This window comes from Collinsella sp. AM28-11LB (assembly GCF_003469895.1).
Lineage (GTDB): Bacteria > Actinomycetota > Coriobacteriia > Coriobacteriales > Coriobacteriaceae > Collinsella.
This window is the reverse complement of sequence record NZ_QSKJ01000003.1, coordinates 1-57,671: the sequence shown is the minus strand read 5'-3', so window position 1 is coordinate 57,671 and position 57,671 is coordinate 1. Positions and strand designations below refer to the sequence as shown.

Genomic DNA, 57,671 nt, shown 5'->3' with positions numbered 1-57,671 from the left:
CACCAGCGTCTTGCAACGCGTCGAGTTGCCCTCAAGCGTACAGCTGCCGTTCTTGACCACATAGCCGGGCTTTCCGCGCAACAGCGCATCGGGAAGATAGTGCTTGTCGTAAGGAATTGATCTCCAATACTTCATAAACTTTGAAGGATGGAATTCCAGATTAACATTAGCGAGCACTTGCTCCGTAACCCCAGCCTTGCGAAGAAGCTCTGGATCAATTTCGGAAACAGGAATCAGCTTTTCGTTTAACCTACCCTTACCGATCATCGTCGCGGCGCCATCAAGCTTCTGGAGATACTCAGGGCCGCGCAGATAGTCCTCAAAGCCATCAAGGATAAACTCAGCAGCCTGATAATCCATATCGCGCAAGTTCTGACGTACCCCTCGCTGAATACGAAGGACAAACATTTTCTCATCAGCACAATCATCGAGTGAAATCATGGCAAAGAAGTTACGGAAGTACTGGTAGCAGTCAACCGAAGCGCGGAAACGCCCCTCAAAGCTTGCATGCCACACGCAAATGCAATTCATGGTCATGTAGACAGGCTTATTGCGCATGCCAAACTCAACGTCGTCGCAGCGGATAAAGAAAGGCATGGGAAGGCCGTTCTTTTCGATAGCCTTCACCGGAATACAGCTATACCACCAAGCCCCATAGGCCTGATCAACTTCAACGTTCGTGCGTTCATTTTCGAGAATGTCGGACAGCTTGCCAACATTCAAGTCCTCTTTTACGCGACGATAGGCACCAGTGGTCGCCACATACGAAACATCCTCGAACTGACGAGTAGGGTCCTCCATTGAGAGCATGGCGCCGTTAATAAAGGCATCCTTAAACTTGCCTTTAGCAAGAGAGAGGAGATTGAACGTGCGGATTAAACTCTCGGGCATAATAGAGACATCGTCATCCATCAAAATGATGTGAGTGTACTGATCAGGAGTTTCAGTAGCCGCCATCATTCCACGTGCGAATCCTCCCGAACCGCCCGTGTTGGGGTTCGGGAGCACGGTGACCAGATTATCGGAAAGCGACGCAAAATCGAGCGTCTGCCCATTGTCGACGACAAACATGTGGAAGTGGTCGCGAATCGGACCGTCCTCTTTGGAGATGCCCGCTTTAACGAGTTCAATATTCGGAAGAATGTACTGCTCATTCTTAAATGTAGTAGTAGAAAGAGCAAGATTGATCTGGTTAATTGAGCCCTCAGGAACATCAGTCAGATAAGAGGCGTTCAAGAGGTCTACGGAATAGCCCTCATCACTCTCAATCCTAAAACCGATCAAGTCGTAGCCGGTTGTATCGATATCGATATCGAGAACGCAAGGATCAACTTTATCGCCATCAAAAGGATACGATTTAAGCTCGACGGGATTCAGTTCGCAAGATCTCACTCCATGAACGACAACCCGGCCTCTGCCAAATAAAGCCATATGCAAGACAACGCTGTCAACAGATGCATACTGATGCCATTTGCCAGCAGATAAGCCATTCACATACGTCAGAAAGTCAACGTTTCCATTGATATGAAGTGAATGAAAATCGTCACTATATGAGACATCACCGGAGAGCACGCGATAGTAGAGTTCGGGAAAATCCTTTGCATGCTTTTCAACTTTAAGTACAACATTCGCAAGTTTAAACTGCATTTTAAATACCTTAATCAAAGCCGTTGTAACTACTAATTACATTCGTCGACAAACCTTGCCATCGCGGAGCGAACATCGGGATCAGACAAAACATCCTTTGCAAAATGATCATGCCCACAGATGTCCATTGGTATGTAAGGCCATCCCGGATAGCAATCATCAGCGACCTTTTCCGCTTTCGCGGGAACCAAAAAAGAGAAACTGTCAAACGGATGCTTTCTTACGGGAATGATATCGTTGCAGTCCCAAATTATTTTACGTTTAGGGGCATCAAAAACGTTATCAATCGCGTATGCAAAATCACCATAAGACTCATCGGTCAACAAACCTAGATCATGAGCCTTTTCGTTAAACGAATCGAATACGCTCTGGACAAGATCAATCTCCGCAGAAGAAACAACCGTTCTCTGAGCCTCCAAGTCAACATCCCCGCACTGCACGCTAAGACCACTGTCGGGATGAACCATCCAAGGATTATCTTTCCAAAAGCTAAACTCACGTTCATTTTTGTCAAAGAAATCCATAAGCTCAATTCTGAGTTGCCTAAGCTGATCGTTCGCACGCTTGGAATTCTCGGCCGCCCGGTCGTAAATCGAAATGTCCACAAAACAAGGTATAAGCGAATTAGTTGAACAAAAGCGAACTTGACGACACTTTACAAACCAGTCATATACGAGAGTGATTTGATATTCAGGGTCGTTTTTCAAAGCGGCAGTGAGCTTATCCACATCGGATCTAATCATGCAAATATCAATATCGTCGTCCCAAGGAATAAAACCCGAACGAGACAAGGTCCCCACAAGAGAGCCGTAAGAAAGCCAATATTGAATATTATTGGCAGTACAAATCGCGTCTAGCTTACTCATCAACGCTGCGTTTGCCTGCTGCATCAATCGAATATCGCCCTCGGCGTTGGGTAACGCATCAAAGATTTTGCAACGGAGCTCAAAAGGGGTGAGATCGGGGTATGCACGCCGAGCCAACAATTCAAAGCGCAGAGTCATCTGTTCCGATAGGCTTTGTTGGCGTTGCTTGAGCAATTCAATTTCTGGAAATAACCGAGTATCGAATTTGTAATTGATGTTCATATTGATGCCGTTATCAGCCTGCTCAATACGGGCGAAAACCTCGTCAAAACGACGGTCCATATCCTCATGCATAGCATGCAACGATCGGGAGGAGCCAGGAAGAATCTTTTTAATAGCAGAAAGCAAGGACATGGCTTAACCTTCCCAACGACAGACAATGAACGAAGCACAATATTCATATGATACAAAAGAATGAGTGGGTCCCACTTTGAAACCCACTCACATGAAGGCTACTCCGACGCCTCTTTCAAATACTGTTTCCAGAAATCAATCGAAGTAAAGACATCTCTATACGAAGCGTATTCGGCATAAATCTTGTCTTTGTTACGCTTGAAGTACTTCTCGGCTTTACGAAAACGAGTCCAAACCTCTTTGAATCGCTTCTTATCCATATGTCTAATGGCGCCCTTCTTATTTGGCATATCTACCACAATAAGCGTGTCAACATCCCTGATTTTACCGGCAGGATAAACCCATCCCGCAGCATCAATAACAGCAACCTTGCCCCTACGCTTCGCTGAAACACTCACAAAGCGATGACCATTAATGGTGATGTAGTCAAAAATAGACTGCAGTTTGTTTCGGCCACCTTCCAAGGACAAATTGTAATAGGTCAAAGAGTCTAGGTCGACGCCGAGCTTTAATGCCTCTGGAGCCAGTTGCTCCAGAGGAACCATCGTCTCCTTTTCCCTATTTGCCTCCATGAAACGCGCCTCGGCAACAGGATGGGAAATCCATTCTGGACCCCTCAGAAAATCCTCCAGTCCTTTAACAGCAAGCATTGCATCGTCATAATTAAATTTCTTGAGATCAAGCTCGACCTCTCGCCTGATTTCTTTTAGAAAATCAGTAATCGGTGCAATGCCAGTTGTCGCTTGACTGATGAGTGTATTACGGCTCACCTGATATCGTTCAACAGCAGCGCTGTATTTGAATTTAAACGCATTATGCCAGACGCAGATTCCATTCATGGTCATGAATTTGGGCTTGCAGCGAAGAGCAAACTCGGCATCATCGGATCGAACAAACAACGGCAGAGGAAGCCCGTAGGCTTCAATAGCTGTTACAGGAATCACGCAGAACCACCAACCTGCATACTGCTGAATCGTATCTCCATATAAATCCGAAGGCGTCTGGAAAACCTCAGACTCAACGATGTCATGAAGTGACGTCATATAACCTTCGGGTTTCAAAGGAGAAAAATTACCCTTTTGAGTAAAAAATCCCAAATCTTCAGTACGAAGCTCCGGCTCTTCGAGACTCATCATCGCGCCAGATAAAAAGGCATCAACATATTCGTCTTTAAGCAATGACAGCAGATTGAATGTTCGAATGAAGCTCTCCGGAAGAACCTCAACATCATCATCCATGAGCAAAACGTGCGTCGCTTTCGGAGACTGCTCTAGTGCCTCAATCATGCCGCGAGCAAATCCACCGGAACCACCGACATTAGGATTGGGATGAATCGTGACATGCGGAGAATTTAAGCTAGCACAATCTAGCGATCGTCCGTTATCAATAACATGTACATGGAAGTGCTTTGCAATCAGCTCGTCGGAATCTATCACATATTTCTGTAATAGTGAAAGATTACGAAGGATGTAATCCTCTTTTTTGAACGTAGTGCTTGCAAGCGCAAGTTCAACAGAGCGAACATCATGCTCATCGCAAACGCAATAATAATATGCGTTGCGAAGCTTAGCAGGACCAACCGTGCTAATGCGGAATGAGTGAAGCGTCTCCCCATCAATTGGAGTGAGCTCCAAATCAAAGGACTCCCACTCATCAGACGAGCACAACTCGGCGTCCGAGCGGTCTACTAAAGAGGGGCTCCAGCTGTAGCTATTGGCATATGTCTGTTGAAGAACACAGGCAGAACCACGATATTCAAAATGGAGATAGAACCTATTTGCAATTGTGTACTTCCGCCACTTGCAAATAGAAAGAGAGTTGAAGTACGTCGTAAAGTCAATACATGACGGAGCCACTATGTCAACAGAGCTATTCGAAGCTGGGACCGCATTACCCTCAAGCACCCTATAGCAGAGCGATGGGTGCTGAGACATAACGTCGGAATCACTAAATAGCAAATTGGCGAGTTTAAACTTCATCTAATAACCAACCATAATTCTCTAATTGACATTATCTATCCGATACAGACGGTTATCGCCTTTCGATAGTACTAGCGTAAGCCCTGGAGTATCATCTGTGATCTTATTGATACCCCTCCAGAGCTTCTCTTGATAGTACATATAATAAGGATGCTCGTCATCTCTACGACCACCTTGCCCTAATATCAAAACATACTTTGCACGCAAATTTTGGGCCGCCTGTCTAACTTCAGGATTCACTGAAATCTGATTCAACTTAGTACGAACTAATTGGCTGTCCCTAGAGTCATTGTTATTTTCGCCAATATGCGTCGTGCGGTAGTAGACATTTAAATCAGAAACCGAATTTGCAAAGAAACTGCCATCCTCCGGATTATTGAGAATAACGTCATCTGAATTGATAACCTTTTTTACCTCATTAACAAAAGCTTGCTCTTCTCCCGAATAAAAATTAGGGGCGGTAAGTGAGTATTTACCAATCTGCGCAGCCGATGTATTGCCAAAAGCAGTAGTGATATTTAAATGACCATATATGTCAAAATTAGGGGCATAAATCAATACTGATGCAATTAAAAGGAGCACTGAAACGATGGCTCCAGCGGACCAATGCTCAAAACAATAGCAGCGCTTAATTCGGTCATAAAGGAATTCGAGCATGCGACGACAGCCCAAAACTACCAAAGGCATCGATGCGAGCACACAAATAGCAGCCACACGATTACCGTCTGTATACCAAAATCCTGACAGCAACGATTTAAACGACAAATCGGTACCCTTAGTAACAACAGTGATCATTGCGCCAACAATAAACGACGCACATAGCCACCTGTTTCGCTTTTCTCTAAAGGAATAAAGGGCCCCTACGATAAAGAGCAGAGAAATAAGAAGCTGGGCCATACACCCGAGAGAAAATGAAAAATCAAAGCAATTAACAAACGCCTGGAATAAAGAGCATTCCTTAGACCACCAAAAGCCAACGGTGTTCTGCATAAAAGGCAGCTTATACATAAAAACCCATACGGCAACAACGCCTAAGCAAAAAATCGCCATAACGCTATGTCTTTTTTTGTCTGAGAAAAAGGATGTTGCGAAGTATAGCTGAAACGCAATATAAGGACAGATAAGCACACCAAAGGTAAAGACTGCAGACGGGTGAACAAATGCAACCCCAAGAAACCCTAAACACATCAAGAAAGCAGTGGAAACGTCGCTTTTAGCGCTTCCGAAAGAGGCCGTCAACGTAATTAGCGCAGAAGCCAAAGCCGGAACGAAAAAGCAAGCAATAACATATGGGAAAAGAGGTCCATTGCAAGTGACCAGTTTCCAGGGAAAAGCAGAAAAAGCAAGAGTAAACAACGATCCCAGACGCACAACTGAATCATCATCGGGATACAGAGTCCGCATAAAAGTAAGAACGCAAATTGGAAAACAGACAGCCATCAAGACAACAAACGAAGAAGTTTCAGCGATAACAGAACTGTGCGAAGTCAATCCGCCGGCAACGGCCGCAATGATATGCCAACCGGAGGGATAAAACCCACCTGAGGCATTAGAACCAGTACACGGCGTCACACCTTCTGGAAGCAGAGAATAAATATTAGGCACCTGTGTATAGTCCCCAGAAGCCATAAAATAGTGAATCAAATTCAAATGCGTAACATTGTCGTGAGCCTGATCGAAGCTAAAGGCGCTATCCATATTCTTGACAAAGAAAATCGAAGTTAGAACTAAAGCCACACAGACATACAGAAAAGCAAGAGAAAGGTCTTGTCTTGAGATCGATACAGTTAATTGCTTTAAAAAAACCCGAGCAATAGCAAATAGACTCAGACCAATGACAAAGTTAATGATGAAGAAAAAGAGAGCGTTAGTTGAGAAGCCCAAAATAGAAAATACTAGCCCCGTGGTCGAATACAGGGCGAAACTCAATGCCGGAGCAATGGCGATCTGAAGAAGGTCGATTCTCGAACGTACTGCACAAGCGAGCAGTATTCCGGGAAAATAGAGAACGCAAAGGAACGCAGATGCGTTACACAAAAATAAGAACCAGCCGTACATAAATAAACCAACCAATTAAATCAATAAAAAGCAATATTTACCAAAACGCACAAGCAAGCACAATAAAAAAGATGAAGATTGAGATTACTCCACATTGGCCAACGACAACATTCGGTTGCTTTATCAGAAAGTCAACTGCATTCGATAGCCCGTGTAGGAATTATTCATCAGATTTGCCAAGAGCAATCGACTGTGCCAAACCATTGATGCGTTCCTCCTGTTTAGAGATGCGGAGCGAATTAGAAAAATCTTTCATCACGAGAACCGCGATAACGTAAAGAAAAACAAAATTCGAGGCCGACATAAAACCAAGCTCAGAAGAAATAAATAATGCAATTTCTGGAAATACGCCAAGTAAAACGAAGCTCAGGCTAAACAATAGCCAAAACAAAGAATCAAGGACCTGTATCTGCGATTTTTTCAACTTCCGAATTACGAAGGTGAATACAAGGGCAGCAAAAATGATTAGAAGTGCGCGCAACGTCATAGACACAATGAATCACCTAAACCACTGAACAATAAGAAGAGTAGCAAAAACCCTAAGCATATATTGAGCCGATCTAATTGGATTTAAATAGCTCTCGCCACCCTGGCGTTCACGCATTGATACCTGAACTTCAGAGACCGAATACCCTTGCTTTAAAAACAAAGCAATCGATTCTGGCTCGGGATTTAGAGTGTTGTCGTAATAATATCTTTCGAGCACAGGGCGACTAAACAGCCTAAAACCGGATGTGGGATCACTGATGCGATGACCAGTCAGCGCCTTAATCAAAACAGTAATCATGCGAGAACCAACCATGCGCATCGATTTATCTTTGCGGACAGTCAGAAACCTAGAACCGATAACAATGTCTGAACCAGTATTTACCGCTTTCTCAACAAGAGCAGCCAAATACTCCGGACGATGCTGCCCGTCAGCATCAAATTGGATCATATAGTCGTATCCATGATCAACGGCAAATCGAGCTGCGGTCTGAAAACCAACTGTAAGGCCACAGTTAATCGGCATATGAATAACTCTGCAGCTCAGCGAATCACAGATCTCGCCCGTCCTATCGCGTGAACCATCATTGATAATAATAAAGTCGAAGTCCGGAGCAATCGATCGAAGCTCTTTAACTGTGCCCTCAATGCATTCCTCTTCGTTATATGCTGGGATTGCAATAAGTACATTCGATCTAGACGACAATCGAGCACCATTCTCTCGTGACATAATTAGTAGAACCTGAACAGCCATTCAATATATCTTATGAGTAGCTGAAACATACGCTTATTATATATTCACTCATATCGCATTGGCATATACGATAAGAAACAAACGGGCATAGCCTATTCATGCAACAATCGTCCTTTACCGTTGAGATAAGGAATTCAAATGAAAGCTACAATCATCGTCCCAGTCTATAACGTTGAAAAGTATCTCAATCGCTGTCTCGATAGTCTCGTTCACCAGACTGTCTCTGATTATGAAATTCTCTGCGTAAATGATTGCAGCCCCGATAATAGCGATCTCATTCTCTCGGAATACCAAGAGAAATACCCCTCAAAAATTCGAGTTCTAAATAATGAGTGCAATTTAGGTCTTGGACGAACAAGGGAAAGGGCCCTCGAGCATGTTTGTAGTGAATATGTCTTCTTTGTAGATAGCGATGACTATGTCGCTCCCAATTATATCGAAACTTATCTTCAGGCAGCCGAAGATGGCGACTACGACATCATCGCAGGAGGTTTCATAAGGGATATTGATGGCAAACTGAAAAGGCATCGCATATCAAACAGCGTATGGAGTACGACAACCTATGCGATTGCATGGGCAAAACTCTTTAAAAAGTCCTTTATCGAAGAAAACAAACTGGGCTTTACCGGTGTCCCTTGCGGTGAGGATATCTACTTTAGCCTCTGCGCCTTTTACTGCAACGCGAAAGTGAAAATCATTCCATACGAGGGCTATTATTACTACTTCAATCGCCAATCCATCACCGGTTCAATGAGCTACAAGAAAAATCATGAGCAAATCATGGCGGAAATGTTTGACCTTTTCCTTGAAAGCCACGATCTCTCAAAACTTCCGCAAAGCAGATTCGATGTTATTGAATACACCTATTTAGCAAACATGATCAATGCCTTGGTTGTTTTTAATAGGGGTTGCGGTCCGGAGCTGATGAAATCAAAATATGATCTCGTTTTCTCGCACGCACGAAAGCATTTTCCGAACTATCTAAAGAATCCTCATATAGGTATTCTAAAACCAAAAGGCCAGACCTTAAAAATTCGCCTAGGCGTAGGGGTGCTACTAGGTTTGCAGAAATTTCACCTTGACTGGCCTGCGTTCTACATCATTTCTAAACTGTAATTGCCCTTAACAACGACAACCACTTGACGCAAAGGATAACCGTGCGACGAATATTAATTGCCAGCGCATATTACGCCCCTCATATGGGAGGTGTGGAGCGATACACTGAAAACCTCGCTAAGAAATTGGCTGAGCTTGGCAACGAAGTTGTTGTTGTCACCTCTTCAGATTCGGAAAGAATTGGCAGCTTTATAAGCGAAAACAACGTCTCTCTAATCGAGATACCCTCGGTGTCTCTTATGAATGACAGATTTCCTATAATTAAACCGATACCGAGCACATTTCGGGCTTTCCGTCAAATAATGGAATTGCCCATCAGCGATATTATTATTAATACTCGCTATTATCCGATTTGCCATTTTGCATGCAGGGTTGCCGCTAAAAAGTGCATACGGCCAGTTTTAATTGACCATAGCTCCGGATATTTGTCTACAGAAAAAAGTCCAATGGGATATCTCATGCGATTATACGAAGGACTGTCAACAATAATCATTTCTAGAAGCAAGCCAGTTGCATGCGCTGTTTCAAATCGAAGTTTACAATGGATAAAAAGCTTGGGATTTTCGCCCCATTCCGTAATACCTAACTCAATTGACGCGGACGCATACTGCGCATCCGCGTCAGAAAGAGACTGGGATTCTGAGCTTAATATATCTCCCAATGCATTTGTTGTTGCATATGCCGGTCGCCTGATTGAGGAAAAAGGCGTTATGAAAGCAATAGAGGCAATCGACGGCATTCACGGCAAAAACATTCATTTAGTTATTGCGGGCAGTGGCCCATTAAATACAGCAGTCTCCAACGCACAAAATGAAAGAATCCATTTTGTCGGAAGATTAAATGAATCTGACATGTCATCCTTGCTTCGCTATGCCAGCTGCTTTCTTATGCCTAGCGAATATCCGGAGGGCATGCCAACCGTTCTTCTTGAGGCGGCAGCACAAAAATGCGCAATTGTGGTCAGTGATTGCGCAGGCGCATCTGATGTCATCCCCGAAAGAAATTACGGTACGATTTTACGAGTCTGTTCAATCGACTCCATCCAAAAGGCAGTCCTGGCATATTTTGAAAACCCAAACATGCTATTAGAGCACTCTCATAATGTTCATGATTTAGTTTGCTCTGAATTCACTTGGGATCAAACGGCCTTGAATCTCTACAAAAATATCCTGGACACGGCGTCCTTTAACGACAATTAAAGGCACTGACCAACTTTTATGTCCGAACCGCCCTTAGCCATCAGAGATATGATTCTATGAGGCCCGCCACTGCCCCTGAGCGCGGTAGCGCGCCTCGGTGGCCTCCTTGGCGGAGCGCCACCAGGACTCGTTGGCGACGTACCAGTCGATAGTGGCCTTCAGGCCCTCGGCGAAGTCGGTGTGCGCCGGCCTCCAGCCGAGCTCGCGCTGGAGCTTGGTGGAGTCGATGGCGTAGCGGCGGTCGTGGCCGGGGCGGTCGGCGACCCAGTCGAAGTCCTCGGGGTCGCGCCCCATGGCCGTGAGGATCATGCGCAGGACGGTGATGTTGTTCTTTTCGCCATTAGCTCCGATGAGGTAGGTCTCCCCCATCCGTCCCTTGGTGAGGATGTCCCACACCGCGGAGCTGTGGTCCTCGGTGTGGATCCAGTCGCGGACGTTCTCGCCGCGGCCGTAGAGCTTGGGGCGGACGCCGTCGACGATGTTGGTGATCTGCCTGGGGATGAACTTCTCCACGTGCTGGTAGGGTCCGTAGTTGTTGGAGCAGTTGGAGATCGTGGTGCGCAAGCCGTAGGTGCGGGTCCAGGCGCGCACGAGCATGTCGGAGCTGGCCTTGGTCGAGCTGTACGGGGAGCTCGGCTTGTACGGCGTCTCCTCGGTGAACTTCGCCGGGTCGTCGAGCGCCAGGTCGCCATAGACCTCGTCGGTGGAGACGTGGTGGTAGCGGATTCCGTATTTGCGGACGGCCTCCAGCAGGCGGAAGGTGCCCTCGACGTTGGTGCGCAGGAACGGCTCCGGGTCGGCGATGGAGTTGTCGTTGTGGCTCTCGGCGGCGTAGTGCACGATCGCGTCATGGCCCGGGACGATGCGGTCGAGCAGCGCGGCGTCGCAGATGTCGCCCACGACGAGCTCCACGCGGTCGGAGGGGAGCCCGGCGATGTTCTCGGGGTTGCCGGCGTAGGTCAGCTTGTCCAGAACGGTCACGTGAACGCCCGGGTGGTTGTTGACCACGTAGTGCACGAAGTTGCTGCCGATGAAGCCGCAGCCACCCGTGACGATGATGTTCTCAATCATGGAATCTGCATCATTCAACACACATCACTTTGAACCAGCCAACATCAAACGATAACTCAAAATCATTTAATAATTAATCAACGATTTTCCAGCACATTCGCAATATATTCACTCGCACGACCATCACCGTAGGGATTAGACGCATTGCTCATTGCCGCATATTCTGTTTCATCAGAGAGCAGCCGACTAAACTCGCGATAAATGACATCTTCCTTTGTTCCAACAAGTTTTAAAGTTCCGGCCTCTATACCCTCAGGACGCTCAGTGGTATCTCGCATGACAAGAACGGGCTTGCCAAGACCAGGCGCTTCTTCCTGAATACCGCCAGAATCGGTAAGGATAAGATAACTTGCCGCCATGAAGTTATGAAAATCAAGTACTTCAAGCGGATCAATAATATGGAGTCTTTCAAAACCATCGAGCTCTTCATGTGCAGCCTTACGCACAAGAGGATTCATATGAATCGGATAGATAGCCTTAGTATCTGGATGCTCTTCCATCACACGACGTATTGCGCGAAACATCCTATGCATGGGTTCGCCCAGATTCTCACGACGGTGTGCGGTAATTAGTATTAGACGAGATCCATTCGCCCAATCTAGTTCAGGATGGGAATATGTACCGCAGACAGTCGTTCTCAGGGCATCAATACCAGTATTACCTGTGACCCAAATCTTTTGCGTAGACTTCCCTTCATCAATCAGATTCTGCTTACTCCTCTCCGTAGGCGCAAAGTAATATTCACTTATGATGTCAACTGCCTGTCGATTAAATTCCTCAGGCCAAGGACTATAGATATCATGCGTACGAAGACCAGCTTCTACATGTCCGATAGGAATCTGCAAGTAGAAACAAGCAAGCGCAGCAGCAAAACTAGTAGAAGTATCTCCGTGAACAAGCACGACATCAGGTTTTTCATTCTCAAGAATAGCCTTAAGTCTCAATAAGACATCACTTGTCACATCAAACAGAGTCTGTCCCGGTCTCATAATAGCAAGGTCATAATCCGGCTTGACATTGAAAACGCGCAGGACCTGATCAAGCATCTCACGATGCTGCCCCGTAACAACGACGGTAGTATCAAATTTGTCGAAACGACGCTTAAGCTCATTGACAAGTGGGCACATCTTGATTGCCTCGGGGCGCGTACCAAAAACTAACAGAACCCTTTTCTTACGTATCATTTATTTCCCCTGTCTAACTCGATCAATAGCAATGACAACCAAATCAAACTGTAACAGTGCCCCAATCCAAGGAATCGGTTTGACCGTCTTGATCAGTTCCGCGGTAAATGAATTCACGAAATAATCCTTAGCGCTTAGAAAAACTAAATATTACGAATAATTGGGCCCACAAATTTTTAGCGAACTCTCTTTCATAAGCATCAAAGCAAAAAATAATAGAAACCACCGTATATAGAAGTGAATAGATCAAACCTCCAGTAACCAGCGCCGACCAACCATGCCAATCAAAATAAGTCCAAATAACATTAAACCCAAAAGAGGTAATTAAAAGAGGGACTAAAATCGATAGAATATTCTTCCAAAACTGAAGAATATCCATATCTAACTTTCTTGCATAATACCAGTTCATAATAAGGCCATTTCCTATGGCAATTGAAACAGCTGTTGATATGGCTGAACCTGTTACTCCGAACAACCTGCATAGAAATATAGAAATAAATACGTTAATTACAGCAATTGCGGCATTCATGTAGCCTCGAAATTGGTATACATCCTTGACCTGCATAATTATAAGACCAAGATTTTGAATGATATCAACTGTAAATGGCACCATAACTATCATGGCAACCCAATAAGCATCAGCGAACTCGTGCCCCGCCCAGAGGGTAATAAAATCCTGACCAAAAATCGCAAAACCGCTGAGAACAAGAAATGCAACATAAAAGGAAATTCTTCCAACTTTGATGAAAAGCCGAGAAAGATCAGCAGCTGAATCAACCGAATGAAGCACAATATCAGTAACCTTTGGAAGAAATACAGTAGATATAGATGTTCCTAAAACCATGTAAACAGAGTAAATTTGTGCACCTATCGCAAATACAGCAATTAAGTCGGCACCATAAAAATATCCTAGAATTAGTTGGCCTGATTTCCAGAAAACTTGATCGGAAAAGGCAACCAATATTACCGCCGAAGAAAACAGCAGCATCTCCTTAGCGAGCTTCCAATCCATTCCGTGGAAAGTGGATTTTGCTTTAAGAATGTTAAAAACAAACACTCGCTGGATTAAGGCACAGAGTAGATTTGCAAGAAAGGTCATGCAAGTAACCAGTAGTGCAGAAGGCCAGAAATGCATAAACACAACTACTAGCAAAGGCTGAAGAATGGCTGTAATCAATTGGGACAGACGCAGAAAAACGAATTTCTCATGAGCGGTGATAACGGCGATGCTAATGATGTTATTCATAACCACAACCATATCTGCGGCCAGAACAACAAACATTAACGACATTTCGAAGAGCTGAGCCGTGCTGAACGAATTTGAGTATGAATAGACGACTATTGTCCCCACAAATAGAATTACGACAACTGCAACGAACGAGATGATCCAGAACAGCCTCTTTGCTATTGCAAGAGTATTTTCCATCAGTTCAGAATCGTCCTGAAGATATGCCTTGCTATAAAACTTAGTCACGCTCGAAGCAAGAACAGTATTGATTACCGTAAGGTAAGCCATAATAGAGCCAACGAATTGATAGAGACCGTATTCGGCCTGGCCGATACCCTTTAATAAGATGGGAACATATAGCAACTGAACAAGAATCTGAACAATTGAATAGGCATAAGATATAATTACGCCTGCTTTTCTACTGGATTCAATCTTCACACGGGAACCTTTCAAACTCATATTCAAGAAACGTAAATCTTAATTAAGATAGAGGCATAGAAGTGAAACAGCTTTGCATTTTTACACCTACATATAATAGAGAACATACCTTAAGGCGGTTATACGAAAGCCTGAAAAAACAAACTGACTCTCGTTTTTATTGGCTGGTAGTCGATGATGGCTCGACGGACGGGACACAGAGCTTATTTGATTCATTTGCAAAGGAATCAGCTATCGAAATCGAATATATAAAGGTAGCGAATGGCGGAAAACAACGAGCCTGCAATTTAGCTGCAGAAAAATGCACTTCAGAACTGTTCATGTGTGTTGATTCCGACGATTATCTCACACCTGATGCGGTCCACTTCATATTAACGTCGTGGCAAAACGCAGGAGATGCTATTGGTATTGCTACGCCCCAGTTCGCTCGAAACAACCAATTTCCCAGCAAGACCGAAGCAAAGCTATCATCGCTCTACAAACAATATGGCTATAAAGGAGAGACCTGCATTGCTACATTAACGAGCGTTGTAAGGTCACATCCTTTTTACATTGCCGAAGGAGAAAACTTCATTCCTGAGGTTTATCAATTTGATCAAATTGACCGTAAATATAACCATCTGCTATGCAATAGGGAAATATGTAAAGGTGAATACTTGCCCGATGGTTATTCGGCCAACTACAAACGCATATTATTAAAAAATCCGCGCAGTTACGCCGAATATAAAAAGCAGTGCATAGAGTTCAGTGACACACTCATGCAGAGATTCAAGGAGACTATTCTTTATCTAATGTGGTCAAAGATTGCCGGAGACGGCATCCTTTTTGCATTTAAAAAAGCAAAGTCCGTTGGCGCCATTTCACCGGCAATACCATTTGCCGCAGTATTAGAACCATTGTTTAAGAAATACATGAATAGAGCCTAATCATTGATTGGGCTCTATTCTAAGACCATTTAAATTAATTTCGGTTTGCAAAAAAGGCTTTCAATGCTGAAGTCAAGGGCTTGAAGTCATTTGTTTTAAATCCATACTGGAGCCGTACTATTAATCCGGCCAGCATTGGGTTAACCCAAGAATGACAAGTGAGGAAACGACGCCTCTCTTTCAGCAAACCCCGCTCAACCTCATCGATCCAAGACCCGTTAAAATGATGTATGGTAACAGAATTTTCAGTAAGATGAATATCACCAGATTCATGACTCTTGGGACAAAACCAATCGCTTGGGTACAGTGTGAATCCATCAACTGTCTGCATTGTATTATCAAGCTTTAGTCCGAGGGCCTTACAAGCTTTTGTAATCACTACAACATTTGTCGTTAGGTCGTACGATCCATCGCTCTTAATAAACGAACGTGCATCATAATCATCCAAAAGCCTTTGAAACAACGGGAATCCTTTTTCACAAGCCATAATTCCAGTTGGCACAGAAGCGTCCGATTCGAAACCTGAAAAAGCACGGTTGGTCAAAAAAGGATCAAGAGACTTAAGGACCTCAACGTCGGTATCCATATAGATACCGCCTTCATTAACTAAAATCCATAAGCGCGCATAGTCACTTACAAATGCCCATTTCTTAGCTTCATATGCCTGTTTAACATAATTGTTAGAAGATAAATCGAAGTTTGATTCATCCCAACGCTTTATCTCATAATCTGGGCAAAATTTCTTCCATGACTCAATACACTCGATTGCCTCTTCGGGCAAATCGTTATTCCCAAACCAAATGTAGTGAATCACTTTTGGGATATGGTTCTCGTTCAACTGAAACTCCAAACTCAATCGACTATTTAATCAAAACAACGCTCTGGTTGTATTCACTTTTATTTGCATTGTTAAAGCAGGGACCAATTAAATTGCCCGGAAGAATCTGGTGCCACATCTTATTCTCATAAGGAGTATCACCCCAGAAAAAGCCTATATGACAATCGATTGCCCCATTCGTCTTGAAGAAAATAATATCGCCTTTCTGCGCATAGCCGCTATTCAGCATATCTCGAACAGTTCTAAACTCATACATTTTGCAACCAGAGTCACAAGCATAACCATACCAACGCCAGGCATTAATATAGCCTCCCCCACCAGGCCCGCCGGCCCATGGCGAATGTGCGTTATTCCTGCCTATCGCTGAAACATCCCCACCAACAGCAGCATAAGCATGAGCAACAAATCCAGTGCAGTTCATACCCGTATAGCCGTCCCATCTTGGACTTCCGTTGGGGTAAAGACATGTGTCATATGAGAAGCCGCCGGAATAACGCGTGCCCAGATAATAAGAATCATACTGATGCGAAGTAAGCCATGTCAGCAGGCTAATTCTACTGACGCCAAGAACGGTCGAACTTCCGATTGGATTGTAATAAACCTGCGTAGACTTAGTATGGACCGACCCATCGGGGTAGGATACATCGCAATACAAGGCATAGTAACCCGGACCCAAGCCCAAATCGGATGGATTAAAGTACGCATTGTTAATGGTTGATTTCGCTCTCAGGACGCCCCATTGACTCCAATCCGGTTTCGCCCAGACAAATTTAAATTCAAATTGACCGGATTTTTCCGCATCAAGAGTCCCCATATCCGCACGAACGCCCCATGAGTAATCTCCATCAGTAGATATAGCTGTAATTCTCGAATAGTCCCAAACACCGATATGAATCCTGCGAGTAGTAACCTTACCATCAGAGCCGCTCACATCACAATAAATATCATACTCACCTGGTTTATCAGGAGTCCAAGATAGGGAAGCATCGGAACCATTCTGAGCAATGCCCCAATTTGACCAGTTGTTCCTACTCCAAACATACCTATAGTTCAGAAAACGAGTATCCCCCAAGCACTCAGTTGTAACGGACACTTTATCACCAGGCTTAACAAAAGCGTTGGAAGCGGATATGCCTTTATAAGACCAGTCTTCTGGGACAAAATAGCAGACCTTTTTACACGTAAGCGTTTGTCCAGTTAAAGTATCAATTACATCTATATAGAATGAAATCTCTCCGGTTTTTGTAACAACCCAATCTAGTGAAGAGAGTCCTTCCCCTGAATCTAAAACGCCCCATTCATTCCAATTGTTTCTCATCCAAACGTACTTATATTTAACGCCTTTCTTATTACGAACAATCAGATTGGGAGTAATAGCAACTGTATCCCCAGCGGAAACAGATCCATCTGAGGGCTCCACGGAAACCGAAGTGAAATTAGACAAGTTATTGTCCACATGCACGGGGAATTTGCGCGTGGTGACGCGGCCGGCCGAATCGATGGCGTCCACCCAAATGTTGACGTCTCCGGTCACCTCGGGGGTCCAGGGGCAAGACGCGGAGGGCTCGCCCTGGCGGATTGACCCCCAGCGAGACCAGCCGCCCTGCTCCCAGACGAACTTGTACCTGACCGAGCCCGCATTGCCGGAGACGGACAGGCCCAGCTCGCACTCGTCGCCGAGCAGGGGCGACCCGCCGTCGGCAGCCTTCGCGGAGAGGCCGTCGAGGGAGAAATCCTCGGTTATGCTGACGGGAAGCACGGAGGTCGCGGAGAGGCCGCCGACGGAGACGTCAACGTAGACCCTGTACGAACCGGACGACGCGGGCTCCCAAGCGCAAGATGTCGCCTCGGACGGCCCCTGCGCAACCCCCCACTCGGCCCAGGAGTCCTTCTGCCAGACGAACTTGAGCTTCGCGCCGGGTGCGGCCGCCGCATGAATGGGAACCTTCATACCGGGGGACCACTCCAACTCGGGCCCTCCGTCAACAGAGAGACGGCAAGCGTCCACATGCACGGGGAATTTGCGCGTGGTGACGCGGCCGGCCGAATCGATGGCGTCCACCCAAATGTTGACGTCTCCGGTCACCTCGGGGGTCCAGGGGCAAGACGCGGAGGGCTCGCCCTGGCGGATTGACCCCCAGCGAGACCAGCCGCCCTGCTCCCAGACGAACTTGTACCTGACCGAGCCCGCATTGCCGGAGACGGACAGGCCCAGCTCGCACTCGTCGCCGAGCAGGGGCGACCCGCCGTCGGCAGCCTTCGCGGAGAGGCCGTCGAGGGAGAAATCCTCGGTTATGCTGACGGGAAGCACGGAGGTCGCGGAGAGGCCGCCGACGGAGACGTCAACGTAGACCCTGTACGAACCGGACGACGCGGGCTCCCAAGCGCAAGATGTCGCCTCGGACGGCCCCTGCGCAACCCCCCACTCGGCCCAGGAGTCCTTCTGCCAGACGAACTTGAGCTTCGCGCCGGGTGCGGCCGCCGCATGAATGGGAACCTTCATACCGGGGGACCACTCCAACTCGGGCCCTCCGTCAACAGAGAGACGGCAAGCGTCCACATGCACGGGGAATTTGCGCGTGGTGACGCGGCCGGCCGAATCGATGGCGTCCACCCAAATGTTGACGTCTCCGGTCACCTCGGGGGTCCAGGGGCAAGACGCGGAGGGCTCGCCCTGGCGGATTGACCCCCAGCGAGACCAGCCGCCCTGCTCCCAGACGAACTTGTACCTGACCGAGCCCGCATTGCCGGAGACGGACAGGCCCAGCTCGCACTCGTCGCCGAGCAGGGGCGACCCGCCGTCGGCAGCCTTCGCGGAGAGGCCGTCGAGGGAGAAATCCTCGGTTATGCTGACGGGAAGCACGGAGGTCGCGGAGAGGCCGCCGACGGAGACGTCAACGTAGACCCTGTACGAACCGGACGACGCGGGCTCCCAAGCGCAAGATGTCGCCTCGGACGGCCCCTGCGCAACCCCCCACTCGGCCCAGGAGTCCTTCTGCCAGACGAACTTGAGCTTCGCGCCGGGTGCGGCCGCCGCATGAATGGGAACCTTCATACCGGGGGACCACTCCAACTCGGGCCCTCCGTCAACAGAGAGACGGCAAGCGTCCACATGCACGGGGAATTTGCGCGTGGTGACGCGGCCGGCCGAATCGATGGCGTCCACCCAAATGTTGACGTCTCCGGTCACCTCGGGGGTCCAGGGGCAAGACGCGGAGGGCTCGCCCTGGCGGATTGACCCCCAGCGAGACCAGCCGCCCTGCTCCCAGACGAACTTGTACCTGACCGAGCCCGCATTGCCGGAGACGGACAGGCCCAGCTCGCACTCGTCGCCGAGCAGGGGCGACCCGCCGTCGGCAGCCTTCGCGGAGAGGCCGTCGAGGGAGAAATCCTCCGACAGGCCAGACATCTTATTAACAGGATCGACGAAAAGAGATGAAGTGCCTTGATCTGTCGCGAAGGAATACGAAGCGGCCATAGGCCAAATCAAAAAAGCAACAAATATCGCAAGGATGAGCTTACGGCAAACTGTCTTCATCGGAATCAGGCATCCTAACAAACGAAGCTGTATAACTGAAATCTAAAGACGACCAGCGCTGAAGGGAAAATCCTATCGTTAGATCATTCTGTTAATAATCGCTGCGATTCTCTGGCCGTAACCATCCCCAGGGACAGCCCATAAACCATTAAGGTCCTCTAGACACGGAGCGATGCCCAGATATCCCCTATCAACAAGTATTTGATAACGAGGGTCAACACAAACATTGTTCAAGGGCAAACTGGTCGCATAGCCTTTTAAATGCTGAGATTGAGCAAGCAGCCCCTGATATACGTTGTCAAACCTTGCCCCACCGACTTGAGGACCAATAGCCCCTAAGCCAGCGAAATTGCACTGATCTGCGGATACCGAACCCCCAAACTGGAGCCATCCAGTCTCCAACATGGCTTGGGCAAACACGACTTCGGGCCTAACGCCTTCAGAAGAGGCAGCCATAATGACCTGATTGCAGAACTCAGCAATGCTAGAAGCGCCCTTTTGCGAATAGACTTCAGAGGGATAGGCATGTCCGGTAGAAACAAACAAACGAGCCATGGACTCAGCAGATATCGAAGACGTACCCATAATTGGCGTACCATCGACCGTCACCTTGCGGGTGAGGTGCTTGGCCTGCTCGCCGTCGATCACGTCGAGGTAGAGGGTGTACTCTCCGGGCTCGGAGGGGGTCCACTCGCAGGAGGCGGAGGAGCTGGAGCCGCCGCCGACGGTGCCCCACTTGGCCCAGCCGCCCTTCTCCCAGACGAACTTGTACTTGAGGCCGTCGGTGTCGCCGGAGACCCTGGCCTGGAGCCCGAGCGGCTTGCCGCAGCGCGCCTCGCCGGAGACGTCGAGGCCGTCGACGCTGAAGCGGTCCTCGACCGTCACCTTGCGGGTGAGGTGCTTGGCCTGCTCGCCGTCGATCACGTCGAGGTAGAGGGTGTACTCTCCGGGCTCGGAGGGGGTCCACTCGCAGGAGGCGGAGGAGCTGGAGCCGCCGCCGACGGTGCCCCACTTGGCCCAGCCGCCCTTCTCCCAGACGAACTTGTACTTGAGGCCGTCGGTGTCGCCGGAGACCCTGGCCTGGAGCCCGAGCGGCTTGCCGCAGCGCGCCTCGCCGGAGACGTCGAGGCCGTCGACGGACCAATTGACTACTTTATATTTAGAAGTGCTCGATATGTAACCATTGGAGTCGACAACATCGGCATAAATTTCGTATTCACCAGCTTGCGGCAAAGTCCAAGTAACAGACGGGCTGATCAAATCTTGACCAATTACACCCCAATTTGAGCTGTTCCAATCGGCTCCGACTTTATGCCAAACAAATTTGTACTTAAGACCATCGGTCTTACCGGTAACATTCACGCCAACCTTAATGGAAGATCCAGCACGCCCCAATTCTTCAGAGAATGTAATTCCATCAATGGAATAAGGGTGCGGAAACTGCGCAATAATAGCAGCGGCATCAGCCTCGCCAAGACGACGACAGCCGTCATCGGAAAAGTAGTTAGCGACATCGCCGGAATTCGAAATAAAGCCATGCTCAATTAAGATGCCAGGAATCCCCTGCTCGCGGGCGCATCGGATTACCGCAAACTCATCTCCCACTTGCATCTGGAAAACGCCGCGGTACGTAAGACCCATAGCAGCAAGGTTATTCATAACCTTATTGGCAAGCTCAACAGAAACCTGTGTATAGTCTGATCCATTTGCGGTGGGAGCGTAAACCTCAGCACCATGAGCAGCAGAGGAGCCGGAATTAATATGGAAGCTCACGAAAGCTTGCGCACCCTGATCGATGCAACGCTGAACGCGATAAAGAAAATCATTACTGGAATAATTGCCGTATTGCTCGCGGGCAAGAACAACCTTGAAACCATACGCTTCAAGCTTATTCTTGCAGGCCGTCACAATCTTCCAGGTAAGATCAGCCTCACTTTTACCATTACCCTGCGCACCGGGGTCAGATCCACCATGACCAGCATCAAGAGCGATTACGCTAACGTTGCGAGCGGAGCGAGCGGCATAAGTAGAAACACCATCCGGAGAATCGGCGCACTCCAACGCCTGCTGAATAGACTGTGCCGCAACAGCATTTCCGTCTCCACCTGCATAATAAACAGATGTGCCCTCGGAGTTCATAGAGCTATCTACGACAGTGAACGAATAATCTCGATCAGAAAGATCGATCTTATGTTCAGCCCCATCTCCCTCTAGATAATACGAAATCGAAGTGAGGAAATAAGTATTAGCTTCGAGTTTTGCGCCAAAGGTAAAAGCGGCAGAATTATCAGCCGTAGCAGACGCGTCGACAGAGCCCTTTACACCGTTGGCACTCACATAGCCAAGCGTAGCAGAGGAAAGAACTTCGCTGTCATTAGCAGTAGCAAAGGCAATGACCTGATCAGTTCCAGCGGGAAGACTCGGATAGGCCAGGTAAACGTATTGGAAGGCCGACTCGACCGAATCGACCTGTAGCTCGGTCTTGACTTCGCTTTCAGTTGAGCCTTGGCTCAACGAGTCGATAGCCTCACTATCCCCTTCAACCGGAGATTGGTCGACGGTGGCCTCGCTGCCTTCAACATCGTCACCGCGTGCAGCCACTCCGTCATCGCCTGCAGAAGCCACATTCGTCATAGCTTCAGCGGGCTGTGCCTCGTTCAACCCGTAAGCAGCAACTACAGGACTCATCAATGACGAAAACGTCAGAAGAGCGGTCAAAGAAAAAGAAGTTGCGACACGTAAAACCTTTTTCATATTGAATCCCCAGTCAAAATTAATATCCATGTTGCAACATTATCCATCAATTATCTCTTCTTTTGAACAATTGTCATAGAAAGGAATCGTGTTGAATCAAGGTGGCAATATTCAACGCCTTCGAACGCGAACCAGCCAACATTTTTCATCTAGGAATAACTTCATAGCTTATATCTTATAAAGATGGGAGCGCGGACAGAAAGTTGGACCGCGGGGCGGTCCGGACTGGAGGTTCGCATGTACAGCAGGGGGAAGGTCGAGCTCTTCCTCCGCGGCGACGGAGGATGGCATGGGGCCCACCGCCGCCGCGGAGTTCGTGGGGGTCACGGTGAGCGCGGCCAAGAAGTCTGTAGAATCGTGGCGAGGAAACCGCCACGGAAGGAGGCCTGAGCGCCTCGGCGCCGCCCTCGCGGTAGAGCGCGCACCATCTCTTGAGCGGCGCCAAGGACATGACCCCGAACGCCTTCATGGCGTCCTGCTTGCTCATGCCGCCGTCGACCACAGCTGAGGCGGCGGCGACCTTCTGCTCGTATGTGTACCTGGTCTGCCTGCCGTCCATGGATAGCAGCACCTCGCTTCCGAACGACCGGTATACGTAGAGCCATTGTCTCACGGTGTTGCGCGGGACCGACAGCGCCTTCGCCGCCGACTTGAAGCCGTGCCCCCGCTCGAAGAGCCCGATCGCCGCCTTCCTGGCCTCGATGTCGTGTTTCACTCTCAAGTCGACACGCATAAAAAGCCTCCCACTTCTCGTGTCCAAGAAATGGGAGGCAGTTCAGGAGGGGCCGCGCAGGCGTTCGGCTAGCTGCGGGAACAACCTATTCGCTCAACATGTTCGGCTGAGATCGGAAATCGACCCTTGACCTACAGCCAGCCCAAAACATGTGCTTTCATCTGAGCGAACTCAAATTAACGTTCATCTTTGATCCATTACCGGAACATAATTTATCAAGTTTCCGCCAATTAAATTCATGAAATCATCGAATGTTTTACCTCTTGAAAAATCAAGGGTTTTAATTGTTCCCGAGCATGAATATCGGGACTCAATATTCATTACCCATTGTAAAAAACCAGAATCGCCAAGGTAACCGGAGACGGTTTTTAAAACAGGATAGACAGCCATAGGAGAAAGAAGCCTTCCGGACCCAATCCAATCTAAGACATCATTAGTTTTCATTCTGAACAAAGCACAATTGATAGAATCAGAATCGCCATCGAATAAGTCAATTGCCCCCTCGTTAACAAGCGAAGGCGCAAATAGCATGAAAGAGTGCTGACTATGAGGCCTTAAATAGGTTGAGGGGAACGCCTTTCTCCCATCAAGAATCCATCCGTTGGCACATCTTCTAATACCTTTAGGTAATTTAGAGTTAGGAGAATGATTTTCTCTGCCGATAGAAAGAACGTATAGATAGCAATAATTAATTTCTTCACATTTTGACGGAAGATAGACGCTGCGATTTAAAATATGCTTGTTTAAAAAATTGATATCAACAGAAGAACCCGCGTTGGGCAAATCATCTATATCAATTGGGTCGTCTTTAACAACAGAGAAAAATAATCTGACAGTCTAGGAAACGGGTGATGGATTCGCTATGTCGAGCTGCGGAAACGCGCCTCGGTGAGCAGCAAATGGCGAACCACCCTTGCGGTCTCGGGCCATCTCTCGGAGTCCTGCTTGACCCTGAACAGGTAAACGAACCAGTTGAGGTACGACTGGAGGTTCGACATCGACATGCCCGTGAACCTCCAGAGGTACCGCTTGAGCCAGGAGCAGAGGTTGTTCACCATGGCCATCCGCTCCAGGTAGACCGGGTCGTTGACGTCGGCCCTGTGCGCCTCCTCGGCGCAGCCCGACTCGCGGATCAGCGCGCCGTGCGCCCTCTCCCTGTCGTGGACGACCAGGCTCCCCTCGGCGATATGCCCGCCGAGCGCCCCCAGCACCCTCGCCGAGCTGGGCTTTCCGCGGCCGCACACCACGGCGACCGGGTTCTTGTGCACGTCGATGGCGACCGCTATGCAGACCTTCTGGCGGGACAGCCCGCGCTTCCTCGCCACGCCGTACCCAAGATGCAGGTCGGTGTCGTTCACGTAGGTCTCGTCTATCCAGACCAGGTCGCGCAGGACGATGCGGTCCTGGTAGCCGTCGACGGCGACCATCACGCGGTGGCGCCACTCCCATGCCGTCTGGTGGGTTATGCCCAGCTCCTCGGCCATGGCGTCAAGGGGCACGTTGAACCGCATGAGGCCGATGAAGCGGCACCAGGTCGCCATGTCGGATTTGGACCCCTCAAGCACCGTGCCGGTGAGCGAGGTGAACCTGGCCCCGCAGGCGCGGCGGCGCCAGCGCTGGACCCCTCCGGCGGTCCTCCCGTCCCTGAAGGGCGAGGCCGCGCGGCAGGAGGGGCAGGCGGGGTCGGTGCGGTAGAGGTCGGCGGCCTCGGCGAGGGTGCCGAAGCCGTGCTTCTCGCGGCAGCACCGCTCGTCGACGGCCCGGCGGAGGAGCTCGAAGTCCCCCTCGTCGAGCGCCGCGACGGCGTCCGCGAAGGCGCTGTGTCGGTTCATCTGGGCGTTCCCGTCCGCAGCGGGGCCCACCCGGCGGGATTGTCGCCAAACAAGAGCCGGGTGAGCTCCGCTGCAAATTCTCGTTTGGCGGGAACAGGATAGCACGGCGCGCCCGGCGGACCATGTCGGGGCCGGATCCATCACCCGTTTCCTAGACTGTTAAAAAAAATAAAGCATGGCAAAGAGAGTCTGTTAAATCTAGCCATCTTGTTTGGATTCCATAATGCTGTAAAAGAGGTTCCACACAATAGGCTTCTAATTTGAGTGCAATAGCCGAATGGTTAGTAATTGGCTTTTCAGAAGACAGTATTGGCTTGGATTCAGGGATATCGAAAACGTCATTATTCCAACGTCCTGAAACACTTAAATAGTTCCCAACCGTCTCTAACCGAGAATCAGAAGAAACAGAATCCCTGCATAAGCTAGGCCTGGGAATATAGGGGCTATACAAGTTCGACTGGCCTCTATATAAAACAGGACCATCGGAAATATAAGAAAGGTATCCAACGGCCTGAATTAATGCTTCAAGCGTATCGACAGAAATAACAGGACAAGAAGAACCGTCACAGCAGATATCATTTTCAACATGCAGCTCATCCGCTCGATGCGATGCTATATTTCCAGCAGACCACCGTTTCATAAATTCCTCGCTAAAGAAACAGACGGCTAGAACGCTGCGTCACCTGCACATTCCTATGCCATCAAAGCTTTGATTTATAGCGCCAGTCAGCAAAACTGCAGGCGGGCGCTATCTAGTATATATAAAGAGAAATAGGCCACTATGGCTACTTGCTTTAGGTCAACCTCAATACCTTTCGAGAATCTCTCTTCCCGATTCTCTCCACAGATACTCGTTCATGCTCGCCGGCAACGTAAGCGAGTTCGCTGACGAGGTCGTCGTCGCGACTCCGCTCGACGAATGAAAGCGCGATCCCATGGTCTTCTAAATCACGCTAGCGACTTAGGGACAATACATAGCCTAGTAATTCGCCGCGAGCCATGTCGCTAAATCAACGGTAACAGCCTCAAGCAAGTCACCCAATACTTGCTTTTTCGACATGGCAGCAGAATCGAAAATAGGATACTCCCTATTCGCATGAACGCCATCACATCGCAATATATAGGCGTAACGGCACACCAATAGAGCGACTCTTCTAACACGAAGTCTGTCACTTTTGGCGTCAGGCAGTAGTTCATTTATCTTGGTTTTAAAGAGACTCTTACTTTGGCAATCAGCGCAACCTCTATCACGCATGTAAGTAAGAGACTCCTTATCGATATATCCCAATCTCTTAATTTTTTCAGGATCTACATACTTTTTATCATTATTCGCAATATGCAATGACCTTGAACGTGTGCCAGTTAACAATTTCCAGCTAACGAAGTCCTCGTAGCCCCTATGATTAAATATTTGATCAAACTTAATTAATGAATGAATTAATACATCATGTTCAACAAAGAGCTGATTAACTCTATTCAACATTAGAGCATCATTCTTCGCGTTGGAACCAGTCGCCTCGGCATAACCACGATAAAGGGCATTAAAGGCACCCCAAAGAAGCTTAAGCCTTTCTTCCGGATAACCGGCTCCTGATGCAGCCCATGAGTAACTAATTGCTATGTGTAGAGACTTTGCAACCGCATCACCTCGAAGACTGCGTCTTACAACGCCATCTGGATACCTAGTTCCGTTAAATATAGAGAGGGTGTTGTTAAGTTCGTGCGGAACCTCGAGTTCTATACTCCCCTTCCCGTCAACCGAGCACGACACGGCAGCAATGCAAGGCGATTGCTCCATTCCGTCCATACAAGCCAAAGAGAGAAGCAGCCATCTCAGATAGTCAACCCTAGTTTTACAGAGATACTGTGCCTTGGAATAACCTCTCGCGCGTTCAAACGAAATCACGGCAGCATTCTTGTTAATTGTGACGCTGTCGAGGTAGTCTTTTGAAATGGTCCTTTCGAAGCGGATTGGACTGTTAAGCTTAATTGGATTCTCGAATACGAGTGAGATTTCGATCTGAATCCGTTGCTTTCTTTCCTCTGAATTAGCCACCACTTCACCGTCCATTTAGTAAAAAAGCGAACCCCACAAGGCAACCATCAAAATTCATTTAAAGTTCTACGATTAATGTCGTCTGCACGCCATCACAGATATCTCAAATTAAAACTCGGATTTATAAATCAATTCGCGTCGAGAAGAACTGATTAAAAACTCGGCGACAATTCTCAGTTTACAACTATTCGAATCCGCTCGATTTATTATGACATATGTAACCCACACAGTCCTTCAGGCCATAAGTCAGAAGAAGTAAAGACGCTAATACTAAGAACTCGATAGTACTTTTGATCTTGTTTTATGCGATACTCCGCGACTGACCAAGGAAACCAAAACGTTGCCTCCACCCAAATGCAACTAAAACCGTTGCAAACGCAATTAGGTATAATTCATCCAAATCGCCTAGAGAAAGTGTTTGAATGCTGACCGTAATCGTGCCTACTTACAATGCCGAGCCGTATCTTTCTCAGGCTATAGGCAGTCTATTAAACGAAGAGAATATCGAACTGGAAATCCTCGCCATCAACGACGGATCAACCGACAACTCGCTCGCCATTATGCAAGATTTCGCTGCGCGCGACTCACGCGTTCGAGTGATCGATAAGGCAAACCAGGGTTACGGCGCAACCTGCAATCTGGGCATTCGCGAGGCAAAGGGCGACTGGATTGCCATCCTCGAGCCCGATGACTGGATCGAGCCCGGAATGTACTCCGACATGCTTGCCTTTGCCAAGCGCGAATTTGGCGATCCGAAGAAGCTCGACATTATCGAGACCCCGTATTGGATCATTCGCAACCCCGATACCCCCCAAGAGGTCAAACTACACTGCGCATATCGCGGTCGCATCAAGCCACCCCGGCAACCGTTCACCATTCACGACGCTCCACACCTGCTGGCCCATCATCCGTCCATTTGGTCGGCAACCTACCGTCGCGACTTCCTGTTGCAAAACAATATCTGGTTTAAGGAAATCCCCGGTGCGGGCTGGGCCGATAATCCATTCCTTGTCGAAACGCTCTGCCAGGCAAAGGCGATCGCTTACTGGCCCAAGCCGTATTACTGCTACCGCGAGGAAACACCCGAAAAGGCGGCAGCCCTTGCCAAGCGTGACCCCTTGATGCCGTTTAATCGCTGGAACGACATGGTCGATATTCTTGAGCGGCTCAACGTCACCGACTCCGCCGTCTGGACACCGCAAATCACACGCGGCTTCACCTATATGGGCATCATGATTGAGCACACCGGAATTGAGGGGCACCCCGAAATCGAGCGGGCGATCCACAGGATGTTCGAACGCATGCCGCAAGAGCTGGTATTTGCCAATCCTCGCGTTACCCCTGCGGCCAAAAAGCTCTATGCCGAGTATATGGGCATCGCCAACCCTAAAATCAGCTACTGCGCATACGCCAAGGACCTCGTGGGCGAGGGCTTGTATAACGTATGGAACAAGGGGCCCAAGCAAACTCTAAAAATGATCACATCGCACTTTGGTTCGTACAACGCACGCGCTGGAAAATAGTCTGATGGGCAGCAAAGCAAGCAGAAATACCTCCATCGAGGCGCTGCGCTTGGTCGCGGTCGCTGGGATTGCGATATTCCACACGTTTCAATGGACCTTCCAAGCCGTCTGCACCGGCCTACCGGAATATGCGCCGCTCGCTGTCTTCCCTTACTCCGGCGCGCTCGGCTTTATCAACCTGCTGGGCTGCTGGGCCAACGAGGTCTTCTTTATGATCTCGGGCTACTTCCTTATTCCCTCGGCGGTACACGCCCTCCAAAACGGGTCATCCGCACCGGATCTCGCTCGTAAATCGTTTGCTCGGTTAAAGAAGATCGTCTTGCCCACGCTCTTTTATTGCACCGCGTGCCTGTTTGTTTCAATGTACGTCTATCCCCTGCCCGAAATCTCACTACACGAGATCGGCTGGCTCACGTTGGGCATCGAGTTTATCTGGGTCTACGCCGCCTCCATATTGCTCGTCCCAGTGATTGCGCTGATACGACAGCGGATCGGCAGCAAAAGGGCCCCGTTTGTCGTAGCACTTCTCGTGCTCGCAACATTTGGAATCAACTGCTACATTGCAGCGACGGCAAACGAAGCGGCCGGTATCGTTTTGTGGCGCAAGCTCATGAGCGCCGTTACTTACCTGGTCGCGTTTATTGCAGCCGGAGAAATGCGCTTTGTCCTCGAATGCCACGGCAACGCATCCGGCGCTCAAAAATCCAAGATCGTACTCATTGGACTCATTGCCGCCACCATCGCGCTCGAGCTTCTGCTATCGGCAAATAGCCAGTACGACGCGCTCTGGATGATCTCTTACAAGTCCACGTCCGTCATATCCTTTATCTTGGCCGCCGCATCCGTTGCCGCCGCAGCGCTCCATCAGCCGCGCCATGAAACCTCAGCCGCAGATAAGACAATCGTGTCTCTCGCCGCAGGAACGCTCGCTTTCTACGCCGTACAATCATTTACCTGTAATGTCTGGCGACCCATCTTCGACAATGCAATCTACACCATGGCGACAGGCATCCAAACGGGAGAGCCCCGTCCAGCCGCCGCCATGTTGCTCGGAATCCTTATGAGCCTTTGCCTCGCGCTTGCCCTGCTCCTCATGGATATCGTACGCAGGACCGTAGTCGAGGCCATCAAGGCTCGCATGAACAGCTAAGCAGCCTTCCGACTCCGCAAGCCACGAAGCGCGCTAACACCCGAAGCAAATAGAATCGCAAAGACAATCGCCCAGTTCTTGCAGCCAAATACCGGAATATGAACAATCGCATGGTCATGCATAACAACGAAATAGGCCAGAACAACCACCAGAGGCAGCGCCATGAGCAGTGACTGGATCAACACTTTGCGACGACGACCGTCTTGCGCGCCACCCCGTATTGAGCATACGAGTACGGCAATCCAGAGCACCAATACAACAGCAAACGAAACAAGACAAACGACGTTCGAGATCATCGCATAACCAGCAGTTGAGCAAATGGCAAACAGTTGCGGGCTCATGCAATAAAACTCTTTCAAAATCTGAGGCCAGTCAGCTTGGGGCAACAGTGACGAAGTCCCATGCGCAGACCAAAGACCCATCTCGCCCAGAACGTTCGAAAAGACCTCGTCCCAGCCCAGCACAAATGCCGCGACAACCCATTTCATCGCCCAGGTAAACACAAACGAAAGCCCAAACCCAAAGAGCGCCTGCAGCATCGTGGCAACACAACGCTTGGGGCGCTCACCCTCGGGGAGCGCAATGAAGGCGAAAAAGCAATACAGGGCGACAACTGCGGCAGGAATCGTTAAAAAGTCAAGAAACGAAAACACGGCGCCCGTCGCTATCGACCAAAGGACAAGGCGGCTTGTGAAAAGCCGTGCGTTTGGAGCCGAATCCAAACGAAGGCTCATGCAAGACATCATGATGAGCGCCACAAAGAACGAGATGCACAGCAGCAGATCACCGATAAAATTGAAAAACAGATTGGTCGAGAACAACAGGATTGCAAGGAAACCCAACGTCAATGGCTTTGAAAACCGCTTCCGCAAGGCAACGTAAGCGCAAGCGGAGCCGGCAATCGCCAGAGCAGCTGCGGGCGCCACGACAACGTCGATACCGCCAATAAACAGGCAGAGATTCGAAAGCAGCTGCCATCCATGCCAATACCGGTAGTACTGCTGATGCGTAATCCCGCTGGATTTCGTAACGTCATCAATCTCGGCAACAGCCATCGTCTCAAACGGAGAACCCTGGTCCTTTTGCTGTGCGACTTCAATGATAAAGCGATTGTTATCAAAGCAAACGGGACCAGTTGCAACACGGTGGTCGTAGACATACATGTCAGACAATAGGGCCGAGGACTCCGAACCCTGCGCATGCGACTCGATAACGAACCGCGGAAGACAATTTGCCACCGTATTGCTCAAGACAAATGCGACCTGAAGAACCAAAAACAGCAACATGGCCTTGATGGGAAGGCTATCGGCAAAGGAGGCTAAACGAGTTTTATTCACGGGTCATCCAAACAGAAAGATTGCGTCCACAGGAATCGGCACCTATGTAATACCACAATGCGCGCATGCAATCTCGCTACGCCCGCACGTCAACCAGGCTTGCAGCAAACGTTCTTGGTGATTAGCGGAACATTACCCGCGGGCGCCCGCCTACGCTTACAATAGTCGTGTCCCATGGGACACGTTGTTTATTCCGCAGGGCCGATACGCTGCCCACGCGAAAGGATATTCTCGTTCATGACTTCCACCCTCCCCGCCCCCATCGATAAGCTCGCCATCGTTGTCGTTACGTACAAACGCCAGGAGCTCTTGGCCAACCTGTTCGACTCTATGACCGAGCTCACGGCAACGCCCTGGCGCATCGTGATTGTCGATAACGAGAATTCGCGCGAGACCGAGGCCATGTGCGCCGCATTTAACGAGCGTCTGGCCAACCTGTGGGGTATCGACACCGAGCAGCCCGACGCGCAGGGCGGCACCAACCGTGTCATCTACGCCCCGCAGCTCGAAAACGGTGGCGGTGCGGGCGGCTTCTCCGCCGGGACTAAATGCGCCTACGACCTGGGCGCCCAGTGGTTCTGGGTGATGGACGACGACGTGCTCGTCATCCCCGAAGGCATCGAGCGCTTGGCCAAGTGGACCGACCGCTACGATGTTATCCAGGGTTCGCGATTGGACTTTGACGGCGGCGCCTTCTTTTGGCAGTACCAGCTCATCCTTTCGCTCGGCATTCCCAATCCCATCGCCAAGTGGGATCTGGGTCCCGAGGGCTACCGCTCCATGAACCAGCTGTGCTTTGAGGGCGGCATGTTCTCGCGCCGCGTGGTCGACAAGATTGGCCTGCCCGATGCGCGCTTCTTTATCTACGGCGACGATGCCTGCTACGGCTACGTAGCCAGCCAGCACTTCCCAGCTGCCGTGGTCGCCGACGTGGTGCTCAAGCGCGCCCGCGCCGTCTCTAACTGGGACATCGCCGGCAAACGACAGCTCAACTCCACGAGCGACACCAACCGCTACTACATCATGCGCAACCGCGGTTATCTGGCACGCTACATGCAGATCTACGGCGACTACCACCCCGTGCTGTTCCGTCTGGGCAATGCCGCGACCTTCTGCAAGGAGTTCATTCGTCTGGCAGCAGTCGACAAATGCTTTAAGACCGGCATTCCGGCGCTGCGCCGCGGCATGAAGGACGCCCGCAAGATCGTTAAGGATCCCAACTGGAAACCCATGCCGCCCCTGAAGGACGCGGAGTAGTAAAGGGCTTTCGCCATCCCCTATAACCGCTGGCACACCACGGACACACGCTGCCCGTCAAAGCCAAAGCCCCAGCGCATGCGGCCAACGCCGGGTCGCGGCACGCGGATATCATCGATGCCGTTGCGCTCTATGTCGAGCAGCGCCTGAACCGCCAACAGTTCCAGGCCCAGGGCATCGACGCCAGGGTCGTACATCATGTTGATCGAAATGAGCGGTCGCTCATCGAGCATGCCGAGCGTGTCGGCCACGTCAAACACCCGACCGGTGGGAATCACCTGGATATCCCAGCGATCCGAGACGCCACTTCGCTTGGAGCTGGGATTGCAATAGCCGGGCAGCCCAAAGCAGAGCCCCTGCAGCGCCAGATGATAGGCTGTCGGCATATCTGATTGGCCCACATCGATGCCTAGATCGCCGATAGCACAGCTCAAAGCCTGCTTTACAGCGTCCTCGTCTCCTCGACATAGCCCGTCATGGAACGAGTCGATAACTCCAACGTCCTCAACGGCGCACTCAAACCATTCCAGAATTACAAGACGGAGCGCCTGACCCACTTCGCTGTTAGGCAGACGCAAGGAGCGAAGGCACGCGCCGTCCTCCGAATGCCCTGTCATGTCCGTCGCAAGGAATCCAGACAGATACAGCGCAGTCCAGATATCTTCGGGCTCGGCGGCATCGGCCTCCTCGGCATGCACATGCACCGGCGCCTCGATAAACCCATGTGGCTCAAGCAAATCGAACAATGCGGACAAGTGTATGAGGTTCCAGTCACCGATGCATGCGCTCAGACTGTCGGCATAACCATACAGATCCGCCCGAACAGGCGCGACGCAACCGCGATGCGCGTAGTCCACCACACGCTCCGGGATCGAGCAATAAAAACCACCAAACAGATAGCCCTCGAGCCACTCACGCGCGTCATCCAGACAGTCGTTGCGACCGATGCGATCCAACAGCACTTGGACTTCGTCGTCCGAAAAACCGAACCATCGATCACACCAACTCGACAACGGTGTCGCCGACCGATAGGAAACCCCACGCTGGGACAACGCAAACTCGGCAGGACCGGGGCGTTCGCCCATCAGACACGTCAATCGCAACGAGTCGCCGGCGTCGGCAATGGTGTCGAACAACATTCGGCTGAGCGACTCTAGGGAATCCACGCTACCATCGTCCTTAGCGTCCAAACGCTTTGGACATACCGCGTCGTAGTCGTCTATCAGGAAAACAACCTGCTCATCGAAAGCTGTCCGGAGCAGCTTAATAAGCACGCCGAGCGCCGCATCGATCTCCTTATCGCTGGCCACTCCACGCGCCGTCCTCTCGATAAGACGAACCTCACGTCTTGACAGATCAGGCGCGACAAGCAGCGGCAGCAATCGGGCGCACTCGCGCACGACAGCGCCGCGAATAGCTGCCGCAGCACCAGCGCCATGCCTCGAAGCGGCAGCTGTAAAGTCGAGCATAATGACCGGATAACACGCGTACTCATCACGATAGCGACCGCCGCCCGCCTGCCAAATCTGGGTGCAGATGAACGGGCTTCGATCCAACAGCCGGTGATCAGGTCGTTCTAAATAGCACTTGAGCATCGATAGATTCATGCTCTTGCCAAAACCCTTGGGCCGACAGCAAAGCGCAACAGGTGCTTCGCTGTCCAATATATCGGCAATAAACATAGTCTTATCGACGAGTAAACACCGATTGATTGCATCGGAAAAGTTGTGTACATCAACCGGTAGAGCTGCGTTATCCGCATGATTGAGCAACCGTGCACCAAACGCATGAACAACACCATAATTCGCCTGTTCAGACACCGTAAACTCTCCCTCTAACACAGCACGATGCCCATTGTAACGAGCGGGTAGAGCGCAACAATATCGACATGCAAACGTTTCGGGCAACGGTAGCAACAGTCCCCCGAGGGGGCATAACAAATCGTTGCACAACAAAAACGAGGTCCGATGCCGCCGCACCGGACCCCGTCCCAAACTCTTATAGAAAACGATTTGGAAGATTACTCCTCAGAGCCGTCCTCCCCAGAATTCTTCTGCTGATCGAGCTTATGCTTACCACTTACGATAGACGTAGCGCCCAGTGTGGCCAAGCTTGCACTGGCAAGGCTCGCCATCACGATCAAGTCGCCCGTCTTGGGCATATTGCCGCCAGATGACTTGGTCGTTGTAGTCGTCGTGGTAGTAGCGGTCACCGTCTTGGAGTCATTTTGCTCCTGGACCTGGTTGTCGGCACCGCTCTCGCCGTCTCCGGACTGTTTCTTTTCGCCCCCGGTCTTGCTCTTGTCCTTCTCCTCAGATTCAGACTTCTTATCCTCGTCCTTCTTCTGTTCGGACTTGTCGCTCTGCTCCTCAGAGCTAGAACCCTTATCAGATTCGGTCTTCTCGGAAGCCTCGTCCTTGGAGTCGCCCTTTGCGGCCTCGGTCTTTTCCATGGAAACCTGATCAGAGTTGTCCTTGTTCTGGGTCGAGCCGTTATTGACACCAGCCATCAGCGAAGAGCCCAGCGTAGAACCAAGCTGCACGGAGAAAGAAGGCTTCTTGTCCGGCGAAGCAACGGGAGTGTCCGGCGCCTTATTCGAGTCGTCCTTGGAAGCATCGGAATCAGGGGTTGCGGCAGAGCCAGAGCCGTTGTTAGAGCCGGTGTCAGCGGACGAATCACTCGAGCCGGTGGATGAGTCAGAGGTGTCAGCGTCGGTCGAACCAGAAGCGTCGCTGTCCGTATTGCCGGCAGAGCTTGAAGACGAATCGCCCGCAGCAGAGCCGTTCGAATCGGAGCCGTTCGAGGTAGAGCCGTCGTCGGTAGTACCACCAGCAGAACCATCACCGTCAGTATCGGTCGAGGGCGCGTCCATCCTGTCATCGTTGGCATCGTCACTCGAGTCGTCATTCGAATCAGGTGTCGGCGAGGGCGCCGGCGTAGGCTCGGGCCGCACGGGCGTCGCAGCGGCAGCCTCGTCCTCAGCGATATAAACCAAGCAGTCCTTCAGCTCATTCTTATAACGATTCTTCCAGCCCTCATGATACTGGGGCTGACTCGAATACTTGGTGGCGACATTGTTGACCACGCTGTTGGAAAGCGCCGTCACAAACTCGCGATCGGTCATACTGTTAGAAAGGTTTGCCCAGCGGAAGAAGTCCCTGCAACCACCGGTGCCGCACATGTTGGTGATACTCCACACCATGCCCTTAACGCAATCGGCGCGGCCCGAAACATCAATGCCCAAGCCGCTCTTGAGCCACGCCTCGGTCACCGCATAGTACGAGTTGTACGCATAGGCATCTTGAAGTGCTGAGAACTCAACAGGATCGGTGTTGTACGCACCTTGGAAGGCATCTTGCGCGATATGGCCCAGCTCGGTGAGCTGGCCGTTCTCGTACATGGCATTGCTCGCGTTGGAAATCTCGCTGCCGCGATCAATCGCATCCTTGAGCATGCTGTATTTTTCGGGGCTGTAGTTGTAGACCTGCTTCATAAACGGAATGAGAGACCACCGACGGTCGAACTGGTAATAGCCCAGCGCGTTGTAGCCGTCACCATACGAAAAGCCCTGGTTATAGTTGCCGTGGCTCTCGTACTTGGTAAAGTACTTCATCTCGGCGGTCACGTTGACAAACGAAACGCCCTGAACCGACCTCAGCACGCCCGAGAAGGACTGCTGGGTGTAAAGGCCCTTATCGATATCGGTGGCATCCGAGGCAACGCCCGGCGTGGGCTCCTCGGCAGCGGCGGGTGCCGGCGCGGAAACGGCGCCAAACGAAAGCGCCAGCGTCAGGCCCGCGACAATAGCAGAATGCTTAGGCTGCATAAGATCCTCCCTGCATTGGTGTAGTTAAAGTGCGGTTTGCAAAGATAGAGTTAAGTATTGCAGCTCACCCGTTGTTGCACAACAACCCCTCGGTAAACGGCAACAACCCTCCGCAAAATCTTAAGGAATTGCGTACAACCTACAGCTTAATGTCGAAGTTAATTTCTGGAACGGCAGCCAAGTCGGCCAACGTTACGCCGTCGACGTACTTTTCGATCACGTCGTCCAGACCGCGCCAGAACTTGACGGTCGAGCACAAATCGCTGCGGGTGCAGCTGTTGTCGATACCGTCGCACGCCACGGGCGCCGTGCTGCCCTCGACAGCGCGCAGGATGTCGCCAGCACGCACCTCGGCCGGGTCCTTGGCCATCATGTAGCCACCGCCTTTGCCGCGCACACTCTTAAGCAGACCAGCCTTCATAAGCGGACGAACCAGCTGTTCCAGATACTTCTGCGAAATGCGCTCGCGGTCGGCGACCTCGCGCAGAGCAATCTTGCCCTCGGCGTCACCGAGCGCCGCGATATAGATCATCAGCCGGAGGGCATAGCGGCCCTTGGAAGAAATGAGCATACCTACCCTCCCATCGCATCTGGGACAACATAACCAGGTTTGTTTGTCCCAAATCTTAAGTAAGTGGGACAAACACAACAGGTTATTTTGTCCCAGAATTTGAAAAGTCGAGTGGATTAGTCGGGTTTTCCCTTGACTAACTCCGAACCCATAGTAACTTTATTCCGAGAAGATTCCTAGGGTTTAGTACACCTATGAGTACACCATACACAGAGAGGTACAGCATGAGCGCAAATCCGCTGCTTTCTATCGAGGGTCTGACCGCCTCCGTGGACGAGAAGACGATCCTCCACAACGTCAACCTCAACGTCGCCGCCGGCGAGACCCACGTGCTGATGGGCCCCAACGGCGCCGGCAAGTCCACCCTCGGCCACCTGGTCATGGGCGACCCCGTCTACACGGTCAACGACGGCCGTATCGTCTTTGACGGCCAGGACATAACCGAGCTCACCACCGACAAGCGCTCGCGCGCCGGCCTGTTCCTGAGCTTCCAGGCCCCGGTCGAGATCCCTGGCGTGCCGCTGTCGAGCTTCCTGCGCGCCAGCATCGCCGGCCGCCCCGGCCTAGAGATGAAGGGCAAGGAGTTCCGCCGCCGCGTGAAGGAGCTCGCGGCCGAGCTCAACATGGATACCGCCTATCTCAACCGCGAGCTGGGCGTGGGCTTCTCGGGCGGCGAGAAGAAGAAGGTCGAGATGCTCCAGCTCCTGCTGCTGCAGCCCAAGCTCGCCATCCTGGACGAGACCGACTCGGGCCTGGACGTCGACGCCCTGTCCACCGTCAGCCACGGCATGGACGCCTACCGCAAGAGCTGTGACGGCTCCATGCTCATCATCACGCACAACACGCGCATCCTGGAGCACCTGGATGTCGACCGCGTCCACGTTATGGTCAAGGGCCACATCGTACGCGAGGACGACGCCTCGCTCATCCCCTGGATCGACAAGAACGGCTTTGAAACCTTCGAGCGCGAGGCCGCCGAGCAGCGCGCCCAGGCCGAGGCCGCCGCTGCCGAGCAGCAGGCGTAAAGGGGCGACGCAATGACCAAGAACCGCACCGAGGTCGCGGACATCGACCGCAGCCTCTACGACTTCACCTACGGCGAGGAGGGATTCGAGCGCCTCGACGCCGGCATCACGCCCGACATCGTGCGCGAGATCAGCGCCAAGAAGGACGAGCCGCAGTGGATGCTCGACCTGCGCTTAAAGTCCCTCGAGATTTTCAATCGTTTTCCCGACCCGACGTGGGGCCCCTCCATCGAGGGCCTGGACATGGACAACATCGTCACCTACGTCAAGCCCAACACCGACCAAAAGCACGACTGGGAGTCGGTGCCCGACGACATCAAGAACACCTTTGAGCGCCTGGGCATCCCCGAGGCCGAGCGCAGCTACCTGGCAGGCGTCGGCGCGCAGTACGACTCCGAACTCGTCTACCACAACATGCAGGACACCGCGTCCAAGATGGGCATCGTCTACTCCGGCATCGAGGAGGCCCTGCACGATCCGCAATGGGAGCCGCTCATCCACGAGAAGTTTATGACGCTCATCCCGCCCACCGACCACAAGTTTGCGGCCCTGCACGGCGCCGTGTGGTCGGGCGGCTCGTTTGTCTACGTGCCCAAGGGCACCAAGCTCGACTTTCCGCTGCAGAGCTACTTCCGCCTCAACGCCAAGGGCGCCGGCCAGTTTGAGCACACGCTCATCATCGTCGAGGACGACGCCGACCTACACTTTATCGAGGGTTGCTCCGCGCCCAAGTACAACGTGGCCAACCTCCACGCCGGCGCCGTCGAGCTCTTTGTGGGCAAGCGTGCGCACCTGCGCTACTCGACCATCGAGAACTGGTCCAAGAATATGTACAACCTCAACACCAAGCGTGCGCGCGTGGACGAGGACGGCGACATCGAGTGGATCAGCGGCTCTTTCGGCAGCCACGTGGGCTACCTCTACCCCATGAGCGTGCTCAACGGCCGCCGCGCCCGCTCGAGCTTTACCGGCATCACCTTTGCCGGCGCCGGGCAGAACCTCGACACCGGCTGCAAGGTCGTGCTCAACGCCCCCGAGACCTCGGCGACCGTCGAGACCAAGGGCATCTCCAAGAGCGGCGGCATCCAGACGTTCCGCAGCTCCATCGTGGCCACACCCAAGGCCGAGGGTTCCAAGGCAACCGTGAGCTGCCAGTCGCTGATGCTCGACGACCAAAGCCGCTCCGACACCATCCCCGCCATGGACATCCGCGCCAAGAACGTCGACATCGGCCACGAGGCCACTATCGGCCGTATCGGCGACGATAAGGTGTTCTACCTGATGAGCCGCGGCATCTCGGAGGAAGAGGCCCGCACCATGATCGTCAACGGCTTTGCCAACCCGGTCTCCAAGGAGCTGCCGCTTGAGTATGCCGTCGAGATGAACAACCTGATCAAGCTCGAGATGGAAGGAGCGATCGGATAATGAAACAGGAAACCAACACCGCTGCTACCACGCTCGAGCAGGTAAACGCGATGCCCGCAGCAACCTGGGGCTGGTTGAAGATGAACCAGACCAAGCTCGAGCTCTCTGACGAGCTTGCCGCCGCTCCCACCGAGGCCGTTGAGGTAGAGGGCTTGGACGAGCAGTTTGCTGGCGTGGCAGACGCGTTCGACGCCGCCATGGACGCCATGGCCGAGCGCTTCCCCGAGCGCCGCGCCTCCGCCCCGGGTGATGCCGCCGACCGCGCCCGCATCACGCCCGAGACCGAGCTCGACGTGCCCGCCACCTCCGTCTACCAGGCCGGTGCCATTAAGCTGGAGGAGGAGCTCTCCCCCGCTGAGGCCTTCGAGACTGGCATGGGCGAGGCTGCCTACACCTACCTGGCGGACCACGCCACCAAGCGCGTCGTCATCGATGTGCCCGCATACAAGCACGCCACGGTTACCGTGCGCGTGAGCGGTGTCGATGCAGCCGCGGCCATCGCCGCCATCGACGTCGTCGCCCGTCCCCAGTCGACGCTCGACCTGCAGATCGCCCTGGACTCCCCCGTTGCCGGCGAGGGCGTCGTGGGTTCTGTGCTACGCGTGTGCGCCCACGAGTACGCCACCGTCAACGTGGCCTGCACGCAGACGCTCGACGATAGCTGGATCGCGCTCGACGACACCGGCCTGTTCCTGGACGAGGGCGCGCGCGTCAACGTGCAGCACACCGTTCTGGGTGCTGGCGCCAGCGCCACCGGCCTTGCCGGCGACCTGCTGGGCGATACCGCCAAGGTCACCATCGATACCGATTACCTGGGCGCCCGCGATCAGGTGCGCGACTTTAACTACGAGCTGCGCCACCGCGGTCGCAAGACCGAGTGCGAGATCGACGCCAACGGCGTGCTGACCGGCACGTCCAAGAAGGTCTACCGCGGCACCATCGACCTCGTGCACGGCTGCAAGGGTGCAACCGGCGCCGAGCGCGAAACGGTGCTTTTGGCCAACAAGGGCGTCGACAACAAGACCGTTCCCGTCATCCTCTGCGACGAGGACGACGTCGCCGGCAACCACGGCGCCACCATCGGCCATGTCCGCGACGAGCAGTTGTTCTACCTCGCCTGCCGCGGCCTCGACCAAAACGCCGCCGAGGACCTGTTCATCCGCGCCAAGCTGGAGGACGCCGCGCTTTCCGCCACCGACGAGCGCACCCGCGCCGCCGTCGTCCGCCTGGGCAACAACCTGATCGACAACTTTGAGGAGGAGCTCGCATGATCGACACCGAGCACGTTAAATGCGACACCTGTACTGCCCCCGAGCCCATGGAGCTCGACGCCAGCGACGAGGCTTCGCGCGGCTGGCCCACTGTGGACATCGAGACCAACCCCTACAAGGGCCAGTTCCCGCTGTTCCAGCAGCACCCCGAGATCGCCTTCCTCGATAGCGCCGCCACCGCGCAGCGCCCTGCCTGTGTGCTCGACGCCGAACGCGACTTCTATCAGCGCATGAACGCCAACCCCCTGCGCGGCCTGTACTCGCTCTCCGTCGAGGCCACCGACGCCATCGCAAAGGTGCGCCAGCAGATCGCCGACCTCATCGGCGCCGCTCAGGCCAACGAGGTCGTCTTCACCCGCAACACGAGCGAGTCGCTCAACCTGGTCGCCAAGAGCTTTGCGCCCACGGTCCTCGAACCGGGCGACGAGGTTGTCATCACTATCATGGAGCACCACTCCAACCTGATTCCGTGGCAGCAGGTCTGCCGCGAGACCGGCTCCAAGCTCGTCTACCTCTACCCCACCAAGACCGGCCAGCTCACCACCGAGGAGGTTCTTGCCAAGGTGGGTCCCAAGACCAAGATCCTGGCCGTGGGTCAGGTCTCTAACGTGCTGGGCGTCGAGAACCCGGTCAAGAACCTCGGCAAGCTCGTGCACAAGTACGGCGGCTATCTGGTTGTCGACGGCGCGCAGTCGCTGCCGCACATGCCGGTCGATGTGGCCGACCTGGGCGCCGATTTCTTTGCCTTTAGCGCGCACAAGGCCATGGGCCCCATGGGCATCGGCGTGCTGTGGGGCAAGATGGACCTGCTCAACGCCATGCCGCCCATGCTCACCGGCGGCGAGATGATCGATTCGGTCACCGAGCAGGACGCCGTCTGGGCGCCCGTCCCCGAGAAGTTCGAGGCAGGTACGCAGGACGCCGCCGGCATCTTTGCCACAGGCGCCGCCCTCGACTACCTGGTCAACACCGTGGGTTACGAGAACATCCAGGCTCGCGAGCAGGCACTCGTCCACTATCTGATGGGCGAACTCATGCAGCTCGACTTTGTCCAGATTATCGGCTCCATCTATTGGGACAACCACCACGGCGTCGTGAGCTTTAACGTCCGCGGCATTCACCCGCACGATGTCGCGAGCATCATGGACATGGACGGCGTCTGCATCCGCGCCGGCCACCACTGCGCGCAGCCGCTGCTCACCTGGCTGGGCGTCGAGAACCTTGCCTGCTGCCGCGCCAGCGTGGCCTTCTACAACGACAAGGCCGACATCGACAAGTTCATCGCCGGCCTTCATCACGTTTGGAGCACGTTCAATGGGTAATCTGTACACCTCCACCACGTTTATGGAGCACAACTCGCACCCCGACTACAAGTACGAGATGGACGCCCCCACGCACGAGCACGACGGCATCAACCCCAGCTGCGGCGACGAGCTCACCTTGCAGCTGCGCGTCGAGAACGACGTGATCGAGGAGGCCTCGTTTACCGGTCACGGATGCGCCATCAGTCAGGCCAGCGCCGACATCATGGCCGACCTCATCACCGGCGAGACCGTTGAGGAAGCTCGCCGCCTGGCAGAGCTCTTCCTCGCCATGATTCGCGGCGAGCAGCTCTCCGAGGAGGACCTGGAAGACTTGGACGAGGCCACCCAGCTCCAGGACATCTCGCACATGCCTGCCCGCGTCAAATGCGCCGAGCTCGCGTGGCGCACCCTCGACGGCATGCTCACGGGACAAAATAATCAGTAGTATTTGTCCCAAATCTTAAGAATTATGTTGGCCGGATCGCTTGACAAGAGCGGTTCGGCCATTATCTATTCCGAGCCCTCAGCCTGAGCCTTCACCCGAGCATAAGCGCGCACGATACGAGAGACGGTACTCTTGCTGATTCCCGTATAGCGTTCAATCTCGCGCACCGTGTAGCCGCCATCGTGCAGGACGAAAATGATTCCGTCTCGACGCGACGGTGCTACGGTCTTGAGTTCGTTGAGCGGCACGCCCAGGCGCTTCGCCATCTTGTCGGCAAACGCACGCCGCTCCCACTCCGTCTCATCTATATCGTGAATCACCGGATCGGAACCATCGGGCGTCGACAGAGAATAATCAAGAAACCCCTTGGCAGACTCAAAGAGCTCGAGCACACAAGAAGGGTCGGAAAATCCTCTCGTCATATCGTTGTCATACGCTCGCAGATACTCGGCAAAGCTGCTCCACGGATAGCGCTCGATCAGGGCGATACCCGCCTCCTGCGGATTAGCATGAACATAGCGAATCGCGGCCATTAGATGACGGTCGGTATCGAGCGAGCGCCGGTCAAAACGGTTCTGGAACAGATGGCCCGTTCGCCCCGTGCGTTTATTGAACCGCCGCGCGTACGTCAAAAGCAGCCGGTGCATCGCCGCGCTCATCGCGTCCTCGTAATCTGCAAGCACAAGATGCACGTGATTGCCCATAAGGCACCAGGCGATAACCGTCACGCCCGCCTCGCGGCAGCAGTCGCGCATCAGTTCCAAAAACTCCCACCGGTCTTCGTCGCCCTCAAAGATGAGCTGCTTGCCCGTACCGCGGGCACAGACATGGTAAAAGCCGGTAACCGTTCTCCACACGCGCTGCATGGCGCTCCCTTCGCCGGGATCTGCTTGCCATCCAATACAACACGATTGAAGCGTGCCATCAAAACATCCACGCAAAACAATACACTCGCGCGGCCAAAGGCAGTAAATAGGCGGCGAACGGCACCGTTGCAACAGGTCAGCCCCCGCAACGCATACAAGAGCTGACCAAAAGCTTGCCCAAGACGAACCCCCTCTACGGAAGTTCGCGACCATAGAACATAGAGTTAAACCGTTTCAATTAAAACTTCCGGACTTCTCGCTACGAAAACTGAGCCGTTCGCCGAATATTCCGTGCATTTCGCGGTATTATAGGGGCTGCATGTCATGTCCATTTCGAAGGGTCGCCCGGCAATCGCCAGCCACGACCCCCAGACGGGACGCCAACACGATAGAGAGGAGAGGCATGCAGTACTCACAGGAAGTGGAGAACATGTGCCCCGTTGCCAAGGGTGCATACCACGGCCCCGCACCCATCCCCGAGGAGGGCAAGTGGGTCCAGGCTAAGGAGATTTCCGACATCTCCGGTCTTACGCACGGTGTGGGTTGGTGCGCACCTCAGCAGGGCGCTTGCAAGCTCACGCTGAACGTCAAGGACGGCATCATCGAGGAGGCCCTCGTTGAGACCATCGGCTGCTCGGGCATGACCCACTCTGCCGCCATGGCTTCCGAGATCCTTCCCGGTAAGACCATCCTCGAGGCCCTCAACACCGACCTCGTCTGCGACGCCATCAACGTTGCTATGCGCGAGATCTTCCTGCAGATCGTTTACGGCCGCAGCCAGACCGCGTTCTCCGAGGGCGGCCTGCCCGTGGGCGCCTCCCTCGACGACCTCGGCAAGGGCCTTCGCTCTCAGGTCGGCACCATGTTCGGCACCAAGGCCAAGGGCGCTCGTTACCTCGAGCTCGCTCAGGGCTACGTCACCCGCATGGCTCTCAACGACAAGAACGAGATCATCGCATTCGAGTTCCTGAACCTCGGCAAGTTCACCGACGCCGTCAAGGCCGGCAAGACCCCCGAGGAGGCCATCGCTGGCGCTATGGGCCACTATGGTCAGTGGGAAAACGCTGCCAAGTACATCGACCCGCGCACCGACGAGGAGACTCACTCCGTCGCCAGTGTGTTCCCGGTTCACGAGTAGAAAGGGAGGGAAATAACTATGACTGTTACGTTCGAAGGTTACGAGCGCCGCGCTGACAAGATCAACAAGTGCCTCGCCGACAACGGCATCGCCTCCCTCGAGGAAGCTCTGCAGATCTGCACCGACAAGGGCTTCAACCCGCGTGAGATCGTCAACAACACCCAGTCCATCGCCTTCCAGAACGCCGAGTGGGCCTACACCCTCGGTTGCGCTCTCGCTGTCAAGCGTGGCGCCAAGTCCGCTTCTGAGGCTGCCGCCATCATCGGCGAGGGCATCCAGGCCTTCACCGTTCCCGGCTCCGTCGCCGAGGACCGTAAGGTCGGTCTGGGCCACGGCAACCTGGGCGCTATGCTGCTCTCCGACGACACCGAGTGCTTCGCCTTCCTGGCTGGCCACGAGTCCTTCGCTGCCGCTGAGGGCGCCATCGGCCTGGCTCTGAACGCCAACAAGGCTCGTAAGAAGCCGCTGCGCGTTATCCTGAACGGTCTGGGCAAGGACGCCGCCCAGATCATCGCCCGCATCAACGGCTTCACCTATGTGAAGACCCAGTTCGACTACTACACGGGCGAGCTCAAGGTCGTCGAGACCATCCCCTACTCCGATGGTCCCCGCGCTGCCGTTAACTGCTACGGCTCCGACGACGTCCGTGAGGGCGTTGCCATCATGTGGCACGAGAACGTCGATATCTCGATCACCGGTAACTCCACCAACCCCACGCGCTTCCAGCACCCCGTCGCTGGCACCTACAAGAAGGAGCGCATCGAGGCTGGCAAGAAGTACTTCTCCGTCGCTTCTGGTGGCGGCACTGGCCGTACCCTGCACCCGGACAACATGGGCGCCGGCCCTGCCTCTTACGGCATGACCGACACCATGGGCCGTATGCACTCCGACGCCCAGTTCGCCGGTTCTTCCTCCGTGCCTGCGCACGTTGACATGATGGGTCTCATCGGCATGGGCAATAACCCCATGGTCGGTGCCACCGTCGCCTGCGCTGTCGCCGTCGAGGAGGCCCTCAAGGCCTAATCGCGCCCGCGCGATGCTCATATAGTTGAGCTTTAGAGCCGCTACCCACCCGGGTAGCGGCTCTTTTTTCTTCCAGAGGGGTAGCTAATTTGGGACGGGGCTATTTTAGCTACCCCGTCGCAAGACCATCTACTACCGATATATCAGCTGGAGGGGAATATGAGTTGCAGCGAGACGGAACCATCACGCGCCCATGACGCCCACCTGCCATATTTGCCCTTTACCGATTTGCCGAGTCTTTGCGGCCCCATTGCCGATCACCCATGCGACAATGCGCCGGACGAGAAAGGAATCCGATGGAATCGACTGATGTACTGGTAATTGGATCTGGCATTGCGGGCCTTTGTGCCGCTATCGAAGCGGCGAGCGCGGGCGCGACCGTTGCCGTCGCAAGCGCCGGCAAGACCATGAGCGGATCGAGCTTCTTCCCGGGCACCTGGGGCCTTGGTCTTATTGGCCCCGTCGACGAAGACGACGAACAGGACCTCATCAACTCCATCCAGACCGTTGGTGGCGGCGTCGCCGACCCTACGCTCGTCCAGACGTTCGTCCACGGCATTCCCCAGGCAATTGAATGGCTCGAGCAAGACCTAGGCGTTGAGCTCCAGCGTCCGCAAAGCGCTGAGAGCGCTCAGCAAAAGCAGTTTATCCCCTGCTTTGACCACAAGACGCGCATGTGGCGCGGCCTCACCCGCAAGCCCCTTGAGGACGCGTGTACGGCCCGGATCGAGTCGCTCGGCATTCGCCTGCTCCCCCGCTATGAGCTTATCGACCTTGTTGAGGACACAGCCGGGAAGATTACCGGCGCCGTACTCTACGACCGCGCAAGCGAGCATCTCGTGCCTATCGCAGCCAAGGCCATTATCATCGCTGCGGGCGGCACGGGCGGCCTATTCGAACGCAGCCTCACTTCCGCCGACGTGCTCAGCTCATCACAGGGAATCGCGCTGGCGCACGGTGCGTCCCTTACTAATATAGAGTTCATGCAGATGATGCCCGGCTTCATTGAACCTAAGCGCAACCTTGTCTTTAACGAGAAGACCTGGCGTTACGTACATGTAGACCAGCCGGTCGATATTGCCGACGGCAAGCTGGACGGTCTGCTTGAGCAGCGCTCCGGATATGGCCCTTTCACCTCGCGCTTAGCCTCCCGCGCCATCGACCTCGTCATAGATCAGGCAGGTGCAGAGGGCTTGGCGCTCCACTACGACTTCCCCCGCGAGGACGTCCCCGAGTTTGTACAGACCTTTGCCACCTGGCTACAAGACGAGCACGGTATCGCGCCGAGCGACGAGATGCGCGTGGCGATGTATGCCCACGCCGCCAACGGCGGCATCAGGATCGACAAAACCGCGTACACGGGCGTTGAGGGCCTCTACGCCTGTGGCGAGGCAACAGGCGGCATGCACGGCGCCGATCGCATTGGTGGCCTGTCAAGCGCCAACGGCATCGTGTTTGGGCGGATCGCGGGCGCATCGGCAGCCCAAGCAGCACAGAATGCACTTGAGGAGGCCCCTAAGGCGGATATCGCCCTCCCCCAGTACGGCATTGCCACAACAGACGCCGAACACCTGACACGCAGCCTTAAGCACACGATGAGTACCTATTGCATGATCAACCGCACCGAGACGGGCCTCTCCACAGCACTGCAGGAGATTGAGAGCCTGGAGACGGAAGCAATGACTCTGAGCATGCGAAACGCTCATGACAGCCAAGTCGCAGCCCTTGCCCGCCTAGAATCGCAGATTCAGCTAGCAAAAGAAATAGTCAAAGCCATACGCAACCGAACCGAAAGTCTCGGTTCCCATTATCGAGCGGACTAAGTCGAACACCCATCTAAAACAGAGCACAGCTAATCGATATCTATAGACCCCGTGAGCTCAAAGTGTCACGGGGCCCATTCGTGTCCGCACGGCAGCATATCCTTATTCTGAATACGGAGCGGCTAAGCCCCGCATAGACAATAGACCAGCGAGGAGGAGATATGGATGGTAGAGATATCGAGAAGTGGCGTGTCGAACTTGATAGCTACGCCAATGTGGAAAACGGCGTTGAGTATTGGCTCGCACGCGATTTAATGGAACCCCTCGAATACGCCCAATGGCGCAATTTTGAAACTGCAATTAAGAGGGCAATGGCATCGTGTGAAGTCAATGAAATGCCTGTTGCTTCCTATTTTGTTGAAACCAGCAAAATAGTACCTACAGGAATAGGACAAAAAGCAGTCAAAGACTATAAGTTAACGCGCTACGCATGCTATTTAATCGCCCAAAACGGAGACCCAAACAAGCCGGAAGTCGCGCTCGCACAGGCGTACTTCGACATGCAGACGCGCCGGTTTTACCGATCCCCAGGGTAGACTCGATCTGTGAAAGGGGCTGTGTCCTTTCGGGTTCGACCCCGTGCGAGGTTAATAGAAAAGACGGCCAACCGAAGTTGAGCGTCTTAACGTACTTTGGTGGGCCGTCAGGGGGTCAGCCTGCTGCGCAGGCGGCCGCTGCGGCGCTTTGCGCCTTGCGCGCTGCGCTGGTAAATGCTCATGCATTTCCTCAGCTTCGCGCCCCGACGGGCTCGACCCCATGCGAGGTTAATAAAAAAGACGGCCAACTTTCGTTGACCGTCTTAACTTACTTTGGGTGGGCCGTCAGGGGGTCGAACCCTGGACCTTGGGATTAAGAGTCTTGAACGTGACGTTTTGACGCGTGCCGCATCTGCAAAGACGCAGGTACCGATGTTCTCTCTAGCTCCGTATGCACTGAAACTGCATTGGAGAACGGTTATTAACGGATATATGGCTATGCATAAACCCCTTCCCGGCAACACCGGGAAGGGGTTTATGCTGTCTATGATTGGTTAACGCTCACGATGCAGAATGCGACGGTCGTGACAACGCCGCCGAACAATGCCCCGAAGACGAACGCCAGCGCGATCATCGACGCGTTCCGTTCGAGACGTAACATTGCAGGCGATCGAGAGCATGGCCATAGATGCCAGCGTAGTCATCTCCACCGTACGTAGTGCCGTCATCGCAGACCTCATCATGGTAATCAGGGTGAGCGACATCCTGGCTGCGGTAGTAGACCTGCTTATACTCACCGGATGTTGTGATGTAGTACATCTTCACACCGTCGATTGTCTGCCCCCACAAGCCCGCCATACCATTGACGGAATCACCGTAATTGGCGGTCTGGACGTAATCGAGCCAGCCGCTCTCCTTGGTGTGGACACGGTACATGAGGGTGCCAGAATCCACCCAGGCGATGAGCATGTCGTGCGATCCATAGGGTACGCCGGCGAAGCCCTCGCTGGTGCTGTCGTCGAAGTTGGTCACGACTTCGTTCCAGCCGCCGCCGCGATTGTGCAACGCATAGTGGATGTTGACGGACGCGCCGGTAGACTTGGGGAACTTGGTGCGGCTGGCGGACGTCGCCGGGGCGTACGTGCCGCCGTTGCCGTTGGTCGGTGCGATGGGCGCGACATAACCGCTGCCCAAATAAGATGCGACCGCCTGTTTGAACTCCCACCACGACTTGCCGTAGGCCTGGAAATACCCATTCGGGTCGGTATGGTCAGATCCACCCCAGCGCTGAGCCGCCTCGTAGTGGGAAAGCAGGCGCGACGTGTCCCAGCCGTGCGCTCGAAGCTCGTCACCGGTCCATTTCACAGCCTCGGCCCACTGGTTTGCAAAATCTGTCGCGTTGGTGGCGTGTGCTAGCTCGATGCCGATCGTGTACGGGTTTCCGTAACCGACGTGCCAGCACAATCGATTCTCCGCGACCGTGTTGTACACTACGCTGCCGTCGAGCTCCATAACATGATGCACAGCATAGGTGTCATTGCCGCTCCAGTAGCTCACGTGGTTGCGGGCGCTGGCGCCCGGGTTAGCGGTCTCGTGAATTACAAGATAACTCGCATTGAGCCATCCATGTCCATTGCTGACGTAGCTATCAACATTCTGGTAAGCCTCGGCTCCGCACGGGGCGGCGAGAGCCGCGACGAGCGCGAGGACGACGGCGAATGCGCTACGGAGCGGCAGCTTGCGCTTGGGCTCGGCGTTAGTCTCCGTCATGCTCGCCTCCCACCTTGAGTCGCGCGGCGTCCACGGCCTGCTCGGCCGCGGCGTAGATGGCAGCGCTCGCGACCCCGCAAACGGTGCCGATGGCCACGACCGCCTGGTTGTCAGTCGCAAGTCCGGCAACGCTCGCCGCGACGGACCCGAGGAATGCCGCAGTGCACAGCCAGAACTTTCTGCTGGTCAGCTTGCGAACGATCTCGTCTTTGGTCATTTATTCCTCCCTTGATCCAATACGGGCTGCCTCATCGCGTCCTCATAGAGACGCGTACCGGTGCCGTTACCACCTAGCCCGTGGTAGGCGGCATACACACTCTCGAGATGCCGGCGCTCCTCGACGGTCAATCCGCCCTGTGCCATCGCGCGCTCGTGGATGCGCTGTAGCTCGGCCCACAGAAGCGCCCGCATCCCTGCCTTAAGCGCCTCGCTGGCCTCGCGCTCGTGCTCTGCCCGCTCCGACGCCTTTCGGCCCTGGGCCTTGACGGTCGCGACGCCCGCCGCGACCAGTGACGACACCAGACACGAAACGGCGGCAGTCACGACGATCTGCGCCAGTGATGCCACGCTTACCCTCCTTTCTTCCGCTATTTGCCGCTGATTTCAGGGCTACGAGCCTTGTCGAATCCCCTGAAAATCCCAGACGCTTCGGCACGGCGTACCATGCAATGCGTCTGGGATTTTTAGGAGATTGGATGATCGAAATGCTGTTCAAAGATGCCGCCGCCGAGTACATGGCCGACAAGCGAAAGCGCTTGCGCGCCACCACCCTCGAGGGTTACGAGAGCGCGATACGCTGCCACCTCATCTCCCAATGGGGCGATCGCGAGATAGATTCGATTACTTTCGAGCAGGTCCAGGAATGGATCGATGAGTTCGACCATGCAGGCGCGGCGGAAAAGGCGTACAAAACGTTCCGCCAGATCTACCGCTGGATACTGAGGCGTCATCAGCTCAGGATTTGGGATGTGACCCAGGGTGTGGAGCTGCCGCAGAAACCAACCGCGCGCCGCCCTACGTTGACGGCCGAACAGGAGCGAACGACCCTTAAGGCGATCGTCGGGCAGCCTTTCGAGCCGGCGGTGCTCTTGGGCGCCACGCTCGGCCTGCGGCGCTGCGAGGCGTGTGCCGTCCGCATCGAGGATATCGATTGGAGGAGCGGCTGGGTTCACGTCCGGCGCGGGCTGCATGTCGTAAAGGGCGAGGTCATCGAGACCGGGTGCAAAACCAAGCTGTCAGACAGGCGACTCAAGCTGCCGCGCTTTGCCCTCGAGAGACTCCGCGCCATCAGGGGCGCGCGCAGGTCCGGCAGGCTTTGCCAGCTGGATCCGAACACCGTGGCCAGGAGGTTCGCCTCATATTGCAAACGGCACGAACTCCCCCACGTCCCCATGACGTGCCTGAGGCACAGCTGGGCAACGATATCGCTGGAGAGCGGCGCGGCGATCGAAGATATCGCCGTCGCCCTAGGCCACACGACCGTCAATACAGCGATGTCGCACTACTTGCAGTCATTCCGAACAGTAGTAGCCCGAGCCAGCGACATGTACGCAACAGCCATGGAACGGTGATTCCGTATCCCTGGAATGGTGGGGCACGTCAGTATCTTTCAATCTTGAGACGGCAAAGACGTTCGCAATCGTAGCGATCGGAGCTGTTGATACTCCGCTGAAAGGCCCATTCATGGTTTGGTTCAGTTCGGCAAAACCAAGCAGTACGGCTCTACCGGACGGTGTGACTGTCTCCAATGACGGCAGAAATGTCACCGTGTCTTACCGCAGCGAAGTGACATTCGTAGTGCAGAAATACGTCTGCTAGTTTTCCGTATGCCAGAAGAAAACTATCTGGTACTGTGACAAGGCTTCTGTCGATATGGCCGACAAGTCCGTAGTAGTCTGCCTATGCTCCGTAGGCGCGGAAACGCCAACCCAGATGTTCTTCATCTGGCGTTCAAGCAGCAACGTCATTTCAACCTCGCAGTTGCCTGATGGCATGACGTGCACTGTTTCCGACATGACCGTTGACTTTACGTACACCGCGCAACAGACGTGGGTGTTCTTGACGGTATAGTTTTCCGTATCCCCATTTTCGGGAAACATCATTACCTCAGTCATTTCAAGTGTCGACAACGATAACGTGATGCAGATTAGGTTCACCGCAAGCGATGGGAAAATGTACGGTTTCTCAGTACTCAGCGACGGCATTCAGCTTTGGAACTTCACCGATTCCATAATCGTCTGGAAAATCGCCAAGTAGCATTCCGTATCCCGGAAGACGAGGATGGGAGCCGGTCTTGTGGACGCGGTGGCGAACGCCAATCCATCGTCCTCGATGCCTGTGCAGCTTGAGGTCGAATCTTCGATGGGGAGATATATCCTCATCGCTTCGACCGCATCCATCGGCCTATATTCGTCCGACGAGAATAAGTTCGTGTGGCGCATCAACGTACTAACCGTCTCAAGCGACCCCTCGATGCCAAACGGCGAGCTCAACTGAGTTCAGGGTCTGCCTGGTCGGACGATGCGTTCATCGGCGTCAGCGTCACTTTTGCAACATACTTTCCTCCACGCATGATGAATAGCTCATTATCCGACCAGCACAACCCTCGTCTGTCCGCATCATCTTCGCCTTTCCCGATGACGAACCAAGCCCTGGCAGAATAACTCGCCTCCTGTATATTCCCGAGCCTTTGGGATACGGAAAACTATTTCAGGTTTGTAATCAAAAACTTGACGACATACGTATACCAACCATCGCCTTGCACGGTAATCGTATCGCCGCTAAGTGAGACGTTGCCGTGCAGTGACTGCACATATGGATTTCCCTCTAAGACACGAATCATCGCATCGGAAAACGCCGCCGTTTCGGAAAACATGGACGCGCCGATTATGTAGTAAAGTCCATCGTCCCACCCAGATACGGTAAACGTGGCGTTGCTTGATTCATCGGCTTTTGCAATGAATTCCCTCTGGCATACGGAAAACTATGTCTGGTCGCAGGAAAACTTTTTCCATTTGATCCATGAACTTCCCCAAGTAAAACGAACGTAAAAGGTTTCCCCGTTTGACGGAACGTATATTTGATAACCGATTCCATTGTTGACGATCGCTGAGAAGAGAAAACCGTAGCCGTAAGCACCATCGGGCGCGTGCACGTCACTCGGTATGGTGTTTCCGTAATTCACTATCGCTACTTGCGTTTTTATGTTGTCCCAATCTACGTCAGCTGTTCCGATGTATCCACCGAACGTCAGGGGCGCACGGGATACGGAATCCCCGAGGGTCTTGATGCTGTCCGCGGCATCGGAGATTCCCTGCTCGATGTGGTTGAGTCGCGCGGCGGTGATCGCCGTGACGCCGTCCTGCCAAAGCGTCTTGGCGTAGCTGAAGATACCTGCCATGTTCTTTCCTCTCTAAGCGATTCTGTGGTCGTCGAAAAGCGTCCATGCGCCGGGGATGTCGACCACGGTCCTGTTTCCCGGGACGGTCTGCTCGCCGGGGAAGATCGCGTTGCCCGTCTTGCCGGCGTCCCATCGCGCAAGCGCGTCGACCGACTTCTTCGACTCGTTGACCTTCACCCAGAGCATCCCGTCGACGCGCTTCGCGCGCTCGGGCTCCGCCTGCTGGATGTAGTACGGCTTCGCCGCCGCTGCGGCGGCGTTGGCGCGCGCGGCGGCCTCGTCGGCGGCGGCCTTGGACTGGCGCGCCTGGTCGGTCGCCGATTTCGCGAGCGCCGTCTGCTCGTCGCACGCCTTCTTTGATGCCGAGAAGCCCGACTGCCTCTGCGCCTCTTTCGCGGCGCGCGTCTCCTCGGCATCCTCGCGCGCCTTCTCGTTGGCCTCGATGGCGGCCTTGGCGGCGTTCGCGGACTCGGCGGCCGCATGGGCGGCGATTCGGCTCGCCTCGAGCTCGGCCTCGTTCTCATAGCGGAAGGTGTAGTCGGCGGACGTTCCGTCGTCCCCGGTGACGGTGAGGCCGTCGATATAGCCGCCGTCGGCCACCTTGATCTCGTACGTCGCGTCCCCCGTGCTGTCAGACATTGGCGGGAGCTCCTTTCTCGATAACGTTCCTATGCGAGTACCCCGATCGCCGTCCACACGGGCGGCGACCCGATGAGGACGACCCTCTGCCCGACCTTGGCGGCCGCACATGACGTCGTCATGTGGACCCCCTCGGCCACGCCGCCGCGAACGAGCACCGAGAGCGTGCCGCCCGACACCGCCGTGACGTAGCCGTAGGCGATCTGGGCCGTGGGCCTGTCCGGCGGCGAGATGGACTCAAGCAGGTCGGAAGCCATGCTCATGCGGCGCTCCTCTCGAACTTGCGGGCCTCGATATTCATCGGGCACCCATCCTTGAAACTAATCGCCTGCGTCCTGATGCAGGCATGGTCGACATCGAGGCCCGCCGCCGGCAGTCGAAGGTTACCTGCGTCGTAGACCGACACCTGGTCGTATATGCAGGTGCAGTTCACCCTCTGGATGACGGACCTGCTGTCGTTGAGCAGGGTCGCGGCCTTTGCGTCCGCCGCCTCCTGGATGGCGTCCTGCGGCCAGGGCGTCGCCACGGCACCCTCCTCGACCTTGTCGGCGACCACCACGGCCTCGCCACCCGCCTCGAGGTACACGTAGCCCGCCGAGACGTCGCTGTAGTTGTCCGCGGGAGTCTCGGTGGCGACGAGTCGCTGCCACTCGCCCGTGAGCGTCGCGTAGTGCAGGGGCGGGCCGGCCGACAGGGACGGCACCCACCAAGCCTGCAGGCTCACGCGGGCGCCCTTCGTTCCCTTGATCCACAGGCTCTGTGTGACCGGTACGCCCTCTTTGAGCGACCCGACCCTGTCCTGGCAGAAGCCGATGCGCCCGCCGTCGCTCGCGACCTTGAGGCCGAAGAAAACGGCAGTCTGCGGGGAGTCCGGCACGTACACGGTGGAGATGGAGCCGTGACTGTCGCTCTGCCGGTAGGTCCCGCTCTCCTTGGTCCCCGAGCCGACCTGCATCCCCGCGGCGCCAGAGAGGATGTTGGAATCCTCCGTGACACTCGTGGGCAGGTCGGACAGGTCGTAGCGGGCGGTCTCGCGGCGCCCCGTGCTCACGGTGGAGTACAGGCTGTCCGGGTCGTCATCGACCGCCGTGCCGCGCACCGAGATGTCCTGGGACGAGTAGTCGACGTGGATGACGTTGGCCACGCCGAAGGTGTCGTGCTCGCGGTCGAGCTTGAGCGTCATGCGGCAGTCGGGGCCCTCGACGTAGTCGAAGGAGATCGGCCTCTGGTCCGGCTCCACATAGCGGCGGAACAGCACGCGGCCGTACGGGTCGGTGTGCGCCGCGAGGAAGCCGGCGGCCTCGAGCAGGCGGTTGACGGCGGCCAGCTTGGAGTCCGTGCGGTCATCGTCGGACGATGTCGTCGAGATGCCGAGCACCCACGTCGACGTGAGCGCGGCGTCGCTCTCGTCCGCGACGACTTCGAGGCCGCAGCCCTCGGCGATCTTTTTGGCGGCGTCGACCATGTTGGTTCCGGCGGGGATGACGTACGGTCCGTCGAAGTCGTCCTGGGCGAGCGCCCTGAGTCTGCCGTAGATATCGGCGCTGCCGGTGGTGACGGCGCCGTCGGCGCTCACCTTCGGCGTCGAGACGTAGAAGGTCCCCAGCGCCTCGGTGCGGCTCTCGCCCGTCCAAGGGGACGAGGCCTCGAGGTACACGCGCAGGAGGTCGGTCCCCATGTCGAGAGTTCCGACGTAGTCGACGCTCCCCTGCTCGAAGATCGCGGTGTCCTGGTTGCGTTCCACGCTTCCGCCGGTTATGTTGGCGAGCTCGGTGCCCTCCAGCCCCGTCGCGAGGTCGACCCGCACGAAGCGGTACTCGGCCGAGAAGGGCTCGAGCCAGAAGCTGTCCCTAGGCATTGGGCTCCCTCCAGACCTCGCGCTTGGTCGCGAGGCTCACCTTGTACCAGTCTGGAGACGACCGCGTGATGGTCGGCGTCAGCTGCACGAAGGCGCGGTCGCCGTCGTGTGTGCGCGCCCAGCAGTGGGAATAGTCGCGGAGCAGCTCCGCTACGCGTCCGATCTCGCCCGCAGGCACGGCGAAATCCCAGCTCTCCGAGACATCCAGCTTGTTGGACGAGAAGCCCATCGGCAGCCCGCCCGCGGAGCCGAAGAAGTGGAACTGGGTGACCCCGTGGTCGTACCCGCGCGAGTATCCCGGCGGCCCGCCCGCCCCGACGGTGCCGGCGACGACCGAGGTCGCGCCCGCGTCGAAGTTGAAGGCGTAGCCGCGGCAGCGGCACGATGTCACGACCTCGGTCGTGGATACCGTGCCGCTCGCGGCGTGCCCGACAGCGATGTAGGTGAACGGCATGTTGAGCGGCGGCAGCCGGTCGATGACGCTCTGCCCCTGCTTGAGGCCCGTCGCGAGCGTCCTGCGCGAGCCGTCCGGCAGGACGCGCATGAGGTCGAAGGACTGGCACGGCGGAAGGCTGTGAAGCAGGAGCTTCGTCCCCTTGACCGAGGCTCCCCCGTTGAGCCTGATGGTTCCGCGTCCCGTTCTCGACATGGGTCCGCGGAGCTTGTGGCCGCTGACCGCGTACTCCGAGACGCCGTCGCGCACGGTGACGGTCGCGGCGTAGTCGTCCGAGTAGTCGATCCCGACGATCGGGGTGGCGGGGACGAGCCAGTCGGTCGATACGGTCCTGGTGAAGCTCGCCGAGAGTCCCGAGCCGCCGCGGACGGTCAGCTCGAGGGTATATGTCGTCTTGTTGCTCAACCCCGTCTGCACGGAGTGCGAGCGCGCGGACGCGCCCACGTTGACGTCCAGCACCGTGCCCGACGGGGACGTCATCTTGAGGCGCTGGGACGCGACCCCGGTCTCGTCGGCGACATCCCACGCGATGGGCAGAGGGAGCTCGACGACCGTGTCGCCGTCCTGCGCCGGCGCGGTGAAGAAGGCCTGCGGCGGGTCAGCCACCGTGAACGACGCATACGAGCTCCACGCGCCCCATGACGGGTCGACGCCCTTCGTGCGAATGCGCAGGCGGTAGGAGCCCTTCGCGGGCAGGCTCAGCGACGTCGTCGACGCGGCGCCGGCGATGTCATGCGGGACGGTCTTGCCGTCCGGACCGACCAACTCTATCTGCGCCGCGATCTGGGCCGTCCCGTCGGGGTGGTTTCGCGTCCAGGAGACGCGCGCCGTGGACCCTGTCGGGTAGGCGGGTTCGACCCCGGAGACGGACGGCGCGTACGGCGGGCAGATCGTAGCCACGGCGTTGGACGCCGTCCACGCCGAGCAGATGGTGTCTCCGGCGCCCGCCACGGGCTTGTCGCGGTAGGTGCAGACCTCGTATACGACCCTCTCTCCGGCCACGGCGGCCGGGTCGGTCATGGACCAGACGCCCGGCTCCTGCTTGTCGGCGGCGAGGCTGCGGGAGATGTAGGTCTTCCCGCCGTCCGAGGTCGCGCGGACCTTGAAGCCGCTTATCCACCACGGGATGTCGGGGCCCCGCACGACCAGCGAGACCTCGCCGTCGCCGGATCGCGCGAGCGAGACGGATGCCGGGGGCGCGGGGGTCTTGAAGATTCGGACCTTGTTCGACATTTCGGAGGTGCCGCCGCGCCAGCGCGCCCTGACGTCGTAGTCGTAGAAGTGGTTGGCGCTCGTCGTCATGTCGCGCCAGTTGGAGATCGTCGCCTGGTTATAGGGGTTCTCGGTCGGCCCGTCATCCGTATGGCGGTAGACGTTGATGCCGTCGTAGTACTTGCGCGCGCCGTCGTCCGGGTGGTTGACCCACTCGAGGGCTGTCGTCCCATCGGTCGACTCCGTGACGATGAGGTCGGTCGGCGCGTCTGGCTTGTAGGCGGGGACCTTGGGGATACCGGCGTTCTCACCGCACGAGGTAGTCGCAGTGACTCCGCCGTACCCGTTGACAGTCTCGCTGGACGTCCAGGCGGAGCACCAGACGCTGTAGTCGTCATCATTACGCGCGGCGTCTGTGTAGCCGCTCAGTTTGACCGCCTGCTTGTAGTTCTGGACCGTCACGCCCGCGCCGCTGGCGCGCTCCACGCCGCCCACCGACACATGGAGGCGGACGCCCCACATGTTCCACGGGCCGAAGTCGACTGAGGCGCTCCAGTGGATGCGCGCGGTCGAGTCGCTGATGTTCTCGACCCAGGTCGAAAGGGAGACCCCGTAGTACTTTACGCCGTTTCGCTTTGTCTCTGCGTAAGCCATGCCCTACCCCCTCCTTGACCTGGACGAGCGCTTGACCTCGGCGACGAACTCCTTGAGGGCGCGGGCGATGCGCTCGTCGACCTCGAGGAGGGAGCCGTCGATGCTGATGTAGTAGGTGTCTCCTCGCTCGACGATGCCGAGCCCGGCGGGGGCGGCCGCGCCGAGCG

At 54.4% G+C, this 57,671-nt stretch carries 49 protein-coding genes (1 of these 49 running past the window's edge); 17 read left to right on the top strand and 32 right to left on the bottom strand.

Annotated elements, in window-relative coordinates; translation table 11 throughout:
* From DW732_RS03075 to DW732_RS03050, 6 genes are all read right to left on the bottom strand, one after another.
* Positions 1-1,647: the 5' portion of a glycosyltransferase gene (locus tag DW732_RS03075; protein WP_118098694.1), read on the bottom strand. Its footprint begins 195 nt before the window's first position; 1,647 of the gene's 1,842 nt are visible here — the first part of the coding sequence; its start codon is at positions 1,645-1,647; its stop codon lies off the left edge, out of view.
* A 32-nt stretch (positions 1,648-1,679) separates the two neighbouring features.
* Positions 1,680-2,867, bottom strand: coding sequence for a LicD family protein (locus DW732_RS03070; protein WP_118098692.1), 1,188 nt, complete (start codon positions 2,865-2,867; stop codon positions 1,680-1,682).
* Between the two features lie 98 nt (positions 2,868-2,965).
* Positions 2,966-4,501, bottom strand: a complete 1,536-nt coding sequence (locus DW732_RS03065) for a glycosyltransferase family 2 protein (RefSeq protein WP_370214040.1) — start codon at positions 4,499-4,501, stop codon at positions 2,966-2,968.
* Between the two features lie 366 nt (positions 4,502-4,867).
* Positions 4,868-6,904, bottom strand: a complete 2,037-nt coding sequence (locus tag DW732_RS09785) for a DUF6541 family protein (RefSeq protein WP_147356356.1) — start codon at positions 6,902-6,904, stop codon at positions 4,868-4,870.
* Between the two features lie 160 nt (positions 6,905-7,064).
* Positions 7,065-7,391, bottom strand: coding sequence for a DUF2304 domain-containing protein (locus DW732_RS03055; RefSeq protein ID WP_233539349.1), 327 nt, complete (start codon positions 7,389-7,391; stop codon positions 7,065-7,067).
* A gap of 12 nt (positions 7,392-7,403) precedes the next feature.
* Positions 7,404-8,144, bottom strand: coding sequence for a glycosyltransferase family 2 protein (locus DW732_RS03050; protein WP_233539342.1), 741 nt, complete (start codon positions 8,142-8,144; stop codon positions 7,404-7,406).
* 138 nt (positions 8,145-8,282) lie between these two features.
* On the opposite strand from DW732_RS03050, the gene DW732_RS03045 reads away from it, so the two are divergent.
* Together DW732_RS03045 and DW732_RS03040 are read left to right on the top strand one after the other, a co-directional pair.
* Positions 8,283-9,260 carry a glycosyltransferase family 2 protein gene (locus DW732_RS03045; RefSeq protein ID WP_118098684.1) on the top strand — a complete coding sequence of 326 codons (978 nt, stop codon included), beginning with the start codon at positions 8,283-8,285 and terminating at the stop codon, positions 9,258-9,260.
* Between the two features lie 83 nt (positions 9,261-9,343).
* Complete coding sequence (locus DW732_RS03040) at positions 9,344-10,459, top strand: glycosyltransferase family 4 protein (protein ID WP_158567337.1); 1,116 nt, start codon at positions 9,344-9,346, stop codon at positions 10,457-10,459.
* Between the two features lie 54 nt (positions 10,460-10,513).
* Here the strand turns inward: DW732_RS03040 and rfbB are convergent, their stop codons facing one another.
* The 3 genes from rfbB to DW732_RS03025 form a co-directional block, all read right to left on the bottom strand.
* Positions 10,514-11,530 (bottom strand): dTDP-glucose 4,6-dehydratase, encoded by a 1,017-nt coding sequence (gene rfbB, locus DW732_RS03035; RefSeq protein ID WP_118098831.1) that lies wholly within the window; start codon positions 11,528-11,530, stop codon positions 10,514-10,516.
* Between the two features lie 77 nt (positions 11,531-11,607).
* Positions 11,608-12,714 carry a non-hydrolyzing UDP-N-acetylglucosamine 2-epimerase gene (wecB, locus tag DW732_RS03030; protein ID WP_118098681.1) on the bottom strand — a complete coding sequence of 369 codons (1,107 nt, stop codon included), beginning with the start codon at positions 12,712-12,714 and terminating at the stop codon, positions 11,608-11,610.
* A gap of 127 nt (positions 12,715-12,841) precedes the next feature.
* Entirely contained in the window at positions 12,842-14,380 is a 1,539-nt protein-coding gene (locus tag DW732_RS03025; RefSeq protein WP_158567336.1) for an oligosaccharide flippase family protein, read from the bottom strand.
* A gap of 62 nt (positions 14,381-14,442) precedes the next feature.
* Between DW732_RS03025 and DW732_RS03020 the strand changes: the two genes are divergently transcribed.
* On the top strand, positions 14,443-15,306 hold the full coding sequence (locus DW732_RS03020) for a glycosyltransferase family 2 protein (RefSeq protein WP_158567335.1): 864 nt from the start codon (positions 14,443-14,445) through the stop codon (positions 15,304-15,306).
* Positions 15,307-15,340: 34 nt separating this feature from the next.
* On the opposite strand, the gene DW732_RS03015 is transcribed toward DW732_RS03020, so the two are convergent.
* The 8 genes from DW732_RS03015 to DW732_RS02980 form a co-directional block, all read right to left on the bottom strand.
* On the bottom strand, positions 15,341-16,144 hold the full coding sequence (locus DW732_RS03015; protein WP_199569724.1) for a glycosyltransferase family 32 protein: 804 nt from the start codon (positions 16,142-16,144) through the stop codon (positions 15,341-15,343).
* Between the two features lie 22 nt (positions 16,145-16,166).
* Positions 16,167-19,553: a hypothetical protein gene (locus tag DW732_RS03010; RefSeq protein ID WP_147356354.1), complete on the bottom strand. Its 3,387-nt coding sequence runs from the start codon at positions 19,551-19,553 to the stop codon at positions 16,167-16,169.
* A 207-nt stretch (positions 19,554-19,760) separates the two neighbouring features.
* A complete protein-coding gene (locus DW732_RS09855; protein ID WP_158567334.1) occupies positions 19,761-22,466 on the bottom strand; it encodes an N-acetylmuramoyl-L-alanine amidase in 2,706 nt (901 codons plus the stop codon).
* A gap of 145 nt (positions 22,467-22,611) precedes the next feature.
* Positions 22,612-23,169 carry a helix-turn-helix domain-containing protein gene (locus tag DW732_RS02995; RefSeq protein ID WP_118098673.1) on the bottom strand — a complete coding sequence of 186 codons (558 nt, stop codon included), beginning with the start codon at positions 23,167-23,169 and terminating at the stop codon, positions 22,612-22,614.
* Between the two features lie 183 nt (positions 23,170-23,352).
* Entirely contained in the window at positions 23,353-23,952 is a 600-nt protein-coding gene (locus tag DW732_RS09780; protein WP_147356353.1) for a hypothetical protein, read from the bottom strand.
* Between the two features lie 77 nt (positions 23,953-24,029).
* The gene (locus tag DW732_RS02990) at positions 24,030-25,001 is read right to left on the bottom strand and encodes an IS1595 family transposase (protein WP_118098828.1); all 972 of its coding nucleotides are present in this window, start codon (positions 24,999-25,001) and stop codon (positions 24,030-24,032) included.
* 151 nt (positions 25,002-25,152) lie between these two features.
* Complete coding sequence (locus DW732_RS02985) at positions 25,153-25,641, bottom strand: FRG domain-containing protein (protein ID WP_118098672.1); 489 nt, start codon at positions 25,639-25,641, stop codon at positions 25,153-25,155.
* Between the two features lie 339 nt (positions 25,642-25,980).
* Entirely contained in the window at positions 25,981-27,072 is a 1,092-nt protein-coding gene (locus tag DW732_RS02980; RefSeq protein WP_158567333.1) for a hypothetical protein, read from the bottom strand.
* Between the two features lie 407 nt (positions 27,073-27,479).
* On the opposite strand from DW732_RS02980, the gene DW732_RS02975 reads away from it, so the two are divergent.
* Together DW732_RS02975 and DW732_RS02970 are read left to right on the top strand one after the other, a co-directional pair.
* A complete protein-coding gene (locus DW732_RS02975) occupies positions 27,480-28,580 on the top strand; it encodes a glycosyltransferase (RefSeq protein WP_118098668.1) in 1,101 nt (366 codons plus the stop codon).
* 4 nt (positions 28,581-28,584) lie between these two features.
* Entirely contained in the window at positions 28,585-29,730 is a 1,146-nt protein-coding gene (locus DW732_RS02970; protein WP_118098666.1) for an acyltransferase, read from the top strand.
* Here DW732_RS02970 and DW732_RS02965 read toward each other — a convergent pair.
* Positions 29,727-31,067, bottom strand: a complete 1,341-nt coding sequence (locus DW732_RS02965; protein WP_118098664.1) for a hypothetical protein — start codon at positions 31,065-31,067, stop codon at positions 29,727-29,729. The two genes, DW732_RS02970 and DW732_RS02965, sit on opposite strands and share 4 nt — an antisense overlap.
* A gap of 237 nt (positions 31,068-31,304) precedes the next feature.
* On the opposite strand from DW732_RS02965, the gene DW732_RS02960 reads away from it, so the two are divergent.
* Positions 31,305-32,324, top strand: a complete 1,020-nt coding sequence (locus DW732_RS02960) for a glycosyltransferase (protein ID WP_118098662.1) — start codon at positions 31,305-31,307, stop codon at positions 32,322-32,324.
* A gap of 20 nt (positions 32,325-32,344) precedes the next feature.
* Here the strand turns inward: DW732_RS02960 and DW732_RS02955 are convergent, their stop codons facing one another.
* From DW732_RS02955 to DW732_RS02945, 3 genes are all read right to left on the bottom strand, one after another.
* On the bottom strand, positions 32,345-34,144 hold the full coding sequence (locus DW732_RS02955) for an AAA family ATPase (RefSeq protein WP_158567332.1): 1,800 nt from the start codon (positions 34,142-34,144) through the stop codon (positions 32,345-32,347).
* A 200-nt stretch (positions 34,145-34,344) separates the two neighbouring features.
* A complete protein-coding gene (locus DW732_RS02950; RefSeq protein WP_118098659.1) occupies positions 34,345-36,150 on the bottom strand; it encodes a hypothetical protein in 1,806 nt (601 codons plus the stop codon).
* A 139-nt stretch (positions 36,151-36,289) separates the two neighbouring features.
* On the bottom strand, positions 36,290-36,721 hold the full coding sequence (locus DW732_RS02945) for an Rrf2 family transcriptional regulator (RefSeq protein ID WP_117735619.1): 432 nt from the start codon (positions 36,719-36,721) through the stop codon (positions 36,290-36,292).
* Positions 36,722-36,945: 224 nt separating this feature from the next.
* Here DW732_RS02945 and sufC point away from each other — a divergent pair, with 224 nt between their 5' ends.
* From sufC to sufU, 5 genes are read left to right on the top strand one after another with little or no spacing between them, the layout of a single operon-like run.
* A complete protein-coding gene (gene sufC, locus DW732_RS02940; protein ID WP_006235561.1) occupies positions 36,946-37,746 on the top strand; it encodes a Fe-S cluster assembly ATPase SufC in 801 nt (266 codons plus the stop codon).
* Positions 37,747-37,758: 12 nt separating this feature from the next.
* Positions 37,759-39,171, top strand: a complete 1,413-nt coding sequence (gene sufB / locus DW732_RS02935; RefSeq protein ID WP_022094821.1) for a Fe-S cluster assembly protein SufB — start codon at positions 37,759-37,761, stop codon at positions 39,169-39,171.
* A complete protein-coding gene (locus DW732_RS02930) occupies positions 39,171-40,442 on the top strand; it encodes a SufD family Fe-S cluster assembly protein (RefSeq protein ID WP_118098657.1) in 1,272 nt (423 codons plus the stop codon). The genes sufB and DW732_RS02930 overlap by 1 nt, the downstream gene beginning before the upstream one ends.
* Entirely contained in the window at positions 40,439-41,764 is a 1,326-nt protein-coding gene (locus DW732_RS02925; RefSeq protein ID WP_199569723.1) for an aminotransferase class V-fold PLP-dependent enzyme, read from the top strand. The genes DW732_RS02930 and DW732_RS02925 overlap by 4 nt, the downstream gene beginning before the upstream one ends.
* Positions 41,757-42,191 (top strand): Fe-S cluster assembly sulfur transfer protein SufU, encoded by a 435-nt coding sequence (sufU, locus tag DW732_RS02920; RefSeq protein ID WP_118098656.1) that lies wholly within the window; start codon positions 41,757-41,759, stop codon positions 42,189-42,191. The genes DW732_RS02925 and sufU overlap by 8 nt, the downstream gene beginning before the upstream one ends.
* Positions 42,192-42,256: 65 nt before the next feature.
* On the opposite strand, the gene DW732_RS02915 is transcribed toward sufU, so the two are convergent.
* Positions 42,257-43,057, bottom strand: a complete 801-nt coding sequence (locus DW732_RS02915) for a transposase (protein WP_158567331.1) — start codon at positions 43,055-43,057, stop codon at positions 42,257-42,259.
* Positions 43,058-43,460: 403 nt separating this feature from the next.
* Between DW732_RS02915 and DW732_RS02910 the strand changes: the two genes are divergently transcribed.
* The 4 genes from DW732_RS02910 to DW732_RS02895 all read left to right on the top strand — a co-directional run bounded on the left by DW732_RS02910 (position 43,461) and on the right by DW732_RS02895 (position 47,577).
* The gene (locus DW732_RS02910) at positions 43,461-44,195 is read left to right on the top strand and encodes an iron-sulfur cluster assembly scaffold protein (protein WP_006235554.1); all 735 of its coding nucleotides are present in this window, start codon (positions 43,461-43,463) and stop codon (positions 44,193-44,195) included.
* Between the two features lie 18 nt (positions 44,196-44,213).
* Positions 44,214-45,218: a GGGtGRT protein gene (locus tag DW732_RS02905; protein WP_117640944.1), complete on the top strand. Its 1,005-nt coding sequence runs from the start codon at positions 44,214-44,216 to the stop codon at positions 45,216-45,218.
* Positions 45,219-45,514: 296 nt separating this feature from the next.
* Positions 45,515-47,041, top strand: a complete 1,527-nt coding sequence (locus tag DW732_RS02900; protein WP_118098652.1) for an FAD-dependent oxidoreductase — start codon at positions 45,515-45,517, stop codon at positions 47,039-47,041.
* 161 nt (positions 47,042-47,202) lie between these two features.
* Entirely contained in the window at positions 47,203-47,577 is a 375-nt protein-coding gene (locus DW732_RS02895) for a BRO family protein (protein WP_199569722.1), read from the top strand.
* A gap of 570 nt (positions 47,578-48,147) precedes the next feature.
* On the opposite strand, the gene DW732_RS02890 is transcribed toward DW732_RS02895, so the two are convergent.
* The 3 genes from DW732_RS02890 to DW732_RS02880 are packed head-to-tail and all read right to left on the bottom strand — an operon-like array spanning position 48,148 to position 49,854.
* Positions 48,148-49,287, bottom strand: a complete 1,140-nt coding sequence (locus DW732_RS02890) for an N-acetylmuramoyl-L-alanine amidase family protein (RefSeq protein WP_118098650.1) — start codon at positions 49,285-49,287, stop codon at positions 48,148-48,150.
* Positions 49,274-49,504, bottom strand: a complete 231-nt coding sequence (locus tag DW732_RS02885) for a hypothetical protein (protein WP_118098649.1) — start codon at positions 49,502-49,504, stop codon at positions 49,274-49,276. Before DW732_RS02885 ends, DW732_RS02890 begins: the two co-directional genes overlap by 14 nt.
* Positions 49,501-49,854 (bottom strand): hypothetical protein, encoded by a 354-nt coding sequence (locus DW732_RS02880; protein ID WP_118098647.1) that lies wholly within the window; start codon positions 49,852-49,854, stop codon positions 49,501-49,503. Before DW732_RS02880 ends, DW732_RS02885 begins: the two co-directional genes overlap by 4 nt.
* 128 nt (positions 49,855-49,982) lie before the next feature.
* Here DW732_RS02880 and DW732_RS02875 point away from each other — a divergent pair, with 128 nt between their 5' ends.
* Positions 49,983-50,858 (top strand): site-specific integrase, encoded by an 876-nt coding sequence (locus DW732_RS02875; RefSeq protein ID WP_158567330.1) that lies wholly within the window; start codon positions 49,983-49,985, stop codon positions 50,856-50,858.
* 243 nt (positions 50,859-51,101) lie between these two features.
* Here the strand turns inward: DW732_RS02875 and DW732_RS09850 are convergent, their stop codons facing one another.
* On the bottom strand, positions 51,102-51,389 hold the full coding sequence (locus DW732_RS09850) for a hypothetical protein (protein WP_158567329.1): 288 nt from the start codon (positions 51,387-51,389) through the stop codon (positions 51,102-51,104).
* 229 nt (positions 51,390-51,618) lie between these two features.
* On the opposite strand from DW732_RS09850, the gene DW732_RS09775 reads away from it, so the two are divergent.
* Complete coding sequence (locus tag DW732_RS09775) at positions 51,619-51,783, top strand: hypothetical protein (RefSeq protein ID WP_158567328.1); 165 nt, start codon at positions 51,619-51,621, stop codon at positions 51,781-51,783.
* A 208-nt stretch (positions 51,784-51,991) separates the two neighbouring features.
* On the opposite strand, the gene DW732_RS09845 is transcribed toward DW732_RS09775, so the two are convergent.
* The 6 genes from DW732_RS09845 to DW732_RS02840 form a co-directional block, all read right to left on the bottom strand.
* Positions 51,992-52,162, bottom strand: coding sequence for a hypothetical protein (locus tag DW732_RS09845; protein WP_158567327.1), 171 nt, complete (start codon positions 52,160-52,162; stop codon positions 51,992-51,994).
* Positions 52,163-52,270: 108 nt separating this feature from the next.
* The gene (locus tag DW732_RS02860; RefSeq protein ID WP_118098640.1) at positions 52,271-52,687 is read right to left on the bottom strand and encodes a pyocin knob domain-containing protein; all 417 of its coding nucleotides are present in this window, start codon (positions 52,685-52,687) and stop codon (positions 52,271-52,273) included.
* Between the two features lie 12 nt (positions 52,688-52,699).
* Complete coding sequence (locus DW732_RS02855) at positions 52,700-53,326, bottom strand: hypothetical protein (RefSeq protein ID WP_118098638.1); 627 nt, start codon at positions 53,324-53,326, stop codon at positions 52,700-52,702.
* A 29-nt stretch (positions 53,327-53,355) separates the two neighbouring features.
* Positions 53,356-53,589: a hypothetical protein gene (locus DW732_RS02850; protein WP_118098636.1), complete on the bottom strand. Its 234-nt coding sequence runs from the start codon at positions 53,587-53,589 to the stop codon at positions 53,356-53,358.
* Positions 53,586-55,184, bottom strand: a complete 1,599-nt coding sequence (locus DW732_RS02845) for a hypothetical protein (RefSeq protein ID WP_118098634.1) — start codon at positions 55,182-55,184, stop codon at positions 53,586-53,588. The genes DW732_RS02850 and DW732_RS02845 overlap by 4 nt, the downstream gene beginning before the upstream one ends.
* Complete coding sequence (locus DW732_RS02840; RefSeq protein ID WP_118098632.1) at positions 55,177-57,504, bottom strand: fibronectin type III domain-containing protein; 2,328 nt, start codon at positions 57,502-57,504, stop codon at positions 55,177-55,179. Before DW732_RS02840 ends, DW732_RS02845 begins: the two co-directional genes overlap by 8 nt.
* Between the last annotated feature and the right edge of the window lie 167 nt (positions 57,505-57,671).

Excerpts from the sequence above, each read along its gene's own strand:
- DW732_RS03070 (WP_118098692.1), bottom strand. The coding sequence starts at position 2,867 with ATGTCCTTGCTTTCTGCTATTAAAAAGATTCTTCCTGGCTCCTCCCGA.
- DW732_RS09785 (WP_147356356.1), bottom strand. The coding sequence starts at position 6,904 with ATGTACGGCTGGTTCTTATTTTTGTGTAACGCATCTGCGTTCCTTTGC.
- DW732_RS03055 (WP_233539349.1), bottom strand. The coding sequence starts at position 7,391 with ATGACGTTGCGCGCACTTCTAATCATTTTTGCTGCCCTTGTATTCACC.
- DW732_RS03050 (WP_233539342.1), bottom strand. The coding sequence starts at position 8,144 with ATGGCTGTTCAGGTTCTACTAATTATGTCACGAGAGAATGGTGCTCGA.
- DW732_RS03045 (WP_118098684.1), top strand. The coding sequence starts at position 8,283 with ATGAAAGCTACAATCATCGTCCCAGTCTATAACGTTGAAAAGTATCTC.
- DW732_RS03040 (WP_158567337.1), top strand. The coding sequence starts at position 9,344 with ATGGGAGGTGTGGAGCGATACACTGAAAACCTCGCTAAGAAATTGGCT.
- rfbB (WP_118098831.1), bottom strand. The coding sequence starts at position 11,530 with ATGATTGAGAACATCATCGTCACGGGTGGCTGCGGCTTCATCGGCAGC.
- wecB (WP_118098681.1), bottom strand. The coding sequence starts at position 12,714 with ATGATACGTAAGAAAAGGGTTCTGTTAGTTTTTGGTACGCGCCCCGAG.
- DW732_RS03010 (WP_147356354.1), bottom strand. The coding sequence starts at position 19,553 with ATGTCTGGCCTGTCGGAGGATTTCTCCCTCGACGGCCTCTCCGCGAAG.
- DW732_RS09855 (WP_158567334.1), bottom strand. The coding sequence starts at position 22,466 with ATGGATATTAATTTTGACTGGGGATTCAATATGAAAAAGGTTTTACGT.
- DW732_RS02995 (WP_118098673.1), bottom strand. The coding sequence starts at position 23,169 with ATGCGTGTCGACTTGAGAGTGAAACACGACATCGAGGCCAGGAAGGCG.
- DW732_RS02990 (WP_118098828.1), bottom strand. The coding sequence starts at position 25,001 with ATGAACCGACACAGCGCCTTCGCGGACGCCGTCGCGGCGCTCGACGAG.
- DW732_RS02985 (WP_118098672.1), bottom strand. The coding sequence starts at position 25,641 with ATGAAACGGTGGTCTGCTGGAAATATAGCATCGCATCGAGCGGATGAG.
- DW732_RS02980 (WP_158567333.1), bottom strand. The coding sequence starts at position 27,072 with ATGGACGGTGAAGTGGTGGCTAATTCAGAGGAAAGAAAGCAACGGATT.
- DW732_RS02975 (WP_118098668.1), top strand. The coding sequence starts at position 27,480 with ATGCTGACCGTAATCGTGCCTACTTACAATGCCGAGCCGTATCTTTCT.
- DW732_RS02970 (WP_118098666.1), top strand. The coding sequence starts at position 28,585 with ATGGGCAGCAAAGCAAGCAGAAATACCTCCATCGAGGCGCTGCGCTTG.
- DW732_RS02960 (WP_118098662.1), top strand. The coding sequence starts at position 31,305 with ATGACTTCCACCCTCCCCGCCCCCATCGATAAGCTCGCCATCGTTGTC.
- DW732_RS02950 (WP_118098659.1), bottom strand. The coding sequence starts at position 36,150 with ATGCAGCCTAAGCATTCTGCTATTGTCGCGGGCCTGACGCTGGCGCTT.
- DW732_RS02945 (WP_117735619.1), bottom strand. The coding sequence starts at position 36,721 with ATGCTCATTTCTTCCAAGGGCCGCTATGCCCTCCGGCTGATGATCTAT.
- sufC (WP_006235561.1), top strand. The coding sequence starts at position 36,946 with ATGAGCGCAAATCCGCTGCTTTCTATCGAGGGTCTGACCGCCTCCGTG.
- sufB (WP_022094821.1), top strand. The coding sequence starts at position 37,759 with ATGACCAAGAACCGCACCGAGGTCGCGGACATCGACCGCAGCCTCTAC.
- DW732_RS02930 (WP_118098657.1), top strand. The coding sequence starts at position 39,171 with ATGAAACAGGAAACCAACACCGCTGCTACCACGCTCGAGCAGGTAAAC.
- DW732_RS02925 (WP_199569723.1), top strand. The coding sequence starts at position 40,439 with ATGATCGACACCGAGCACGTTAAATGCGACACCTGTACTGCCCCCGAG.
- sufU (WP_118098656.1), top strand. The coding sequence starts at position 41,757 with ATGGGTAATCTGTACACCTCCACCACGTTTATGGAGCACAACTCGCAC.
- DW732_RS02915 (WP_158567331.1), bottom strand. The coding sequence starts at position 43,057 with ATGCAGCGCGTGTGGAGAACGGTTACCGGCTTTTACCATGTCTGTGCC.
- DW732_RS02910 (WP_006235554.1), top strand. The coding sequence starts at position 43,461 with ATGCAGTACTCACAGGAAGTGGAGAACATGTGCCCCGTTGCCAAGGGT.
- DW732_RS02905 (WP_117640944.1), top strand. The coding sequence starts at position 44,214 with ATGACTGTTACGTTCGAAGGTTACGAGCGCCGCGCTGACAAGATCAAC.
- DW732_RS02900 (WP_118098652.1), top strand. The coding sequence starts at position 45,515 with ATGGAATCGACTGATGTACTGGTAATTGGATCTGGCATTGCGGGCCTT.
- DW732_RS02895 (WP_199569722.1), top strand. The coding sequence starts at position 47,203 with ATGGATGGTAGAGATATCGAGAAGTGGCGTGTCGAACTTGATAGCTAC.
- DW732_RS02890 (WP_118098650.1), bottom strand. The coding sequence starts at position 49,287 with ATGACGGAGACTAACGCCGAGCCCAAGCGCAAGCTGCCGCTCCGTAGC.
- DW732_RS02885 (WP_118098649.1), bottom strand. The coding sequence starts at position 49,504 with ATGACCAAAGACGAGATCGTTCGCAAGCTGACCAGCAGAAAGTTCTGG.
- DW732_RS02875 (WP_158567330.1), top strand. The coding sequence starts at position 49,983 with ATGATCGAAATGCTGTTCAAAGATGCCGCCGCCGAGTACATGGCCGAC.
- DW732_RS09850 (WP_158567329.1), bottom strand. The coding sequence starts at position 51,389 with ATGATGTTTCCCGAAAATGGGGATACGGAAAACTATACCGTCAAGAAC.
- DW732_RS09775 (WP_158567328.1), top strand. The coding sequence starts at position 51,619 with ATGCCTGTGCAGCTTGAGGTCGAATCTTCGATGGGGAGATATATCCTC.
- DW732_RS09845 (WP_158567327.1), bottom strand. The coding sequence starts at position 52,162 with ATGTTTTCCGAAACGGCGGCGTTTTCCGATGCGATGATTCGTGTCTTA.
- DW732_RS02860 (WP_118098640.1), bottom strand. The coding sequence starts at position 52,687 with ATGGCAGGTATCTTCAGCTACGCCAAGACGCTTTGGCAGGACGGCGTC.
- DW732_RS02855 (WP_118098638.1), bottom strand. The coding sequence starts at position 53,326 with ATGTCTGACAGCACGGGGGACGCGACGTACGAGATCAAGGTGGCCGAC.
- DW732_RS02850 (WP_118098636.1), bottom strand. The coding sequence starts at position 53,589 with ATGAGCATGGCTTCCGACCTGCTTGAGTCCATCTCGCCGCCGGACAGG.
- DW732_RS02845 (WP_118098634.1), bottom strand. The coding sequence starts at position 55,184 with ATGCCTAGGGACAGCTTCTGGCTCGAGCCCTTCTCGGCCGAGTACCGC.
- DW732_RS02840 (WP_118098632.1), bottom strand. The coding sequence starts at position 57,504 with ATGGCTTACGCAGAGACAAAGCGAAACGGCGTAAAGTACTACGGGGTC.